Genomic DNA, 56,330 nt, shown 5'->3' with positions numbered 1-56,330 from the left:
CCGCCGACGCGCCGCGCTTCAAGGCGCTGCTCGACAGCTGTCGCGACCTCGTGCCCGGCATGCTGCGCTTCGACGTGGGCATCCGCCGCGAGGGCCTCGAGGCCAACGTCGACGTCGTGCTGGTCTCGCGCTTCGCGGATGCGGCGGCGCTCGACGCCTACCAGCACCATCCCCACCACAAGGCCGTCGGCGCCGAGCTTGGGGCCATGCGCCAGGACCGCCACGTGCTCGACTTCGACGTCCAGGACACCACGCGATGACCCGTACCGTCCAGCAGTTGTTCGACCTCACGGGCCGCGCGGCCCTCGTCACCGGCGGCTCGCGCGGCCTGGGCCTGCAGATCGCCGAATCGCTCGGCGAGGCCGGCGCCAAGATCGTGCTGACCTCGCGCAAGGCGGCCGATCTTCAAGAGGCCGCCGCGCACCTGAAGTCGCGCGGCATCGACGCGCACTGGATCGCCGCCGACGCGAGCGATCCGGCGGAGGTGCAGCGCGTGGTCGACGAGGCGATCCGGCTGGTCGGCGACATCGACATCCTCGTCAACAACGCCGGCGCCACCTGGGGCGCGCCGGCGGCCGACCATCCGCTCGAGGCCTGGGACAAGGTGATGAACCTGAACGTGCGCAGCGTGTTCCTGTTCAGCCAGGCGGTCGGCAAGCGCTGCATGATCCCGCGCAAGCACGGACGCATCATCAACGTCGCCTCGATCGCAGGCCTCGGCGGCAACCCGCCGTTCATGACCACGGTGGCCTACAACACCAGCAAGGGCGCGGTCGTGAACTTCACGCGCGTGCTGGCCGGCGAATGGGGCCAGCACGGCATCACCGTCAACGCCATCGCGCCGGGCTTCTTCCCGAGCAAGATGACGGCCGGCACGCTCGCCAAGGTGGGCGCGGACAACCTCGCCAAGGGCGCGCCGCTGCAGCGCATCGGCGACGACGAGGATCTCAAGGGCCTCGCGCTGCTGTACGCCAGCGACGCCGGCAAGCACATCACCGGGCAGATCATGGCGGTCGACGGCGGTGTTTCCGCGATCCACTCGGGCTGAACGAACGATGGACTTCCCCGTCGTGATTCCCTTTGTCGAAGAACTCGGCTTCGAGCTGGTGCGCTTCGAGAACGGCAGCTCGGAGATCGTGCTCGACACCGAGACGCGCCACCAGAATTCGTTCAAGGTCGTGCACGGCGGCGTCAGCATGACGCTGCTCGACGTGGCCATGGCCCATGCCGCGCGCAGCATGAACGGCGAGCCGCCGGGCTCGGGCCCAGGCGTCGTGACGATCGAGATGAAGACCAGCTTCATGCGCCCCGGCACCGGCCGGCTGCGCTGCATCGGCCGGCTGCTGCACCGCACCGCGACGATGGCCTTTTGCGACGGCGAGATCCTCGACGAGCAGGGCCAGCGCATCGCGCATGCGACCGGCACCTTCAAGTACGCGCGCGCGGTGGCCACCGCCGGGCGCGAGATCAAGCCGCTCGCGCGGCGCGAGCCGGGGCCCTTCGAGGGCGGCCGCGGTTCGGACTGACACAAGACCTCACCAGGAGACCGAGATGGCCACCATCAACCGCCAGATCCTGCTGGTCTCGCGCCCGCAGGCCGAGCCCAGCGTCGACAACTTCAAGCTGGTGGAAACGCCGCTGCCTGAGCTGGCCGACGGCCAGGTGCTGGTGCGCAACCATTACCTCTCGCTCGATCCCTACATGCGCGGGCGCATGAGCGAGGCCAAGAGCTACGCGCAGCCGCAGCCGCTCAACGAGGTGATGATCGGCGGCACGGTCGGCGAGGTCGTCGCGTCGAAAAACGCCCACTTCGCGGTCGGCGACAAGGTGGTCGGCATGGGCGGCTGGCAGGAGTTCCAGCTCGTCGACGGCAACCAGCGCGGCGTGCTGCAGAAGGTCGACACGACCCACGTGCCGCTGTCGGCCTACCTCGGCGCGGTCGGCATGCCCGGCGTGACGGGCTGGTACGGCCTCACGCAGATCATCGCGCCCAAGGCCGGCGAGACGGTGGTCGTCAGTGCCGCCAGCGGTGCGGTCGGCGGCGCGGTCGGCCAGCTCGCCAAGGCGCGCGGCTGCCGCGCGGTGGGCCTGGCAGGCGGGCAGGAGAAGTGCGACTACGTGGTCAAGGAGCTCGGCTTCGACGCCTGCATCGACTACAAGCAGCACAAGGACCTGAAGTCGCTGTCGATGGCGCTCAAGGAAGCCTGCCCGAACGGCATCGACGGCTACTTCGAGAACGTCGGCGGCATGATCCTCGACGCGGTGATGATGCGCGCCAACGCGTTCAGCCGCATCGCGATGTGCGGCATGATCGCCGGCTACAACGGCGAGCCGATCCCGATGCAGTACCCGCAGCTCATCCTGGTGAACCGGATGAAGGTCGAGGGCTTCATCGTCAGCGAGCACATGGAGCTATGGCCGCAGGCGCTCAAGGAACTGGGCACCGCGGTGGCCACCGGCAAGCTCAAGTACCGCGAGACCGTGTCGCAAGGCATCGCCAGCGCGCCCGAAGCCTTTCTCGGCCTGCTCAAGGGCAAGAACTTCGGCAAGCAGCTGGTCAAGCTCGTCTGAGATGTCGACCCCCACGCTCACTTCGTTCGCTGCCTTGCAGGCCGCGCCGGGCCAGTGGCCCGGCTCCTCGCCAGGCACAGCCAGTCCACTGGACTGTCTGTGTCCGGGCTCGGCACCCCGAGGGGGCCCCGTCGCCTTGGGGCGGCCCGGCGGCGACTGAGCCTGCGGGCGAGGCAGGCGGCGATGGAGCTGCGCTGGAGCTGGTCGCGCTTCGAGACGCTGGGCGTCGATGCGTTGTATGACGCGCTGGCGCTGCGCTGCCGCGTCTTCATCCTCGAGCAGGGCGCCTACCTGGATCCGGACGGCCTCGATCGCCACGCCTGGCATCTGCTGGGCCGCGACGGCCGCGGCGCGCTCGCGGCCTACCTGCGCGTCGTCGATCCCGGCATCAAGTACGACGAGCCGTCGATCGGGCGCGTGATCACCGCGCCCGAAGTGCGCGGCCAGGGCCTCGGCGTGGCGCTGATGCGCGAGGGCGTTGCGCGCTGCGAAGCCGCCTGGCCGGGGCGGTCGATCCGCATCAGCGCGCAGGCGCACCTGCAGCGTTACTACGGCGCACTTGGCTTCGCGCCCGTGGGGGAGGAGTATCTGGAAGACGGCATCCCGCACATCGAGATGCTGCGAAGGAGCGCCCCATGACGATCTCCGCCCGCGCCGACTGGCGCACCCACGAGGTGTCGAACCAGCCGCGACCGCTGGTCGACCTCAATCTCTTCGACGCCAACCGGCCGCTGCGCGACGCGCTGGCGAGCCACGCACCGGGCCTGGACACCGCCGCGCTGTCGAAGCTCGGCGCGCTCGCCGGCAGCGCCGAGATGCAGCAGCATGCGCGCCTGGCCAATACCCAGACGCCGCAGCTCAAGACGCACGACCGCTTCGGTGCGCGCATCGACCAGGTCGAGTTCCACCCCAGCTACCACGCGCTGATGGCCGCGGCCTGCGAGGCCGGCCTGCACGGCACCCCCTGGGGCGGCGGCGCGCATGCGCACCTGCTGCGCGCGGCCGGCTTCATGCTTTTCACCGAGCTGGAGCCCTCGGTGCTGTGCCCCATCTCGATGACCTATGCGGTCACGCCGGCGCTGCGCGCCAACGCAGGCGTGTTCACCGAGTGGTTTCCCAAGCTCGCGAACCGCCGCTACGACGCGCGCTTCGTTCCCGTCGCGCACAAGACCGGCGTGACGATGGGCATGGGCATGACCGAGAAGCAAGGCGGCTCCGATGTGCGCGCGAACACCACGCAAGCGTCGCCCGACGGCGAGGACGCCTGGGGACGGCGCTTTCGCCTCGTCGGCCACAAGTGGTTCTTCTCGGCGCCGATGTGCGACGCCTTCCTCGTGCTCGCGCAGACCGAGGCCGGCCTGAGCTGCTTCTTCCTGCCGCGCCTGCTGCCCGATGGCAGCGTCAATGCGTTGCGCATCCAGCGCCTGAAGGACAAGCTCGGCAACAAGGCCAATGCGAGTTCCGAAGTCGAGTTCCAGGACGCCGCTGCGTGGCTGGTGGGCGAGCCGGGCCGCGGCGTCCCGCAGATCCTGGAGATGGGCACGCTGACGCGGCTCGACTGCGCCCTCGGCACCGCGGGCCTGATGCGCCAGGCACTGTCGCTGGCGCTGAACCACGCGGCGCAGCGCAGCGCCTTCGGACGCAAGCTCGTCGAGCAGCCGCTGATGAAGAACGTGCTGGCCGACCTGGCGCTCGAGAGCGAGGCCGCCACCGCGCTCGCGCTGCGCCTCGCGGCCGCGTTCGACGCGCCGGCCGGCGACGAGCACGAGGCCGCGATGCGCCGCCTGCTGACGCCGGTCGCCAAGTTCTGGATCTGCAAGCGCGGCGCCGCGTTCGCGCAGGAAGCAATGGAGTGCCTCGGCGGCAACGGCTACGTGGAAGAGGGCGGCGAGGGCGTGATGGCGCGCATCTACCGCGAGATGCCGCTGAACTCGATCTGGGAGGGCGCCGGCAACATCATGGCGCTCGACCTGTTGCGCGCCCTTCGCAAAGGCGACGTGATGGCCGCGGCGCTCGAGCACGAGCTTGCGCCGGCGCGTGGCGCCGACGCGGCGCTCGACCGGCTGATCGCCAGCCTGCCCGATCGCATCGACCAGGCCAGCGAGGAGGGCGACGCGCGCCGCCTTGCGCGTGACGTCGCGCTGGCGGTGCAGGCCGCGCTGCTGCAGCGCCACGCGCCCGATGCCGTGTTCGGCACGTTCTGCCGCGCGCGGCTGGCTGATGCCAGCGCCGTCTTCGGCCTCCTGCCGGCCGGCGTCGACGGCGACGCGATGATCGCGCGGGCCATGCCGCATTGAGCATCCGGAGAACGAGCCAGCGATGAACGACGAACTGATCTTCCATCACTACCCCGGTTCGCCGTTCTCGGAGAAGGTGCGGCTGGTGTTCGGCTTCAAGCACCTCGCCTGGCGCTCGGTGCACATTCCCGCGGTGATGCCCAAGCCCGACGTCGTCGCGCTGACCGGCGGCTACCGGCGCACGCCGGTGCTGCAGATCGGTTCCGACATCTATTGCGACACGGCGCTGATCTGCCGCGTGCTCGAGCGCCGCGCACCCGAGCCGGCCTTGTATCCGGTCGAGACCGCCGGCACCGCGCAGATGCTCGCGCAGTGGGCCGACAGCGCGCTGTTCTGGAGCTGCAGCGCCTACACGATGCAGCCCGCGGGCATTGCCGGCGTGTTCGCCGGCCAGCCGCCCGAGGTGGTCAAGGCCTTCGCGGCCGATCGTGCGCTGTTCACCGCCGGCATGCGCCGCCAGAGCGTGGCCGACGCGACGGCCGCCTTGCACACCTACTGCGGCTGGCTCGAAACCCACCTCGGCGACGGGCGCGACTTCCTCGTGCGCGGCACGCCCAGCATCGCGGACTTCTCGGTCGCGCACTGCCTGTGGTTCGTGCACCGCGCGCCGGCGCTGACGACGATCTTCGACACCTACCCGCGGCTTTCGGCCTGGCTGCAGCGCGTGCGCGGCTTCGGCCAGGGGCATCCGACGCCGCTCGACAGCGGCGAGGCGCTGGCGATCGCCGCGACCTCGACGCCGTGGGCCGAGGTCGCCGTCGAGCCCGGACTCGGCTTCGCGGCCGGCGACGCGGTCACCGTGACGCCGACGGACTACGGCTTCGATCCGTCGCCCGGGCGCCTGGTCGGGTTGAGCAACGAGCAGGTCAGCATCGAACGATGGGACGAGCGCGCCGGCACGGTGCACGTGCACTTCCCGCGCATCGGCTTCCAGATCAAGGCACAGGAGACAAGGACATGATCGAACGATTCCAGGGCGCCACCGCCGTCATCACCGGCGCCGCATCGGGCTTCGGCCTCGAGGCCTCGCGCATTGCCGCGCGCGAGGGCATGAACGTCGTGATGGCCGACGTGCAGGCCGACGCGCTCGAGCGCGCCGCCGCGGAGGTCGAGGCGCTCGGTGCGAGGGTGCTGCCGTTTCGGCTCGACGTCTCCAAGGCCAGCGAGGTCGAGGCGCTCGGCGCGGCCACGCAGCAGCGTTTCGGCGCGCCGCATTTCGTCTTCAACAACGCCGGCGTCGGTGCCGGCGGCCTGATCTGGGAACACTCGGCCAAGGACTGGGAGTGGGTGATCAACGTCAACCTGTGGGGCGTGGCCCACGGCGTGCGCGTGTTCACGCCGATGATGCTGGCCGCCGCGAAGGCGGACCCGAACTACCGCGGCCACATCGTCAACACCGCGTCGATGGCCGGCATGCTCAATGCGCCCAACATGGGCGTCTACAACGTGACCAAGCACGCGGTCGTTGCGCTGAGCGAAACGCTCTACCAGGATCTGCGCCTGGTGACCGACCAGGTGAGCGCCTCGGTGCTGTGCCCGTACTTCGTGCCCACCGGCATCCACCAGAGCGAGCGCAACCGGCCGGCCGACATGGCGGCGCAAAAGCCCACGCGCAGCCAGCTGGTCGCGCAGGCGATGTCGGACAAGGCGGTGACCAGCGGCAAGGTCACCGCCGCCGAGGTGGCGCACAAGGTCTTCGATGCGCTGCGCGAGGACCGCTTCTACGTCTTCAGCCATCCGCAGGCCCTGTCGGGCGTGCAGCTGCGCATGGAAGACATCCTGCTGCAGCGCAACCCGACCGATCCGTTCAAGGCCAAGCCGGAGATCGGCGAGCGGCTGAGAGCGGCCCTGCGCGAGGCCTGATCAGATCAGGTCGCCGCGACGATGCGGCGGTTGCTTCTATCCAGCGTGGCACTGCGCTGCACGGGCTTCGGTGAGGCTCACGCTCCCGGAGCTCGGCGCTACGCGTCAAGCTTCGGGGCGCTCGCGCAGCAGAAAGGACCGGCTGTCAGGCGATGAGTGCAACCGACATCAAAAAGGGCGGCACTGACCGCCCCGACCGCGTCGATTCAATCGTCCTTGTCTTCTTTGGCGTCCCTCAGAATAAACCAGGCCGGGTAGCTCTTGCCATGCGTGTCGGCCTTCAGCTTGTCGCAGTAGGCAATTGCCTGGGCGGATGACCAGATCTTGACGTGCTCGGGCGCGAAGCAGACAGGGCGGGCAATTCGACGGACGTAGGATCCTTCCTTGACGACCTGCCGCGCGTCGAGCAATTCGTACCCAGCGGCGATCTTGTAGAAGTGATTGAGCTCGTCGAAGAGATTGGTCTCAGCGTTGCTCATGAATCCAAGCGAGAGCGGGGAGGTCATCCGATCGTTGGGCCAAAGAAGCCCGTAGGGCTCATGCTTGAGAGATTTGAGATGCAGATCCTGCTGGTAGCGTCGAGGGTCGCCCGATGGCACCAGTGCGCCACCGGTGAATGGCGGGTGACCTGCGGCGTAGACCTGAATCAGCGTTGCCAGATCCGCTGACTTCAGCGAATTGAAGTACCGCTGCGTGTCCTCTTCAAACAGTCCCACCGACGTGCTGTCGACATAGTGCGGGAACTGACCGGTACAGACCGAGAAGGAGTCGATGGTCATGCACGGAAGGTTCGGATTGGCGATCTTGTCGCTGAACTTGTATGTGAGGTTGTCCGGATCGGGAACGTAGTGAAGGAGTCGGACATCGTCCAGGTCGTAGACGTGGTCCTTGTCCCGGCCCAACCTGATGCGACGAACGAGAACGTTGATCGGTCGCCCCTTCGCGTACTCATGGATCATGATGACCCTGAAGGCGGCATAGATCGGCACCAGCGGCAGGACGACGTTCTTGTCCTTCTTCCTGGCCTTGCTGTTCAAAAGCACTTCATAAAGCATCTCCTCGACGCTTTGTTCATCAGCCGCCAAGCCGGCATCCTTGCTCCCGGCCTCCAGCATCCGGTCGTGCGCGATCTGCACCATGTAGCCGGTGCTCAGCTCCGCCAGTCGCTGCTTGTAGCTGAGCTTGTGATCGACGATGTTGCCGTGCGGGTCCTGGGTGCAGTAGAAGGTTGCGGCATCGCGGAAGTGATAGGGAGTCCTGAACTCGTCGAAACGCCAAATGCACGAGCGCGACATCGTGACGCACAGGCCAAGGTACTCGGTGGCGTGTACCGTGACCGAGTCAATATCCTTTGAAAGCTCCATGACCAGGGCGTCGAAGTCATGCGAGTTCGGCTTGATGTCCTTCGGTTCGCGGGCGTTCTTCTCATAAGCCGCATTCAGATGCAGTTTGACAAAGTCTCCGGCAAGCTTCTGGGCGGCGGGCAGCTTCTTGGCGAGCGTGAGATGCGCCTGAACGCGCTGGTACATATCGAGCAGGAAGGGGCATCGGATCTCGCAGCTTGCATCACCGATGACCGGGTCGATCTCGCTGATATCACCAAGAATGAGGGCGGCAAAACCCACGTGCTGGTGGTGGATCAGCAGCGCCTGCAGCCCCGCGTCGGATGGGTGTTTCGCCTTCTTCTGAACATCCTGCGTTACCGCGCTACCGATCGCGATTCGGGCGAGCGTGGCGAACTCGGTCGCCCATTTGGTCTTTGCGACGCTTGCCTGCGACGTGTGCTTCTTGCTCAACTTGACGCCCGGGAAAAGCATCGAGGGGGAAGCGAGGGCGCTCGGAAGAATGGGCTTGCGGTTGGTTGCTGCCCATGTCAAGCCTGCTTGGATCACCGACAGCAACGGATTTCCCGCAAGGGCATTGAGGGCGTCGGCTTGGGCTTGTTGCAGAGCGGCTAGGTAACTGTGTGAAAAGCCGGGATGCTGCTTGTCCAGGAATGCGGCGAGCAGATCGGCGGTCCACACGCCTTCCTGCTGAATCACACCTCGAAGCCCTCCCGGAAGGTTCTCCAATATCACGTCAACGTCTATGGGTACATTGTCGGCTTCATCATCGGATGCATAGTGGGCATCATCAATGTACGCTTCTTCGTGCGAAGAAGCGTCGTGAGAAGATAGTTCCATGTTTTCCTCGAATTGAGTTTTGAAGGATTAATCCCCCGGAATTCCTATTGCCCGTTGACCCAACGTTGCGTTGGAATCCGAGCCAAGTAAGCGTAGGCGGCAGGCAGGCGGTGACGTTGACCTTATCGCGACGAAATCGCGATGTCCTGCCGGGGTGGCCGCCATGAGTTTTCAGAGGCGACTCGGGTGAGACGTCGCGGGTAGCGCGCTGCGTACCTGACAGACATCGTTCAGGATTGGCAGCGAATCGGCAGTGACCTGATGGCTGCCAATCTCAATTGCCGAGGCAATTCGTTGATGCAAGGGCCCGATGGTCAAGCAGCGACGCGCTGCCCAGTTGGGCAGCCGATCGCGGCGTTTGCGCGAGTTCCGACTGCGTCAGATCAGCCCCTCGTGCATCGCATACCGTGTCAGCGCCGCGATGCTGGTCAGGCGCAGCTTGCGCATCAGATGCTCACGATGCGTGCCCACCGTTTTCACGCTGATGGCGAGCTTGTAGGCGATCTGCTTGGTCGTGTAGCCCTCGGCCAGCAGCTGGGCGATCTCGCGCTCGCGCGGCGTGAGTGAGGCGCGCGTCGACGTGGCCCGTGTCGTGCCCTGGCGGCACTGGGTCACGACGATCGAGGCGATCGCCGGGCACAGGTAGACCTGGTTGGCCGACACGGCCCGCACGCAACGCGCGAGTTCGTCGAAGGCGCAGCTCTTGAGCACGTAGCCGGCCGCGCCGGCCTCGATGGCGGCACTGACCATGTGAGACTCATCGTGGATCGAGACGCACACGACCTTGGTGTCGGGCAGGGCGCCGACGACACGGCGCGTGACGTCGATGCCGTTGAGGCTGGGCATCGTGAGATCGGTGATCACGACGTTGGGACGAAGCTCGCGCGCCATCTCCACGCAGGCCAGGCCGTCGCCGGTCTGGCCCACGAGGTCGATGCCTTCTTCGCGCATCAGCAGTTCCGCCATTCCCTGGCGAAAGAGCTGGTGGTCGTCGGCCAGCAGGGTGCGGATCGGCATGTCGAAATGTCCTTTCAGGAAGGCCGGTACTGCGCCTGGGATGGCAGGGGTAGGAGGAGGCTGCACAAGGTTCCGCCGCTCGGGCTCGGCGCGATGCGCAGCTGCGCGCCGAGCGCGTCGAGCTGATGGCGGATGCTGGTGAGCCCAAAGCCACAGGGCTCGTCGCGCGACGCCTCGCTCACGATGCCGCGGCCGTCGTCGCTGACCTCCAGCCGCAGCTCGCCGGACAGGCAACTCATGCTGGCATCGATGCGATGCGCCCGCGCATGCTTGCAGGCGTTGACGATCAGCTCGCGCGCGGCGCGCAGCACGACCGCGGCGGTCGAGGGCATGAGCGCAGGGCGCTCGCCCTCGCAGCGAAACACGATCTGCTGTCCGAAGCTCGCGCCGAGCTCGCGGCAGTGATGTTCGATCGCCGCGGCCATGTCGAGCCCGTGCTCCCCGGGGCGCGCCAGCTCGAAGCAGGTGCGGCGCAGTGCGGTCGATGCCTGGCTCATCACGGTCGACAGCTGCGCTGCGAGCCGGCTCGCGTTCGGCGACAGCGGCGTCAACGTCAATTCGGCCAGCCTGATCTGGGCCAGCGCGACGAGTTGGCCGAAGTCGTCGTGCAGTGCGCGGGCCAGGGAACGGCGGCGCTCCAGTTCGGCGGCCGCCGCGGCCTCGTGCAGCGCGCGCATGCGCGCTCCTGCGCTCACGCGCCGGTGCTGCGAGGGTGCAGGCGCTGAGTGGCCATGCGCGTCTGCCCGGCCTCGCCGCGCCTGATCCGGATGCTTGCCGCCATGGAACATCACGCGGCAGTCGCCGGCCGCCTGGGTGCCTGCTGCGGCGCTGTGGGTGCGGCGCGTGCTGGATGCGCGTTTGCCGCGTTGACGATCGATGGTCATGTGTCCCCTCTGTACGCTGGCCCGGTTCGATTGCCGGTGGTCCTGCGGAGCATCGCGCCACGCCGGCAAAGGCCGCAAGCGGTGGGGAGCAGCGGTCAGTGATTCGTCACGACTCGGTCACCGGGTGCCTGCAATCCATGCTTGCGCAGTTGCCGATGAATGGCGTCGCTGTTGCGTTCCGACCGAGATGTCGCATTGGCGACAGTCATCGCGAAGCGGTCGCCCGGGCCGGCCCGCGGGCGACTGCGTGGCACACTGCCGCGCCCATGAACGCCGCACCGAACGACCACGCACCGACGCAGCCATCGCGAGCACGCGTGGCGGTCGTCGGGGCCGGTCCGGCCGGCCTGGCCGCGGCCGAGGCCCTGGTCTCGGGCGGCGTGCAGGTCGACGTCTACGACGCAATGCCCTCGGCGGGCCGCAAGTTCCTGCTGGCGGGCAAGGGCGGTCTGAACCTCACCCACAGCGAGCCCTTCGCGGCCTTCGTCGAGCGCTTCGGCGAACGCGCGTCGGCGCTCGAGCCGATGTTGTTGCGCTTCGGTGCCGACGAGCTTCGCGCGTGGGCTGCCGGGCTGGGCATCGACACCTTCGTCGGCACCTCGGGGCGCGTCTTTCCTCGCGACATGAAGGCCGCGCCGCTGCTGCGCGCATGGCTTCACAGGCTGCGCACGCTGGGCGTGTCGTTCCACATGCGGCATCGGTGGCTGGGTTTCGACGACGCGGCGGAGCACGGCGTGCCGGCGCTGCGCATGAGCAGCCCGACCGGCGAGCTGCGCGTGGCCGCCGACGCGGTGATGCTGGCGCTCGGCGGCGCCAGCTGGCCGCGACTCGGCTCGGACGGCGCATGGTGGCCGCAACTCGCCGAGCGCGGCATCGCGCTGGCCCCGCTGCGCCCGTCGAACTGCGGCTTCGACGTCGCCGCAGCGCCCGGCGGCGGCTGGAGCGCCCATCTGCGCGAGCGCTTCGCCGGCGCGCCGATCAAGCCCGTCGTGCTGACGTTTCAGGGCCGCGATGGCGCGCGTTTCCGGCGCCAGGGTGAGTTCGTCGTGACGCAAGGCGGCATCGAAGGCAGCCTGGTCTACGCCGCCTCGGCGCTGCTGCGCGACGAGATCGAGGCGCATGGCGACGCGACGATCGAGCTCGACCTGCTGCCCGATCGCAGCGCCGAGTTCGTCGCGGCCGAAGTGGCGCGGCCGCGCGGCAGCCGCTCGCTTGCCACGCACCTGAAGAGCCGACTGGGCATCGATGGCGTGAAGTCCGCGCTGCTGGTCGAGGTGCTGGGGCGCGACGGCGTGCACGATGCGGCGCGCGTGACCGCCACGCTCAAGGCCCTGCCGCTTCGGCTGGTGGCGGCGCGCCCGATCGCCGAGGCGATCAGCAGTGCCGGCGGCGTTCGCTTCGACGCGCTCGATGATCGGCTCATGCTGCAACGTCTACCGGGCGTGTTCTGCGCCGGCGAGATGCTTGACTGGGAGGCACCCACCGGCGGCTACTTGCTGACCGCTTCCTTCACGACCGGCCGCGCCGCAGGTCTGGGTGCCCTGAAGTGGCTCGCCCGCCTGTGATAGAACCGCCGGATTCCCGATACCGCGTCTGCCATGTCTTCCGTGACCCACCCCATCGAGATCGTCCGTCCCGCCGCTCGGGCCGCTGCGCCGCAGCGCTGGAGCGTCGATGCGATCGAGGCGCTGTTCTCGCTGCCCTTCAATGACCTGATCTTTCGCGCGCAGCAGGTGCACCGCGAGCACTTCGACCCGAACGCGGTGCAGCGCTCCACGCTGCTGTCGATCAAGACCGGCGGCTGCCCCGAGGACTGCGCCTACTGCCCGCAGTCGGTGCATTACGACACCGGCGTCGAGGCCGACAAGCTGATGGACGTGAGCGCCGTGCGAGCCGCCGCGCAGGCCGCGGTCGACGCCGGGGCCACGCGCTTTTGCATGGGCGCGGCCTGGCGCGAGCCCAAGGACCGCGACATCGAGAAGGTGGCCGAGCTGATCCGCGAGGTGAAGTCGCTCGGCCTCGAGGCCTGCTGCACGCTGGGCATGCTGAGCGAATCACAGGCTCACGCGCTCAAGGATGCCGGGCTCGACTACTACAACCACAACCTCGACACCGCGCCAGAGGCCTACGGCCGCATCATCTCGACGCGCGTCTACGAAGACCGCCTGCGCACGCTGGCGCACGTGCGCGACGCGGGCATGAGCGTTTGCTGCGGCGGCATCGTCGGCATGGGCGAGAGCCGCCGCGAGCGCGCCGGCCTGGTGGCCCAGCTGGCCAACATGGAGCCGAGCTACCCCGAGTCGGTGCCGATCAACGAACTGGTGCAGGTCGAAGGCACGCCGCTGGCGCATGTCGACAAGCTGGATGCCTTCGAGTTCGTGCGCACCATCGCGGTCGCGCGCATCACGATGCCCAAGGCCTACGTGCGGCTGTCGGCCGGGCGCCAGCAGATGAGCGAGGCGGTGCAGGCACTGTGCTTCCTGGCCGGCGCGAACTCGATCTTCTACGGCGACAAGCTGCTGACGACGGGCAACCCGGACGTCGAGCGCGACGAGGCGCTGTTCGAGAAGCTGGGCCTCTCGGCCTGCTGAAACCGTGCGTGCAGGGCCGTCTGCAGGCGGCCCCGAACGCCGCTGCTCTCGACCGCTGCGGCCCTCTCTGGCCACCGTTGGTCGGGCGGCGCGCGCAACGCCCGATTGCGTGGTCGACAGCGTCGTGCAAGCCAACTAAGGTGCCGTATCCGTTTGTAAGCAGTCGTACGGGAAGCGCAGCACCAATGGGTTCCTCCTCCAGCCACCGCCTCGATTGGGTCGACTACGCCAAGGGCATTTGCATCGTCGCGGTGGTGATGATGTACGCCGCCCGCGACTTGCATCAGGAACTCGGGCAACTGGGCCGGGCGCTGCCGCCGGCGAACTGGCTTGACGAGCTGGTCGAGTTCGCGCGGCCCTTCCGGATGCCGGACTTCTTCCTGATCTCGGGCCTGTTCCTCGCCCGCGTGATCGACCGTCCCTGGCGCGCCTACCTCGACAAGAAGGTCGTCCACTATCTGTACTTCTTCGTGCTGTGGAGCGCGATCATCTTCGCGGTGCGCAGCGCGGCGCAGTCGTTCGACCGCATCGACGCACTGGCGCTCGAGTTCCTGCGCTGGATGGTCGAGCCCTACGCGATGCTGTGGTTCATCCAGCTGCTGGCGGTGTTCTTCGTCTTCACCAAGCTCACGCGGCGCGTGCCGACCTGGGCCATGCTGGCCTTCGGAGCGGGCTTGTTCATCTCGGAGTTCCGCAGCCCGATCCACCAGCTGCAGAACTTTGGCGAGCGCTTCGTGTTCTTCTATGCCGGCTATGCGTTCGCGCCCTGGTTCTTCAAGCTGGTGGCGTGGGTGCAGACGCATCGCGGCGCGGCCGTGGTCGGGCTGATCGCGTGGGCCGCGGTCAACGGGGTTGCCGTGGGGCAGGGGTGGTCGCATGAGCCGGTCGTCGCGCTCGCGCTCGGCCTGGCCGGCGCCTGCGCGGTGATCTCGATCAGCGGGCTCCTGAGCCTCGTGCCATGGATGGGGTGGCTGCGCTACCTCGGGCAGCAGTCGCTGGTCGTCTATGTCGGCTTCTACATCCCGCTGGCGGCGATGACGCGCTGGCTGGTGAGTTCGGGCTGGCCGGTTTTTAACGGCTGGGGCGGCCTGGCCATCACGGCCTTCGGCATCCTGGCCGCGCTGTGCCTGTACTGGGCGGTGCGCGGCACCTGGCTGCGCTGGCTGTTCAAGCGCCCGGCCTGGGCGCACCTGGACCGCGAACGCCCCGCAGCCGTCGTCGCGAGCTGACGCCCTTCCTGTCTGGCTAAACTGCGCGGCTTTCGATCCCGGCTCCCGTACGGGGAGCCTTCTCGCCTTGGAAAAGATCCTGCTGCAGATCGCGGCCGAACTGAAGGTTCGGCCGGCTCAAGTGAATGCCGCCGTCGAACTGCTGGACGGCGGGGCCACGGTCCCCTTCATCGCCCGCTACCGCAAGGAGGCCACCGACGGCCTCGACGATGCCCAGCTGCGCGATCTCGAAAGCCGCCTGGGCTATCTGCGCGAGCTGGAAGAGCGCCGCGCCGCGGTGCTCAAGAGCATTGACGAGCAGGGCAAGCTCACGCCCGAGCTGCGCGCCGCGATCGAGGCCGCGCCGACCAAGCAGGAGCTCGAGGACCTCTACCTGCCGTTCAAGCCCAAGCGCCGCACCAAGGGCATGATCGCGCGCGAGGCCGGGCTCGAGCCGCTGGCCGACAAGCTGTTTGCCGATCCCTCGCTCGACCCGCAGGCCGAGGCCGCGGCCTTCGTGAATGCCGAGGCCGGATTCGCCGATGCCTTCGCGGTGCTCGACGGCGTGCGCGACCTGCTGTCCGAGCGCTGGGCCGAGGACGCGGCCCTGGTCGGCCTGTTGCGCGAATGGCTGTGGAGCGAAGGCCTGCTGCGCTCCAAGCTCGCCGACGGAAAGGACGAGAACCATCCGGATCACGCCAAGTTCCGCGACTACTTCGACTACGACGAGCCGATCCGCACCGTGCCTTCGCACCGCGCGTTGGCCGTCTTTCGCGGCCGCACGCAGGAGATCCTCGACGCCAAGCTGGTGCTCGACGAAGAGGTCGAAGTCGGCAAGCCAGGGCTGGCAGAGGGCCGCATCGCGCGCCACCTCGGCTGGAGCCACGCCAAGCGCCCGAGCGACGACCTGATCCGCAAGACCATCGCCTGGACCTGGAAGGTCAAGCTTTCGCTGAGCCTGGAGCGCGACCTGTTCGCGCGCCTGCGCGAAGAGGCCGAAAAGGTCGCGATCAAGGTCTTCGCCGAGAACCTGCGCGACCTGCTGCTGGCCGCGCCGGCCGGCAAGCGCGTCGTGATGGGCCTGGATCCGGGCATCCGCACCGGCGTGAAGGTCGCGGTGGTGTCCGACACCGGCAAGGTGCTCGACACCAGCACGGTCTACCCGCACGAGCCGCGGCGCGACTGGGAGGGCTCGATCCACACGCTGGGCCGGCTGTGCGCGACGCACGGCGTGAACCTGATCGCGATCGGCAACGGCACCGCCAGCCGCGAGACCGACAAGCTCGCGGGCGACCTGATCAAGAAGATCCAGCAGCTCGCGCCGGGCACGCACATCGAGAAGGTGGTCGTCAGCGAGGCCGGCGCCTCGGTCTACTCCGCCTCGGAGTTCGCCAGCAAGGAGCTGCCCGACCTCGACGTGAGCCTGCGCGGCGCGGTTTCGATCGCGCGGCGCGTCCAGGATCCGCTGGCCGAGCTGGTGAAGATCGATCCTAAGTCGATCGGCGTCGGCCAGTACCAGCACGACGTGAACCAAAGCGAGCTCGCGCGCACGCTCGACGCCGTGGTCGAGGATTGCGTGAACTCGGTCGGCGTCGACCTCAACACGGCGTCGGCACCGCTGCTGTCGCGGGTGTCGGGCCTGTCCGGCGCGGTCGCTGCGAGCATCGTGCGCTGGCGCGACGCGAACGGCGCGTTCCGCAACCGCCAGCAGCTGCTCGACGTGGCCGGCCTGGGCGCCAAGACCTTCGAGCAGGCGGCCGGCTTCCTGCGCATCCGCGACGGCGACAACCCGCTGGATCTTTCGGGCGTGCACCCCGAGACCTATCCGGTGGTCGAGAAGATCATCGAAAGCGTCAAGCGGCCGGTGAAGGAGCTGGTCGGCAACAGCGACGTGATCCGCAAGCTCAAGCCCGAGGCCTTTGCCGACGAGCGCTTCGGCGCGATCACGGTGAAGGACATCCTGGCCGAGCTCGAGAAGCCCGGTCGCGATCCGCGCCCGGACTTCAAGGTCGCGCGCTTCAACGACGGCGTCGAGGACATCAAGGACCTGCAGCTAGGCATGACGCTCGAAGGCACGGTCAGCAACGTCGCGCAGTTCGGCGCCTTCGTCGACCTCGGCGTGCACCAGGACGGCTTGGTCCACGTGAGCCAGCTGTCGAACAAGTTCGTCAACGACGCGCGCGAGGTCGTGAAGACGGGCGACATCGTCAAGGTCAAGGTGCTCGAGGTCGACCTGGCCCGCGGGCGCATCTCGCTGACGATGAAGCTCGACGCGCCCGTGCGCTCGGGTGGGCCGGACAACGCCTACCGCCCGGCCGGTCGCAACGAGCGCTACAGTGCGCCACGGGGCGCCCAGCAGGCGGCGCCCTCGGCGATGGCCGCGGCCTTCGCCAAGCTGCAAGGCGTCAAGCGCTGAGCATCGCGCGGCCCGCTGGGCCTGTCGATCGGACGAACAAGAAGGAGCGTCGCATGAAGACTCATCGTTTGCTTCCGGCGGCCCTGGCCGCGCTTGCCTGCGCCGGCCTGGCCGGCTGCGGCGCAATGCCTGGCTCGGCGCCCGCCGCGCGCGCCGAGTTGAAACCCACGACTGGCAACACGGCTTCGGGCGTGGTCGACTTCAGCCAGGCCGGCGGCGGCGTCGCGGTGGTCGCCAAGGTCAGCGGCCTGAAGCCCGGTCAGGAGCACGGCTTCCACGTGCACGAGAAGGGCGACTGCTCCAGCGGCGACGGCATGAGCGCCGGCGGCCACTTCAATCCCGACGGCCACCCGCACGGCCCGCAAGACGCTGCGCACCACGCGGGCGACATGCCGTCGCTGAAGGCCGACGCAAACGGCAACGCCGAGGCGCGCTTCACGCTGACCGGCGTAACGATCGGCAGCGGCGCGACCGACCTGGTCGGCCGCGGCGTCATCGTCCACGTGCAGCCGGACGACTACAAGACCCAGCCCACCGGCAATGCCGGTGCGCGCATCGCCTGCGGCGTGATCCTGAAGCGCTGAGCGAAGCCGCTCAGATCGCCGCGGTGGCTGCCGCCGCGGCGCGGGCCGGCTCGGGCACGGGCCGCAGCGCCGCCTTGGCGCGCTGCAGGCGCGGCGCAGGCCCCAGCACGCGCGGCGCCGCTGCCGGGCTGGAGGCCATCAGCACGATGCGCTGCAGCTCCAGATGGTTGGCGGTCAGCGCGCTGTCGCCCATGCCAGTGGGCAGTGCGGCCGCCGTCAGCGCGGCGGCGCCGACGCCGGCCGCCACCATCGCGCGGCGCGCCAGCGCGAGCGCCGGCCTGCGACGCATGGGCAAGGCCGCCACGGCGCTCACACGCGGCGCCTGAACCGGCGGCTGTTGCGCCGCGTCAGGCAGGGCCGGCGGCATGCTGCCGGCATGCCATGCCGCGCGCAGCACCGGCGGCGTCTGCGATTCCTCGGGGGTCAGCAGCCAGCCGCGCCGGCGCAGCGCCTGGCCGATGCGCGCGCGGCTCGTCGCCACCGACAAGGGCACCGCGAGCAGCAGCGGCAGCGCCAGCGGCGCGATGCGCCAGGCCTGCGTGGGCCGCCCGGCGAGCAGCCAGGCGAACAGCCCGGCCATCAGCGCGCCGGCGACGCCGAAGCGCGCGCAGGCGTCGCGCCAGCCGATGTCCTGCGCCTCGCGCGAAGGCGAGGTCCACTGCAGTTTCAGCCCGGTGAGCGCGCCCAGCACGAACAGCGAATGCGCGACCATGCGCACCGGTGCCTGCAGCGCCGACAGCACGGCCTCGAGGGCGGCGCTGCCGGCCAGGCGCCAGGCGCCGCCGTAGGCGCGCTGCTCGCCTTCTTGCAGCACCAGCAGCACGCCGAGCAGGCGCGGCAGGAACAGCATCGCCAGCGTCGCGGTCCACAGGGCGAGCGCGGCGCCGCTCGGCGCGGCAGTGGCGCTGGCGTCGGCCAGCCACGGCAGCGCGCCCAGCAGCACGAAGGCCAGCCACAGGGGCGACGCCAGATAGGACAGGGCGCCCGTGAGGAACATCGCGCGGTGCACCCCGGCGAAGCCCGGCTCGGCGATCAGTCGCGCGTTCTGCAGGTTGCCCTGGCACCAGCGGCGGTCGCGCTGCAGTTCGTCGGCCAGGTGCGGCGGCTGCTGCTCGTAGCTGCCGTCGAGGTCGCCGACCAGCCAGACCTCGTAGCCGGCGCGACGCATCAACGCCGCCTCGACGAAGTCGTGCGAGAGGATCTCGCCGGCGAGTCCGCCGCGCCCCGGCAGCTTGGCCAGCGCGCAATGGCGCATGAAGGGCTCGACGCGCAGGATCGCGTTGTGGCCCCAGTAGTGCGATTCGCCGAGCTGCCAGTACGCGAGGCCGGCGCAGAACAGGCGCCCGGTCACGCGGCCGGTGAAGGCCTGGGCACGCGCATGCAGCGTGTCGATGCCGCCGGCGCGCGGCGCGGTCTGCAGGATGCCGGCGCGCGGATGCGCTTCCATCATGCGCAGCAGGCCCGACAGCGCCTCGCCGCTCATCACGCTGTCGGCGTCGAGCACCACCATGTAGCGGTAGGCGCGGCCCCAGCGGCGGCAGAAGTCCATCACGTTGCCGGCCTTGCGCTTGGTGCGCCGGCGCCGCCAGCGGTAGTGGACGCGCTCGCCGGCTTCGCCCAGCGCGGCGCGCAGCTCGCGCCACGCCGCCAGCTCGGCCTCGGGCAGGCCGGCACGGTGGCTGTCAGAGAGGATGAAGACGTCGAACAGCGCGGCGTCCGGCGCGGCCTGCAGCGACTCGATCGTCGCGCGCAGGCCGCCGAAGACGGTCGCGATGTCCTCGTTGCAGATCGGCATCACGATCGCGGTGCGGGCCGCGGGATCGAGCGGCGTCTGGCGGTCGAGGTCGCGCGCAGACAGGCCGTGCGGATCGCCGCGCTGCAGGCTGCGCCAGCCCATCACCGCGGTGATGCAGCCGGCCGCGATCCATGCGAACAGCAGCGCGAACAGCGCATCCTGGGCGATCTGCGCGGGCGGCGCATCGGCGATGTTCTCGGGCACCAGGAGCCACGTGGCCAGCGCCGCGCAGCCGGCCACCAGCGCCAGCAGCAACGCGCGGCGGCGCCCCGCCGCGGCGCGCCACGGCGCGTCGAGTCGGGTCGCGTTGCGCCGGCCCACCAGCGCGGCCAGCAGCGCGACCGCGAGGCCGGCCCAGAACCCGTGCCAGGCGCGCGGCGTCATCGCGCCGCGCAGCAGGGCCGGCGCCGTCGAGGCGCGCGGCACGCTCAGCGGGGAGGCATTGCGTAGGTCCATGTTTCGCTCAGGGTGTCGGGGCCGCGGCGCAGGAAGGCGCGCAGCTCCGTGGGCTTCGACGCGTCCAGGCGCTGGATCTTCAGCGTCAACCGCCAGCGGGTCGGCTCGCCCGGCAGCGGATGCACCGTGGCAACTCGAACGCGGGCGTTGTCGCCGGGGTTGACGACTGGCTCGGGTGGCGCCTCGCCGGCCAGCGCCGGACCGGCGAAGTCGATATTGAACTGCACTTCGCCCGGCGCTGGCTGCTCATAGCTGCGGCCGACGCGGGATTGCTCGACCCAGGCGCCGGGCGGGCGCTGCAGGTCGTCGCCCTGCCAGCGCATCGTGTAGGCAAAAGCCAGCGGCTCGCCCGGCTTGGGATAGACGGCGGGCACCCAGTACGCGGCGATGTTGTCGTTGGTTTCGTCCGGGGTATCGAACTGCAGCAGCTCGACGCGCCCGGCACCCCAGTCGCCGCGCGGCACGATCCACACGCTCGGGCGCTGGTCGTAGCGGGCCTCCGGATCCTCGTAGCTCGTGAAGCGGCGGTCGCGCTGCATCAGCCCGAAGCCGCGCACGCCGCGCGGCATCTGGAAGCTGGTCACGAAGGCGTGGCGCGGGTTGATCAGCGGGCGCCACAGCCATTCGCCGTCGGCGCTCTCGATCTGCAGGCCGTCGGAGTCGTGCACCTCGGGGCGGAAGTCGGGGTCGCCTTCGAGCCGGTGCGGCTGGTTCTCGCCGCCGAGGAACATCGTCGTCAGCGGCGCGATGCCCAGTGTGGTCACCGGCGGCTGAGCGCCCACGCGCAGGAAGACGCGCGCCTGCACGTCGACCTCGGTCGTCGTGCCCGGGCGCAGCTCGAAGCGGTAGGCGCCGGTGACGCGCGGGCCCTCGAGCAGGGCGTAGAGGGTCAGCGAGCGGGCGTCCTTGGCCGGGCGTTCGAGCCAGAAGGCCGTGAACGACGGGAACTCTTCCGGGCCGGCGCCGCCGGCTGTGTCGACCGCCAGCGCCCGCGCCGACAGGCCGTAGTGCTGGCCGCTGCCCACCGCGCGGAAGTAGCTCGCGCCGAGGAAGACGATCACCTCGTCCTTGTAGTCCTTGCGGTTGAGCGCGGTATGGATGCGAAATCCTGCGGCCTGCGCCGTCGTGGCGGCGGCAAAGGCGGGCGCCGCGCGACCGTAGTTGAACGCGCTGGGCGGCAGCACCAGCGGGCGCTCCTGGCCGTCGACGATTTCCTGCAGGCGCACCGCGTGCGTGAATCGCCGCCCGACCGAGAAGAACTGCAGCTCGTAGGGCAGCCCGGCATCGCGCCACCACGAAGCCTCGGTGCGAAAGCGGATGTCGCGGTACTCGTCGTAGCTCAGCGCGGCCGCGCGCGCGTCGATGGCCGGCGGCGGCGCCCGCCAGGGCGCGGCCGCCAGCGCGCGAGCGCGCGAGGCCAGCGTCTCGAGGTCGAAGGCGGCATGCGCCGAACCGTGCGGCCACAGCAGCGCCATGGGCGCGGCGGCCCACAACGCTCGACGACCGATCCCGAAGAGAGCGAGCACGGCTGTTTTTAGGTGTTGGAGGGTCAGGATCATGCGCCCGATTCTGGCGATGGCCTGAACCGTGCCGGCAACGGAAGCTGAGGCTGCATGGCAAAAGACGTGCCGAGGCGTCACAGAAGGAACTCGCGGGTCGTGCCGGGATCGCGCGTTGCGGCGCCGGCTAGCATCGCGGCCATGAGTTCATCGTCCGCGCTGCACATCCACGCCGGCCCGGCGGCACGGCGTCACATCGAGTCGCACGGCCTGCGGCCGGCGGATGTGCGCGTCGTCGCCGCAGCGGCGGGCGGCCCCAAAGGGCTGATCCTCAACCCACTGGACCAGTTCCTTTTCGGCCGCTGGCTCGGCGCCAGCGCGCACCCCGTGCACCTGGTCGGCGCATCGATCGGTGCATGGCGCATGGCCACCGCAGCGATGGACGCACCGATGCAGGGCTTCGCGCGCCTGGCGCACGACTACATCCGCCAGGACTACGAGATCGAGCCCGGGCGAAGCATGCCCAGCGCCGCCCAGGTCAGCCGCGAGTTCGAGCGCGAGCTGCACGACTTCTTCGACGGCCAGGTCGAGCAGGTGGTCGCCCATCCGCGCTATCGTCTGCACATCGTCACCTCGCGCGGGCGCCACATCCTGGGCCGCGAGGGCCGCGTGCGCACGCCGCTGGGCTACCTCGGCGCGGTGTTGAGCAATGCGGTCAGCCGCAAGACGCTGGGTGCCTGGCTGGAGCGCGTGGTGTTCTCGTCGCCCGGCGACGCGCTGCCGGTGGACCTCGGCGACCTGCGCCACCGTCGCGTGCGGCTCGACGCGGCCAACTTCCGCTCGGCGCTGCTGGCCTCGTGCTCGATCCCGTTCGTGCTGAAGGCGGTGCACGACATCCCCGGGGCGCCGCCCGGCGCCTACTGGGACGGCGGCATCACCGACTACCACCTGCACTGGCGCTACCCGTCGCTCGGCGAAGGCCTGGTGCTGTACCCGCACTTCCAGAAGGCCGTGGTGCCGGGCTGGCTGGACAAGGCCCTCAAGCACCGCCATCGCGCGACGCCGTCGCTCGACAACGTGGTCGTGCTGGCGCCGAACCCCGAGTGGGTGCGCAGCCTGCCGAACGCCAAGCTGCCGGACCGCAACGACTTCAGGCACTACGGGCCGAACCTCGCCGCGCGCGTGCGCGACTGGAGCCGCGCGGTCGCCGAGTCGCAACGCCTGGCCGACGAGTTCGCGGCGTGGCTCGAGAAGCCCGATGCGTCGAAGCTGCAGCCGCTGTGAGGAGCATCGAACATGGCCGCTGGTGATCCGCTTCCGCCGTTGCCCGGGCTCGATCCGGGCCTGTACGTCCACTACAAGGGCGGCCGCTACGAGGTGATCGGCGTCGCGCGCCACAGCGAGACGCACGAACCGCTGGTGGTCTACCGGCCGCTGTACGGCGAGGGCGCGCTGTGGGTGCGGCCCTACGCGATGTTCGTCGAGCGCGTCGTCGTCGACGGCGTTGAGCGGCCGCGCTTTCGCAAGGCCGACGCATGAAGCCGCTCGCGCCCTGGCTGTACCTCGCGGTGGTGATCGTCGCCGAGGTCGTCGCGACGACGGCGCTGAAGGCCTCCGACGGCTTTTCGCGCCTGGGGCCGTCGGCCGTTGTCGTGGTCGGCTACGGCCTGGCCTTCTACCTGCTCGCGCTGACCCTGCGCAGCATCCCGATCGGCGTGACCTACGCGGTGTGGAGCGGCGTGGGCATCGCGCTGATCGCGCTGATCGGCTGGCTGGTCTACGGCCAGCGGCTGGACGCCGGCGCGCTGGTCGGCATGGGCCTCATCGTGGCCGGCGTGCTGGTGATCCAGCTGTTCTCCGACGCCTCGGCTCATTGAGCGCCGCGGCGCCGGGCGCCGTCAGCTTTACCTTGCTTCACTCAACGCGCGCCGAGCGCCGCACGTTGAAGCCTCAGGGCGCCTTGCCCTGACCCTGAGGAGTGCCGATGCGACGCCTCGATCCTCGTCGGCTGCCGCGCCGCGTGCGCTGGGCCCTGCTGTTGTTGCCGGCGCTCTTGAGCGGCTGCTATGTCGTGCCGGTGGTGCCGGCACGTCCCTACTACGACCGCCCGTACGACGGGCGCTACTACCACCGGCGTCCGGCCTATCCGCCGCCGGCGCCGTATTTCCAGGGCGAGTTCTACTACCGCTCCGGCGAGGCCGAGCCCTCGGTCGATGGCACGCGCGTCGCGTCGAACGACGGCGCGCCGGCTCACATCGACGCTTCGAGCATCTCGCGATAGTCGTCGGCGCTGGCCAGCCGCGGGTTGGTCTTGTGGCAGTGGTCGGCGAGCGCGCCTTCGATGACCTTGTCGAACCAGGCGCGCTCGACGCCCATCGCCGCCAGCCCCGATGGCAGGCCCAGGCGCGCGTTGAGCTCCTTGATCGCCGGGCCGAGTTCGCCGGCCGACGACAAGCCCATCACGCGTGCCATGCGCTCGAGCCGGCGCTCCGCCTTCACGCTGTCGGCCTGCGCATTGAAGGCGATCACCGCGGGCAGGAACATCGCATTGAGCGTGCCATGGTGCAGCTTCGGGTTCACGCCGCCCAGGCTGTGGCTGAGCGAGTGCACGCAGCCCAGGCCCTTCTGGAACGCCATCGCGCCTTGCATCGACGCGGCCATCATGTGCTTGCGCGCCTCGCGGTCGCTGCCATCCTGGGTGGCGCGGGCGATGTGGGCCCAGCCTCGCTCCAGGCCGTCGAGCGCGATGCCGTCGGCCGGCGGGTTGAACGGCGGCGCCATGAAGGTTTCCATGCAATGCGCGATCGCGTCCATGCCGGTCGCGGCGGTCAGCATCGGCGGCAGGCCGAGCGTGAGCTCCGGGTCGCAGATCGCCGCCTTGGGCATCAGGTGCCAGGAGTGGAAGCCGAGCTTGCGGCCGTCGTCGACGATGACGATCGCGCCGCGCGCGACCTCGCTGCCGGTGCCCGAGGTCGTGGGCACCGCGATGATCGGCGCGACCGCGGCGGTGATCTTCGGCGAGCCGCCTTCGATCGTCGCGTAGGTCTTCAGCGGGCCGGGGTGCGTGGCGTGGATCGCCAGGCCCTTGGCGAGGTCGATGCTCGAGCCGCCGCCGACGGCGATCAGGCCGTCGGCGCGGTGCGCGTCCCAGGCTTCGCGAGCCGCGCGCACCGCGGCCTCGGTGGGGTTGGACGGCGTGCCGTCGAACACCGCGACCGGCAGGTCCGTCAATGCATCGAGCGCGCGCTGCAGCACGCCGGCCGCGCGCACGCCCGCATCGGTGACCACCAGCGGGCGGCGGATGCCGATGCGCGCGCATTCTTCGGCCAGCAGCCTGACGGCGCCGAAGTCGAACTGGATCTGCGTGAGATAAAGGATCGTGGCCATGGAACAGCGTGGTTGGACTGCGTCGCGAGCCAGTATGCTCGCCGTCCCATGATGTTCCCATCCGCAACCGCCCCGATCGGCGCGCGGGCCTGGCACGCATGACGCGCCTGGCCACGTTGACGCCGCAGATGGCCGGTGTGCTCGAGCGCATCCACCGTGCCAAGCGAGCGCCGTTCTACACCCTCACGCCCGCCGAGGCGCGTGCGGCCTACCTGGCCGCCGCCGAGATCCTCGACCTGCCGCGTGCGCCGCTGGCGCGCATCGAGAACCTGCAGATCCCCGCGCGCGACGGCTTTCCGCTCGGCGCGCGGCTGTATGCACCGTCCAAGCAGGCCGGGCTGCCGGTGCTGCTGTACCTGCATGGCGGCGGCTTCACGGTCGGCGGCCTCGACACGCACGACAGCCTGTGCCGCCAGCTCGCGCTGCGCAGCGGCTGCGCGGTGGTTTCGCTCGACTACCGGCTCGCGCCCGAGCACCGTTTCCCGACCGCGGTGGAAGACTGCATCGACGCATTGCACTGGCTGGCGCGCGAAGCCGCCACGCTGCGCCTGGACGCCAGCCGGCTCGCGGTCGGTGGCGACAGCGCCGGCGGCACGCTGGCCGCCGTGTGCGCGATCGACGCCGCGCGGCGCGGTGGTCCGGCCATCGCGCTGCAGCTGCTGTTCTACCCGGGCTGCGGCGTGCTCGACGGCACGCTGTCGATGCGCATGTTCGGCAACGGCTTCCTGCTCGACGCGCCGACGATCGAGTGGTTCTTCGCCCAGTACATCGAGCCCGGCCGCCGGCGCGACTGGCGCTTCTCGCCGCTGTACGCCGATGACGTGGAAGGCGTCGCGCCGGCCTGGATCGGCCTGGCCGAATGCGATCCGCTGGTCGACAACGCGGTGGCCTACGGCGACAAGCTGCGCGCCGCCGGCGTGGCGGTGGAACTGGAGATCTGGCGCGGCGTCACGCACGATTTCATCAAGCTCGGCCGTGCGGTGCGCGAGGCCGGTGAAGCGCAGCAGGCCGCGGCGCAGGCACTGCGTCGCGCGTTCGCGCTCGAATGACGAGAATCGGCTTGGCCCTCACCCCAAGCCTCTCCCGCGCGCGGGAGAGGGGGCAGGCCACCCTCGCCCCCGCCAGGGGGAGAGGGCAGGGGTGAGGGGCAACGAACCAGGAGACTCCATGCCCCGCAGCGACTTTCGCTTCCTTCACCGCCTGCGCGTGCGCTGGGCCGAGGTGGACATGCAGCGCATCGTCTTCAACGGTCACTACCTGATGTATTTCGATACCGCCGTGGCCGACTACTGGCGCGCGCTGGCGCTACCCTACGAGGCCTCGATGCACTACTTCGGCGGCGACCTCTTCGTGCGCAAGGCCACGCTCGAGTACGAGGCCTCGGCGCGCTACGACGACGTGCTCGACGTCGGCGTGCGCTGCGCGCGCATCGGCACTTCGTCGATGCTGCTGTCGACCGCGGTGTTCCGCGGCGACCAGCTGCTGGTCAGCGGCGAGCTGGTCTACGTGTTCGCCGATCCGGCCACGCAGTCCAGCAAGCCGATCCCGCAGGAGCTGCGCAGCGTGCTCGAGGCCTTCGAGGCCGGCAAGACCATGGTCGAGGTGCGTGTCGGCTCGTGGGACGAACTCGGCCGCGACGCCGGCGCGATCCGCGCCGAGGTGTTCGTGCAGGAGCAGGGCATCCCGGCCGACATGGAGTGGGACAGCGCCGACCAGAGCTGCGTGCACGCGGTGGCCTACAACCGCATCGGCATGCCGATCGCCACCGGTCGCCTGCTCGAGCACGTGCCGGGCGTCGCGAAGATCGGCCGCATGGCGGTGCGCCAGCCCTTGCGCGGCGGCCGCGCCGGCCGCGCGGTGCTCGACGCGCTGATGAAGGTCGCGCGCGAGCGGGGCGATCGCGAGGCGGTGCTGCACGCGCAGATGTCGGCCGCCGGCTTCTACGTGCGCGCGGGCTTCGCCACGCGCGGGCCCGAGTTCGAGGAAGCGGGCATCCCGCACGTCGAGATGGTCAGGTCGCTGTGAGGCCGCGAGGCGATGCATCATCGCCGACGCCCGCGCAGCGCCAACGAGGAGAGGAAGCATGAGCCGCGACATCGTGTTCAAGAAGATGGCCACCGAACTCGGCGTCGAGTTCACCGACCAGATCCGCGCGATCCCCAAGTACGAGGTCGCGATCGAGGACGACGGCAAGCTCTGGCTCAGCGGCACGCTGCCGCGCGCCGGCGGCATGATCGCCGTGCAGGGGCATGTCGGCAGCGAGGTCTCGATCGAAGAGGCCAAGCGCGCCGCGCGCATCTGCGTGCTGCGCGCACTGGCCATCGTGCGCCAGTCGGTCGGCACGCTCGACCGCATCCGCCGCGTGCTGCGCATGACGGTCTACGTCAACAGCGCGCCGGGCTTCACCGAGCAAAGCGAGGTCGCCGACGCCGCGTCGGAGATCCTCTACGCGCTGCTCGCGCCCAACGGCGGCCACACGCGCACCTCGGTCGGCGTCGCCCAGCTGCCCAAGAACGGCTCGGTCGAGCTTGACATGGTCGTCGCGCTGGGCGAGCGCGATGCGCTGAGCAGCACGTTCTGAGCGGGCAGCGGCGATGAAGCGCCTTCACGCCTGGTGTTCGGCGCTGGCATGGGCGCTGGCCGCAGGGCAGTTCGCCGGCTGCGCGGCGCCGCCGCTCAAGCCGCCTGAAGCGTCGACGACACCGGCGCCGGCGGCCGCTCTGCCGGCCGCCCCCGAGGCGGCTTCCGGCTTTCGCGAAGGCCTGCGCAGCGTTCGCGCCGATCGGCAGATGGTCGCCGCGGCGCACCCGCTGGCGGCCGAGGCCGGCCGCGAGATGCTGCGCGCCGGCGGCGGCGCGGTCGACGCGGCGGTGGCGATGCAGCTGGTGCTCGGCCTGGTCGAGCCGCAGGCCTCGGGCTTGGGCGGCGGTGCCTTCCTGATGGTCTGGGACGGCCAGCGCGTGCATGCGATCGACGGCCGCGAGGCCGCGCCGGCATCGGCCGACGAACGCCTCTTCCTCGGCGACGACGGCAAGCCGCTGGCGTTTCGCGCCGCGCAGATCGGCGGCCGCTCGGTCGGCGTGCCGGGCGCGATGCGCGCGCTCGAACTTGCGCACCGGCGCTTCGGCAAGCTGCCGTGGGCGCAGCTGTTCGAGCCGGCGATCCGCGTGGCGGAGCAGGGCTTCGAGATCTCGCCGCGGCTGCACGTGCAGATCGCCGCGGCGGCCAAGGGCCTGGCCGAGGACCGCGAGGCCGCGGCCTACTTCCTCACGCCCGAAGGCGCCGCCAAGCCAGTCGGCAGCGTGCTGCGCAACCCCGCCTACGCGGCGACGCTGCGCGCGATCGCCTACGAGGGCGCGCGTGCGCTGCACGAGGGGCCGATCGCGGCCGACATCATCGTCAAGGTGCGCGCGCATGCGAACGCCGGCCGGCTCGACATCGCCGACCTGCGCGACTACCGCGCCAAGGAGCGCGAGCCGCTGTGCACCGACTACCGGCGCTGGCGCGTGTGCGGCATGCCGCCGCCATCGTCGGGCGGCATCGCGGTCGCACAGATGCTGGGCGTGCTGGAGCCGCGCGAGCTCGAGGCGCTGGCGCCCGAGCGCGGCCAGCCGCGGCCGCAGGCCGTGCACCTGCTGGCCGAAGCGGGGCGCCTGGCCTTTGCGGACCGCGCGCTCTACGTCGCCGATCCGGACTTCGTGACGGTCGACGTGGCCGGCCTGGTGTCCAGGCCCTACCTCGCGCAGCGCGCTGCGCTGATCGGCGAGCGCAGCATGGGCAAGGCCGCGGCGGGCAGCCCGCGCGGCGAGAAGCTGGCCTTTGCGCCGGATCGTTCGCCACTGCGCACGGCCACCTCTCAGATCGTGGCGGTCGACGCGAACGGCCACGCGGTCAGCATGACGACCTCGATCGAGTCGCAGTTCGGCTCGCACCTGATGGTGCGCGGCTTCCTGCTCAACAACGAGCTGACCGACTTCTCGTTCGCGCCGACCGAGCCGGCGAGCGACGGCGTCACGCGCCCGGTGGCCAACCGTGCGCAGCCGGGCAAGCGCCCGCGCTCATCGATGGCGCCGACGCTGGTGTTCGAGCGCGGCACGGGCCGGCTCGTCGCCGCGCTCGGTTCGCCCGGCGGCTCGCAGATCATCGGCTACGTCGCCAAGACCCTGGTCGGCGTGCTCGACTGGCAGCTCGACGCGCAGGAGGCCCTGAACCTGCCCAACTTCGGCTCGCGCAACGGCCCGACCGAGCTGGAGAAAGGCCGCATCGACCCGGCGCTGGCCGCGGTCTTGCGCGAGCGTGGCCACGAGGTCGCCGAACTCGAGATGACCAGCGGCGTGCAGGCCATCGTGCGCGGCAAGGGCGGCACGGGATGGGTCGGCGCGGCCGACCCGCGGCGCGACGGGGTCGCGTTGGGAGACTAGCGGCCCCGATGTCGCGATGTCGATTCGCGAAGCGGCCGTTCGTCGTCAGTGCGGGGGCGTCCTCGTTGCCACCAGGAGAGCCGAATGTCCACCGGAACCGTCACCTTCCATCGCGTCCTGCGCTGCCCGCCCGAGCGCGTCTACCGCGCCTTCATCACGCCCGCCGCGATGGCCAAGTGGCTGCCGCCGCACGGCTTCACCGGCCAGGTCCACGAGATGGACGCCAAGGTCGGCGGCCGCTGGCGGATGTCGTTCACGAACTTCAGCAGGGACCAGAGCCACTCGTTCGGCGGCCGCTATGTCGAGCTCAAGCCGGGCGAGCGGCTGCGCTACACCGCCACCTTCGACGATCCCAACCTGCCCGGCGAGATGCAGACCACGGTGAGCCTCAAGGCCGTGTCCTGCGGCACCGAGGTGCACATCGTGCAGGAGGGCATCCCGGCGGTGATCCCGACCGAGGCCTGCTGCCTGGGTTGGCAGGAGTCGCTGACGCTGCTCGCGCAGCTGGTCGAACCCGAGATCCCGGCGGAGTAGGCCCCCGGCTTCAGGCACCGATCGCGTCGATTGCTTCGCCGAGCTCCAGCCAGCGGGCTTCGAGCTGCGCGATCTCGTCTTCCAGCGCCTTCATGCGCTTGCCGCGTTCGGCGCGATGGGCCGGGGTGAGGCCGGGGTCGGCCAGCCCTTCGACCAGCGTGTCGCGTTCGCGGGTGGCGGCCGCGATGCGCGTCTCGACCTGCGCCAGCTCGGCCTTCAGCGGCTTGGCCTGCGCGGCCAGCTGCTGGCGCTGCTGGGCGCTGGCCTTGCGATCTTCGCGCCGCTGCGGCGCAGCGGGGGCAGGCGCTGCGACCGGCGCCGCGACCGGAGCAACCGGCTCGGGCATCGAGCGCTGCGCCTGCGCATAGGTGCGCGCCTGTTCCTTGGCCTGTTCGAGCAGCCAGCGCTGGTAGTCGTCGAGATCGCCGTCGAAGTCGCGCACGCCGCCGCCGCTGACGAGCCAGAACTCGTCGCAGACTTCGCGCAGCAGGGCCCGATCGTGGCTGACCAGCATCACCGTGCCCTCGAACTCGTTGAGCGCCATCGACAGCGCCTCGCGAGTGGTGAGGTCGAGGTGGTTGGTCGGTTCGTCGAGCAGCAGCAGGTTGGGCTTTTGCCAGACGATCATCGCCAGCACCAGGCGCGCCTTCTCGCCGCCCGACAGCGAGCCGACGCTCTGGTGGACCATGTCGCCGCTGAAGCGGAACTGGCCGAGAAAGTTGCGCAGCTCCTGCTCGCGCGCCTGCGGCGAGACCTGGCGCGCCAGGCGCACCATGTGCTCCATCGGCCCGCTGTCGGGCGTGAGCAGGTCCATCTCCTGTTGCGCGAAGTAGCCGATCGCCAAGCCCTTGCCTTCGGTCACGCTGCCCGCGAGCGCGGGCATCGTGCGCGCCAGCGTCTTCACCAGCGTCGATTTGCCCTGGCCGTTGGCACCGAGGATGCCGATGCGTTGGCCGGGCATGACCGATTTGTTGATGCCGCGCAGGATGGTGATCTCGGGGCCGTCCAGCTGCCGGTATCCGCAGGACATGTCCCGCATCGCCAGCATGGGATTCGGCAGGCTTTCCGGCTCGCGGAACTCGAAGCTGAAGTCGGCCGAGGTCAGCACCGGCGCGAGCTTTTCCATGCGCTCGAGCGCCTTCACGCGGCTTTGCGCCTGCTTGGCCTTGCTGGCCTTGGCCTTGAAGCGGTCGATGAAGCGCTGCAGCTGCGCCACCTTGTCCTGCTGGCGCGCGAACGCGGCGGCCTGCTGCGTGAGGCGCTCGGCGCGCATCGCCTCGAAAGCGGTGTAGTTGCCGCCGTAGCGCATCAGCTGCGCTTCGTCGAGATGCAGCGTGACCTTGGTGATCGCATCGAGGAACTCGCGGTCGTGGCTGATCACGAGCATGGTGCCGTCGTAGCGCTGCAGCCAGGCTTCCAGCCACACCAGCGCGTCGAGGTCGAGGTGGTTGGTCGGTTCGTCGAGCAGCAGCAGGTCGCTCGGGCACATCAGCGCGCGCGCCAGCTGCAGCCGCATGCGCCAGCCGCCGGAGAAGCTGTTGACCGGTGCGTCGAGCTGCGCGCTCTTGAAGCCCAGGCCCAGCATCAGCGCCTGGGCGCGCGGGCGCGCATCGAAGGCGCCGACCTCGGCCAGCACCGCATGCGCCTCGCCGATCGCGTGGCCATCGTCGGCCGCCTCGGCTGCGGCCAGCGCGGCCTGCGCCTCCATCAGGCGCGTGTCGCCCTCGAGCACGAAGTCGGTGGCCGGCTGCGCGGTCTCGGGCATGTTCTGCGCGACCTCGGCAAGCCGCCAGCGCGGCGGCATCGTGAAGTCGCCCGCATCGGCGTGCAGCTTGCCGGTCAGGAGCGCGAACAGCGATGACTTGCCCGCGCCGTTGCGGCCGACCAGGCCGACCTTCTCGCCGGGGTTGAGGGTGACGCTGGCGCGGTCGAGCACGACCTTGGTGCCGCGCCGCAGGACGACTTCTTGCAGACGGATCATGGAATCGGGGCTGGGGCCGCGCGGCAACGCAGCGGGCGCGGCAAGGGGCGCAAGCATAGCGGCATGGCCGCCTCGGGCTTCATGCGCCGGTCATCGTGCAGATGTCACGCGCAGGCGTGGCAGGGCGTGTCTCGGCGTCTCAAGCGACGTTTATCCTCGTCGTCCGACCGCCCATCTACCATCGTCGCGCCTTCCGAGCATGTCCCGCCGGTCCTCGACTGCCGAACCCGCTGCCCGTCGCTCCGTTTCGAGCCTGCGCGGCGGCACGCCCGCCGCCGACGCCCCGAAGCGCCGCAGCTGGCGCCAGTTGCTCAAGCACCATGTGCGGCTCCAGCGCATCGGCTTCGATTTCCGCTTCGTGCTGGTCGACCCGAGCGACGCCGCTCCGAGCAAGAAGGCGAAGGCCGCGGCGCCCCCCGCGCCCAAGTCGCGTGCCAGCCAGGGTCTCGATGCCGGGCGCCTGGCGTTGATGCGCACCGAGCTGCGCATGCTGATGAAGCGCCATCCGCAGGCGCGCGCGCTGGCGCGGCACCTGGCGTACTTCGAGCGTGCCTTGCACAAGTCGGGCGCGCGCGCCTATGACGAGGTGCCGGTCGAGGTGCTGCGCAAGGCGCTGATCCAGATCGAGTTTCTCGTCAGCAACTGGTCGGCGCTCGGCCTGGCCGAACTGCGCTCGCGACTGTCGATCGCGATCGGCGACCGCGAGGCCGAGCTTCACGGCCCCGAGAGCGTGCAGGACCTGCGCGCACTCAAGGGCCACGCGGTCAGCGTGCAGGACGCCACCGTCTCGCAGTTCATGGAGATGCAGCGATCCTGGCTGCAGCCGGCGCCCGGCGGCGTGCCGCTGACGCCGCGCGAGGACAAGACCGGCGCCGCGAGCTGATCGCCCGCCGCAGGACCGCGCCAAGGCGGCTGCGCCCCCGTGGGGGCAGCGAACGCAGCGAGCGTGGGGGCTCGATTCAGCTGCCCGCGACGATCGCGTCGCGCGTGAGCAGCAGCACCTGGTCGGCGCCCGCGCTGGTTTCCAGCCACACCGCTTCGAGCCGCGGAAACGCGCGCTCGAAATGCTCGCGTTCGTTGCCGATCTCGATCACGAGCACGGACTGCGGCGTCATCGCGTGGGGCGCTTCACGCAGCAGGCGGCGCGTGAAATCCATGCCGTCTGGGCCGCTGCCCAGCGCCATCTCGGGCTCGGCGCGGTACTCGGGCGGCAGCGCCGCCATCGACGCGGCGTTGACGTAGGGCGGGTTGCACAGGATCAGGTCGTACGGGCCCGGCGTGGCGGCCAGCGCATCGCTTTCGACCAGCGTGATGCGCTCGACCAGGCCGTGGCGCTCGACGTTGATGCGCGCGACCGCCAGCGCGTCGCGCGACAGGTCGCTGGCGTCGACGCGGACCTCGGGCCAGGCCATCGCCGCCAGCACCGCAAGGCTGCCGTTGCCGGTGCACAGGTCGAGCACGCGCTCGGCGCGGTCGCTGAGCCAGGGATCGATGCTGCCGTCGGCGATCAGCTCGGCGATGAAGCTGCGCGGCACGATCGCGCGCTCGTCCACATAGAACGGCACGCCTTGCAGCCAGGCCTCGTGCGTGAGGTAGGCGGCGGGCTTGCGCGTCGCGATGCGTTCGCCGACGAGCGCCTGCGCACGCCGCTTTTCTTGCGCGCTGACCGGGCGGGCGGACTGGTCGTCGAGCGCGTCGAGCGGCAGGCCGAGCGACCACTGCACGAGCCACGCCGCCTCGTCGTAGGCATTGGTCGTGCCGTGGCCGAACGAGACGCCGGCTTGCGCAAGGCGCTCGGCTTGCGCCTCGACGAGTTCGAGCAGCGTCAAGCGATCAGCCTTTGCATCACGCCGAGGTACATGCGCGCCAAGGGGCCGATGTCGGCCACCGCGACATGCTCGTCGACCTTGTGGATGCTGGCGTTGACCGGCCCGAGTTCGATCACCTGCGGACAGATCTGCGCGATGAAGCGGCCGTCGGACGTGCCGCCGGTGGTGGAGAGCTCGGTCTCGAGGCCCGCGACCTCGGCGATCGCCGCGCGCACCGCGTCGGTCAGCTCGCCGGGTTCGGTGAGGAAGGGCAGGCCGCCCAGCGTCCACTGCAGCGTGTGCTTGAGGGCGTGGCGTTCGAGCACGGCCGACACGCGCTGCTTGAGCCCTTCAGCGGTGCTCGCCGTCGAGAAGCGGAAGTTGAAGTCGACCACCGCTTCGCCTGGGATCACGTTGCCGACGCCGGTGCCGGCATGGATGTTCGAGACCTGGAAGCTGGTCGGCGGGAAGTGCGTGTTGCCGCGGTCCCATTCGGTGGCCGCCAGCTCGGCCAGCGGCGCGGCGACGCGGTGGATCGGGTTGTCGGCCAGGTGCGGGTAGGCCACGTGGCCCTGCACGCCATGCACGGTGAGCCGGCCGGTCAGCGAGCCGCGGCGGCCGAGCTTGACCATGTCGCCCACGCGCTCAACCGAGGTGGGCTCGCCGACGATGCAGGCATCGAGCCGCACGCCCTCGGCGCGCAGCCACTCGACCACCTTGACGGTGCCGTCGTTGGCCGGACCTTCCTCGTCGCTGGTGAGCAGGAAGGCGATCGAGCCCGCGTGGTCCGGCTTCGCCGCGACGAAGGCCTCGACCGCGGCGACCATGCAGGCGATCGAGGTCTTCATGTCGGCCGCGCCGCGGCCGTAGAGGCGGCCGTCGCGGTGCGTGGGCACGAAGGGGTCGGACGACCAGCGATCGACGGGGCCGGTGGGCACCACGTCGGTATGACCGGCGAAGGCGAGCAGGCGCCCGGCCGTGCCGGCGCTGCCGCGTCGCACGGCCCACAGGTTGGTGACGCGAAAGTCGGCCGGGCCGCTTTCGATGGTGCGGCAGTCGAAGCCCAGCGCCTCGAGACGCGTGGCGATCAGGGCCTGGCAGCCGGCGTCGTCGGGCGTGACCGAGCGGCGCGAGACCAGTTGCTCGGCCAGCCGCAGCGCGATGTGGGCGAGCGAGGCGTCGGTGCCCGGTTCGCGACCCTTGCTCACTGCAGGGAGCCGAAGTTCGTGCGCCGGTCGTCGGGGCGCACCTCGAGCGTGATCTCGGTGAACGACGGGCCGTCTTCCTTCTCTTCCTTCTTGGGCATGAGCTTGGACTGCGAGCTCGTGTCGTTCTGCAGGCGCCACATGAGATTGGTCGGCGAGTCGGCAAAGGCCAGGCCGTCGTCGCGGGTGATGTCGCCGTCGGTGATCAGGCGCGCCAGATCCTGCTCGAAGGTCTGCGAACCCTCGGCGAGCGACTGCTCCATCGCCTCCTTGATGCCGCTGAAGTCGCCCTGCGCGATCAGGTCGGAGATGAGCTTGGTGTTGAGCAGCACCTCGACCGACGGGATGCGACCACCGGTGGTGGAGCGGATCAGCCGCTGCGAGACCACGGCCTTGAGCGCGGCGCCGAGGTCGTTGAGCAGGGCCGGGCGCGATTCCGGCGTGTAGAACGACAGGATGCGGCCCAGCGCGTGGTAGGAGTTGTTGGCGTGCAGCGTCGAGAGCACCAGGTGGCCCGACAGCGCATAGGAGATCGCCGCGGTCATCGTCTCGCGGTCGCGGATCTCGCCGATGAAGATGCAGTCCGGCGCCTGGCGCAGCGCGTTCTTCAGGCCGATCTGCAGGCTTTGCGTGTCGCGGCCGACCTCGCGCTGGTTGACGATCGCGCGCTTGTTGGAGAACAGGAACTCGATCGGGTCCTCGATGGTAAGGATGTGGCCCGCCATGTTCTTGTTGCGGTGCTCCAGCATCGAGGCAAGCGTGGTGCTCTTGCCGGTGCCGGTGGCGCCGACCACGAGGATCAGGCCGCGCTTCTCGAGGATCAGCGTGTTGAGGATCTCGGGCAGCTTGAGCGAGTCGAGCGTCGGGATCTCGACCGGGATGCAGCGAAACACCGCGGCGATCGAGCCGCGCTGGCGAAACGCGCTCAGGCGAAAGCTGCCGACCCCGGAGATGCCGATGCCCATGTTGAGCTCGCCGAGCTCTTCCAGCTCCTCGAGCTGCGCCGGGGCGAGCAGCTCGGCCAGCAGCTGGCGCGGCTGCTCGGGCGTGAGCGGCTGGTCGGACAGCTGCAGCATCTGGCCGTTGATCTTGATCTGGATCGGCGCGTTGGCCGAGAGGTAGACGTCCGAGGCGCGCTTGTCGGCCATCAGCCGAAGCACGCGTTCCATGTTGCCGGTGCTCATCGTTCCCTTCCTCTCTCCTCGATCTCGTGGATCCTGCGGCCTGCCGCGCCGCCGCGATCAGGCGCGCAGCAGTTCGTTGATGCTCGTCTTGGCGCGGGTCTGCGCATCGACCCGCTTGACGATCACCGCACAGTACAACGAGTACTTCCCGTCGGCACTGGGCAAATTACCGGAAACCACGACCGAACCCGCGGGGACGCGGCCGTAGATCACCTCGCCGGTGGCGCGGTCGTAGATCTTGGTGCTCTGGCCGATGTACACGCCCATCGAGATCACCGAGTTCTCCTCGACGATCACACCCTCGACGATCTCGCTGCGCGCGCCGATGAAGCAGTTGTCCTCGATGATGGTCGGGTTGGCCTGCAGCGGCTCGAGCACGCCGCCGATGCCGACGCCGCCCGACAGGTGCACGTTCTTGCCGATCTGCGCGCACGAGCCCACGGTGGCCCAGGTGTCGACCATCGTGCCTTCGTCGACGTAGGCGCCGATGTTCACGTAGCTGGGCATCAGCACGCAGTTCTTCGCGATGTAGCTGCCGCGGCGCGCCACGGCCGGCGGCACGACGCGCACGCCGGTGGCGCGCATGCTCTCTTCGTCGAGATGGGCGAACTTGGTGTCGACCTTGTCGAAGAAGCCCAGGTCGCCGGCGCGCATCGGCTTGTTGTCCTTCAAGCGAAAGCTCAGCAGCACCGCCTTCTTGACCCACTGGTTGACCGTCCACTGGCCCACGCCCTGGCGTTCGGCGACGCGCAGGCGGCCCTTGTTGAGGTCGGCGATGACCTGCTCGACGGCGTCGCGCACCTCGGCCGGCGCCTTGGCGGGGGAAAGCTCGGCGCGCTGTTCCCACGCCTGGTCGATGATCTGCTGGAGGCTCATGGTCGGGTCACTGCAAGAGGGGAAAGGAATCAGGAGACGGCGCGCGCGAAGTCGCGGCTGAAGCGGGCGATGCGCTCGGCGGCCTCGACGCATTCGTCGACGCCGGCCACCAGTGCCATGCGGATGCGCCCCGCGCCGGGGTTCGTGCCATGGGCGTCGCGTGCGAGAAAACTGCCGGGCAACACCGTCACATTGTATTGAGCGAGCAGTTCGCGGGCGAAGCGCTGGTCGCGCTCGGCGTCGCTTCCGGGCACGCCGGCCCAGAGGTAGAAGCTCGCATCGGGCAGGGCCACGTCGAGCGACTCGGCCAGGATCGGCGTCACGCGCGCGAACTTCTGGCGGTACAGCGCGCGATTGGCCTCGACATGCGCCTCGTCGGCCCAGGCCGCGGCGCTGGCGCGCTGCACGGCCGGGCTCATCGCGCTGCCGTGGTAGGTGCGGTAGAGCAGGAAGTTCTTCAGGATCTGCGCGTCGCCGGCGACAAAGCCCGAGCGCAGGCCCGGCACGTTGCTGCGCTTGGACAGGCTGGTCAGCGTGATCAGGCGGCGATAGTCCGTGCGCCCCAGCTTCGCGGCGGCCTCCAGCCCGCCCAGCGGCGGCGTGTCGCCGAACCAGATCTCCGAGTAGCACTCGTCGCTGGCGATCACGAAGCCGTGGCGGTCGGACAGATCGAACAGCCGCGCCCACTCCTCGATCGGCATCACCGCGCCGGTCGGGTTGCCGGGCGAGCACACGTAGACCAGCTGCGTGTGCGACCAGGTGGCCTCGTCGATCTGCGACCAGTCGACGGCGAAATTGCGCGCCGGATCGCTGTTGGCGAACGCGACCTCGGCGCCGGCCAGCAGGGCCGCGCCTTCGTAGATTTGATAGAACGGGTTCGGGCAGACCACGGTGGCGCCGGGCTTCGTGGCATCGACCACCGTCTGCGCCAGCGCGAACAGCGCCTCGCGCGAGCCGTTGACCGGCAGCACCTGCGTGGCCGCGTCGACCGCGAGGCCGTAGCGGCGCTGCAGCCACGCGACGCAGGCCTGGCGCAGCGCCGGTTCGCCGGCCGTGGCCGGATAGCTGGCCAGGCCGTCGAGCGAGGCGCTCAGCGCGGCCTTGATGAACTCCGGCGTCGGATGCTTGGGCTCGCCGATGCCCAGGCTGATGGGCGCGTAGGCCGGGTTGGGCTGGACGTCTTGCGTGAGGGTGCGCAGCCGCTCGAAGGGGTAGGGCTGCAGGCGGGCGAGCAGGGGGTTCATGCGGGCGATTATCGGGCGCGGGTTGCCGTGAACCGGCGCAGCCGCCAGACCAGCGAAAGCGGCGCTTCCAGCGCGGCCCACTCGGCGCACACCGCCTCGCGCAAGGCCTCGCGCCCGGACGGCGACAGGCGCCAGAGGTCGTAGCTCAGCGTGATCTCGCGCCACAGCGCTGCGACATCCCCTACGAAGCCCACCTCGAAGTCGCATTGCGCGTGATCGGTGAAGCCGTCGGCGAACAGCAGCGCGAGGCCGTCGTCGCGGCGCAGTACCGGATCGCCCAGCCGCAGCGGCGGCACGCCCTCCGACGCGAACGCGGCGCGCAGCAGACGCAGGTAGACCGCCTCGGCCGGCGTGTCGGCCATGCCGCGTCCGATCACGAGGCCCACGCGGCCGCCCGGACGCAGCACGCGCCGCAGCTCGGCGACGACGGCCGGCGCGTCGTCCATCAGCATGAAGGCCATGTGGCAGGTCGCGAGGTCGACGCATGCGTCGGGCATCGACAAGGCCTGCGCGCGTTCGAGCCGCAGCTCAGCGCGTTCGCCCAGGCGATCGCGCGCCGCGGCCAGCTCGCCGTCGCTCATGTCGATGCCGACCAGCGCGGCCTGGGGTGCGCGAGCGTGAAGCCGCTCGAGCAGATAGCCGTCGCCGCAGGCCACGTCGAGGATGCTGCGATCCGCGGGCCGCGCGAGTTCGGCCAGGGCGTCGTACGACGAGGACCATGCAAACCCGTCGCCCACCGCTGCGCGATCCGCGAAGGCCAGCGGCGTGCAGCTCGGCGTGCGCCGGTGGAACTCGACGAGGAAGTCTTCCGCCGCGCTGGCGCCGCGGCCCATCAGCGCAGCAGCCCGGTTTCGGTCGCGTGCGCCGGCAGCGTCACCACCGGCTCGGGCTTCCAGCCCTTCTTGCGGTGCTCGGCCACCACGTTGGTGTAGATGCCGCCGCGCACATACCACTTGGCGGTGATGCGCGCGAAGCGCGGCTTCGTGGTCTGGACGATCTTGGTGAGGATGTCGTTGGTGACCTTCTCGTGGAACGCGCCCTCGTTGCGGAAGCTCCACATGTACATCTTCAGGCTCTTGAGCTCGACGCAGAGATCGTCCGCGATCATGTCGATCGTGAAGTGCGCGAAGTCCGGCTGACCCGTCAGCGGACAGTGGCAGGTGAACTCGGGGATCTGGAACTGGATCACGTAGTCGCGCTCGGGCGCGGGGTTCGGGAACACGTGCAGTTCCTTGCTGGGCGCGGTCGGCGGGTTGGGCGGCATTTCGCGCTGCTTCGCGCCGGCGGGCAGCTTCGCGGTTTTGGCGGGCTTGGCGGACTTCGTGGAGGCCATGACTGGGGACGCCGGCCAGGCCTTGCGGCGCCGACGTTTCGTTGCGTTGTTGCAGGGGGCGCAAGGGGTTTCGCGCGGTGGGCCGATGCTATCATCCGCGCCGCTTTCCCGCCCGCATCGCGAGCGGATTTCCCAAGCAAATCAACGACTTAGCGGCAGACCGAGGATGCGTACCCGATATCTTCCGCACTGCCGCCGGCGACCCCGCTCATGCGCCTGAACTCGATCAAGCTGTCCGGCTTCAAATCGTTCGCCGAACCCACGCACTTCCAGTTGCCCGGCCAGTTGGTCGGCGTCGTCGGCCCGAACGGCTGCGGCAAGTCCAACATCATGGACGCCGTGCGCTGGGTCCTCGGCGAGAGCAAGGCCAGCGAGCTGCGCGGCGAGTCGATGCAGGACGTGATCTTCAACGGCTCGGGCAACCGCAAGCCGGCCAGCCGTGCCAGCGTCGAGCTCGTGTTCGACAACTCGCTGGCGCGCGCCGGCGGCCAGTGGAACCAGTTCAGCGAGATCGCCGTCAAGCGCGTGCTGACGCGCGACGGCACGAGCAGCTACTACATCAACAACCAGCCGGTGCGCCGGCGCGACGTGCAGGACGTGTTCCTCGGCACCGGCCTGGGCCCGCGCGCCTACGCGATCATCGGCCAGGGCACGATCTCGCGCATCATCGAATCCAAGCCCGAGGAGCTGCGCCTCTTTCTCGAAGAAGCCGCCGGCGTGTCCAAGTACAAGGAACGCCGCCGCGAGACCGAGAACCGGCTCAAGGACACGCGCGAGAACCTCACGCGCGTCGAAGACATCCTGCGCGAGCTCAACAACAACCTCGACAAGCTCGAGAAGCAGGCCGAGGTGGCCGCGCAGTACCGTAGCCTGCAGGAAGCCGGCACGACTAAGCTGCACCAGCTGTGGTTCCTGAAGCACCGCGATGCGGCCGCCGAGGAAACGCGCGTCAAGCAGGCCGTGCTCGAAGCCACCAACGCGCTCGAGTCGCGCCTGGCCGAGCTGCGCCACGTCGAGGCGCAACTGGAAGAGGTGCGCCAGTCGCACTACACGGCAAGCGACGAGCTGCACACTGCGCAGGGCTCGCTGGCCGAGGCCGCGCTCGAAGTGAGTCGCCTCGAGGAGCGCATCCGCTACGTGGTCGAAGGCCGCCAGCGCCTCGAAGCGCGCCTGGCCGAACTGGCCGCGCAGAACGCGAGCTGGAGCACGCGCCAGGAAGAGGCCCAGATCGAGCTGGAGAGCATCGCCGAGCAGATCGCCGCGGCGGAGGAACAGTCCGAGATCCTGGCCGCGCAGGCCGAGGAGCAGTCGGCCAACCTGCCCAACGCCGAAGAGGCGTTGCAGGCCGCGCGCGGTCGCGCCGACCAGCAGCGCGGCAAGGCCGGCGAGGTGCAGCAGCAGATCCAGCTGCTGGCCGCCGAGTCGCGCAACATCGACGAGCAGGGCCGCTCGCTGAACCAGCGGCGCGAGCGGCTGGCGGGCGAGCGTTCGGGTCTCGCCGCGCCCGACGAGGCACGGCTGGCCACGCTTCGCGAGCAGCTCGCGGCGGCCGAAGAGGCGCAAGCCATCGCCGACGAGCGCCTGCACGAGCTGACCGAGGGCGTGCCGCAGCTCGACGACGCGCGCCGCGCGGCCCAGGAGCGCGCCAACGGCGAGGCCGCCAAGCAGGCCGACCTGAGCGCGCGCCTCGACGCGCTGCGCGCGCTGCAGGAGAAGGTGCAGACCGAAGGCAAGCTGCGCCCCTGGCTGGCCAAGCACGGCCTCGACGGCCTGGCCGGCCTGTGGACCAAGCTGCACATCGAAGCCGGCTGGGAACCCGCGCTCGAAGCCGCCTTGCGCGAGCGCATGAACGCGCTGGAAGTGGGCCGCAGCGAGATCGTGCGGGCCTTCGAGGGCGATCCGCCGCCGGCGCGCCTGGCCTTCTACACGCCGCCGCATGCCGCGATTGCCAACACGCACGCGACGCTGCCCAAGCTCACCGACCTGCTGCGCCTGAACGACGCCGGCCTGAAGGCGCTGCTCAACGACTGGCTCGAAGGCGTCTACACCGCGGCCACGCTAGACGAGGCGCTGGCCAACCGCACCAAGCTCACGCACGGCGAAGTGATCATGACGCCGGCCGGCCACGCGGTCAGCCAGTTCGCGGTGTCGTTCTACGCACCCGACTCCGAGCAGGCCGGCATGCTGGCGCGCGCGCAGGAGATCGAGAACCTGGAAAAGCAGGTGCGCGCGCAGTCGCTGCTGGTCGAGGAGTCGCGCAGTGCGCTGGTTCGCGCCGAGGCCGCCTACACCGACGCCGCGCAGCGCCTGGTGAGCGCGCGCCGCGAGGCCGCCGAAGGCCAGACCCGCACGCACCAGCTGCAGGTCGAGACGCTGCGGCTGGCGCAGCAGTCCGAAGCCGCCAGCGCGCGTCGCGGCCAGATCGAGGAAGAGCTCGCCGAGATCGACGCCCAGCTCGAAGGCCTGCAGGAACGCCGCATGACCGGCGAGGCGCGCTTCGAGGAGCTGGACATCCAGCTCGCCAACGAGCAGGAGCGCCACGCCGAGCTGGAAGAAGCCGTGATCGCCGCCGAGCGCAAGCTGGCCGACGCGCGCGAGCAGCTGCGCTCGCTCGAACGCCAGGCGCAGGAGGCGCAGTTCCAGGCGCGCGCGCTGGCGGCGCGCCGCGGCGAGCTGCAGCGCGGCATCGAGACCGCCGCGCAACAGGTCCAGGCCAATGCGCAAAGCGAGGCCCAGGTGCGCGAGGAGCTCACCGTGCTGACCGATGCCGCCGCGCAGGCCGGTCTGCAGGAAGCCCTGGCGCTCAAGATGGAGCGCGAGCAGGCCCTGGCCGCGCAGCGCAGCCGCTACGACGAGCTCTCCGCGCAGCTGCGCGCGGCCGACGAGCAGCGCCTGGCCTTCGAGCGCAGCCTCGATCCGCTGCGCGAGCAGATCACCAAGCTGCAGCTCGAGCAGCAGGCCGCGTCGCTCGGCGGCGCGCAGTACATGGAGCAGCTCACGGCCGCCGAGGTCGACCTCGAAGCGCTCGCCAAGGGCATCGAGGAAGGCGGCGTCAAGCTCTACGGCCTGCAGACCGAGATCGACCGCATCAACCGCGAGATCGCGGCGCTGGGCGCGGTCAACCTCGCCGCGCTCGACGAGCTCACCGCCGCGCGCGAGCGCAAGACCTTCCTCGACGCGCAGAACGCCGACCTCAACGATGCGATCCACACGCTCGAGAACGCGATCCACAAGATCGATCTCCAAACCCGCGACCTGCTCAAGGCCACCTTCGAGACCGTCAACACGCACTTCGGCCAGATGTTCCCCAGCCTCTTCGGCGGCGGCCAGGCCAAGCTCGTGATGACGGGCGACGAGATCCTCGACGCCGGCGTGCAGGTGATGGCCCAGCCGCCAGGCAAGAAGAACAGCACGATCCACCTGCTGTCGGGCGGCGAGAAGGCGCTCACCGCGATCGCGCTGGTGTTCGCGATCTTCCAGCTCAACCCGGCGCCGTTCTGCCTGCTCGACGAAGTGGACGCGCCGCTCGACGACGCCAACACCGAGCGCTATGCGCGCCTGGTCACCAAGATGAGCGAAGGCACGCAGTTCCTCTTCATCTCGCACAACAAGATCGCGATGGAGATGGCCAAGCAGCTGATCGGCGTGACGATGCAGGAACAGGGCGTCTCGCGCATCGTCGCGGTCGACATGGACGCCGCCGTCTCGATGGCGCAGGCGGCCTGAGATGTCGGCCCCCACGCTCCCTTCGTTCGCTGCCCCTCGAGGGGGCGCAGTCGGCTTGGGAGCGGCCCGGCGCCGCCTGAGCCGCCGCAAGGAGCCGCGCCGATGAGCAGTCTTCAGTTGTGGCTCGCGGTGCTTGGCGGGCTCACGCTCGCGGGCGTGGTGGCGCACGGCGCCTGGCAGTCGCGACGCAGCGAGGTCAAGCGCGCGCAAGACGAGGTCATGCCGCCGCCCGTGGAGCCGAACACCGAGCCGACCGAGCGGCTCGAGCCCTCCTTGCTTGCCGACGACGACACGGCCGAAACCGCGCCCGCGGCGCTGATGACGTTGTCCGACGAGGAGCCGGCGCTGCCGCGCGCAACCCTGGCGGGCCGGCGTCACGCCGGCCCGCGGCTCGATGCGCTGATCGACGTCATCGCGCTGCTGCATCCGGAATCGCCGGCCAGCGGCGAGCAGGTCATCGCGCACCTGCCGGCCACGCGCCGCGCTGGCACCAAACCGCTGCTGATCGAAGGCCGCAACAGCGCCTCCGGCGACTGGGAGGCGCCGCGCCCCGGCGCCGTGTACCGCGAGTTCCAGGCCGGGCTGCAACTGGCCAACCGCGGCGGCGCGATGAACGAGATCGAGTACTCGGAGTTCGTGCAGAAGGTCGAGGCCTTCGCCGAAAGCCTGCAGGCGCGCAGCGAGATCGGCGAGGACATGCTGCAGGCGGTGGCCCGCGCGCGCGAGCTCGACGCCTTTGCCGGCCAGCACGACGCGCAGCTCGCGCTGCGCCTGGTGAGCCGCGGCGCGGCCTGGAGCCCGGGCTATGTGCAGCAGCACGCCGCGCGCCACGGCTTCGTGCCGGGCGCGCTGCCGGGCCGGCTGGTGCTGCCCGGCAGCGAGGAGGGCGCGCCGCCGGTGCTGACCTTGTCGTTCGACGCGCAGGCCGCGCTGGCCGAAGACCCCAGCCGCAGCGCGGTGCGCGAGTTGACGCTGGCCTTCGACGTGCCGCAGACGCCGGCCGAACAGAACCCGTTCGCCGCCTGGTGTGCCGCCGGCGAGGCGCTCGCGCTGGCGCTGGACGCCGCGCTGTTCGACGACCAGGGCCAGCCGTTCAGCCCGCAGGCGTTCCCGGCGGTGGGGCAGGCGCTGGAGCAGCTGTACGCGGCGCTCGCCGCGCGCGAGCTGGCTGCCGGTTCGGCAGCCGCAAGGCGGCTGTTCAGCTGAGACCAGGCCCGACGCGGCGCGACGGCTCCCTCATCAGCACGAACTCCTCCGCCGCCGTCGGATGCACGGCCATCGTGCGGTCGAAGTCGGCCTTGGTGGCGCCGGCGCTCAGCGCGACCGCGAGGCTTTGCACGATCTCCGGCGCGTCGGCGCCGAGCATGTGGACCGCGAGCACGCGGTCGTCGGCCGCGTCGACCAGAAGCTTCATGTAGCTGCGTTCCTGGCCGCCGAAGAAGGTCTGGCGCATCGGGCGGAAGTCGGCCTCGAACACGCGCAGCGAACGGCCCCGAGCGACCAGCTCGCTCTCGCCGGGGCCGATCGTGCCGATCGGCGGCAGCATGAAGACGGCGCTGGCGACGTGCTCGAGGTCGATGCGCCGGTCCTGCCCGCCGAACAGCGTGTCGGCCAGCGCACGGCCCTCGGCGATCGCCACCGGCGTGAGGTTGCGGCGGTTGGTGACGTCGCCTATCGCGAACACGCCGGGCGCCGCGGTACGCAGATGGGCGTCGACCGGCAACGCGCCGAAGGCATCGGCCATCACGCCCACCGTCTCCAGCCCGAGGTCGTGCGTGTTGGCTCGCCGGCCGGTGGCGTTGAGCACGAACGGGAACTCGCGCACGCGCTCGTCCGGCGCGATCAGCAAGAAGGCGTCGCCCGCACGCGCAACGCGCACCGGCGCGCAGCGCGGGTGAAGATCAATGCCCGCGGCCTGCAGCGCGGCGGCGGCGCGCTGGCGAAGGTCTTCATCGAAGCCGCGCAGCGGCAGGCGGTCGCGATAGAACAGGCTCACCTGCACGCCCAGGCGCGACAGCATGCTCGCGAACTCGAGCGCGATGTAGCCGCCGCCCACCACGGCCGCGTGACCAGGCAACGATTGCAGGTCGAGCAGGTCGTCCGAGGTCGCGCAGGCTTCGATGCCCGGGATGCTGTCGCGCACCGGCGCGCTGCCGGTGGCGATCAGCACCTGCTTTGCACGCAGGCGCCGGCCGCCGACCTCGACCACGCCCGGCCCCGCGAGCCGGGCGCGGCCTTCGATCAGCGTCACGCCGCTTGCGGCCAGCAGGTCGCGGTAGATCTGTTCCAGCCGCGCGGTCTCGGCGGTCTTGGCGGCCTGCCAGCGCGCCATCTCGAAACCCGCCGCGTCGCCCGTGACCCAGCCGTACCCGCTGGCCTCGCGAAGCGCGTCGCCGTACTGCGCCGCGTACATCAGCAGCTTCTTGGGCACGCAGCCGCGCAGCACGCAGGTGCCGCCGACGCGCCCGGCCTCGATGATCGCGACGCGCGCGCCGTGGGCTGCCGCGCGGCGCGACGCCGCCACGCCGCCCGAGCCGGCGCCGAGCGTGATGAGGTCGAAATCGTCGTCGTCCATGCTGCGCTCGCTCCTGTTGCTCAACGGCCCGCTGAAGGCCGCGCGACTATCCCATGCCCGAGAAGACCTGTGCACTGACCGAGAATCCGCGCATGTCACGACAAGACGACCGATCGCCCGCCGAGCGCGCCGCCGAACTGCGTGCTGCGCTGCACCACCATGCCCACCGCTACTACGTGCTCGACGAGCCGGAGATCCCGGACGCCGAGTACGACCGCCTGTTCCAGGAACTGCAGGCGATCGAGGAGGCCCATCCCGAGCTGCGCACGCCCGATTCACCGACGCAGCGCGTCCTGGGCCGCGTGCTCGACGGCTTCACACCGGTGCGCCACGCGGTGCCGATGCTCAGCATCCGTACCGAGACCGACACCGAGGACTCGGGTGCCGTGGCGTTCGACGCGCGCGTGCGCCGCGAGCTGGGCCTGGCGGCCGACGCGCCGCCGATCGCCTACGCCTGCGAACTCAAGTTCGACGGCCTGGCGATCAACCTGCGCTACGAGCACGGCGTGCTGGTGCAGGCCGCGACGCGCGGCGACGGCGAGACCGGCGAGGATGTGACGCAGAACCTCCGCACGGTCAACCAGATCCCGCTGCGGCTTGCGGGCTGCGACGCGCCGGTGCTCGAGGTGCGCGGCGAGGTCTACATCCGGCGCGACGACTTCGAGGTGCTCAACGAGCGCCAGCGCGAACTGATCGCGCAGGGCCACAAGAACGAGAAGACCTTCGTCAATCCGCGCAACGCTGCGGCCGGCGCGGTGCGCCAGCTGGACCCGGCGATCGCGGCGAAGCGGCCACTGAGCTTCTTCGCCTACGGTCTGGGCGAGGTGCAGGGCTGGGACCAGCCGGCCACGCATTCGAAGACGATGGACGCGCTGGAAGCGATGGGCCTGCCGGTCAATCGCGAGCGCCAGGTCGTGAAGGGCGCCGACGGCCTGGTCGAGTACCACCGCGCGATCGGCGCCAGGCGCGACGCGCTGCCGTTCGACATCGACGGCGTGGTCTACAAGGTCGACGACCTCGCGCTGCAAAGACGCCTGGGCTTCGTGACGCGCGAGCCGCGCTGGGCGGTGGCGCACAAGTACCCGGCGCAGGAGCAGATGACGGTGGTGCGCGACATCGACATCCAGGTCGGGCGCACCGGCAAGCTCACGCCGGTGGCCAAGCTGGAGCCGGTGTTCGTCGGCGGCACCACGGTCAGCAACGCGACGCTGCACAACGAGGACGAGACGCGCCGCAAGGACGTGCGCATCGGCGACACGGTGATCGTGCGGCGCGCCGGCGACGTGATTCCCGAGGTGGTGGGCGTGGTGCTGGAGCGCCGGCCGGCCGAGGTGAGCGCGCCGTTCGATCTCTACCAGCGCCTGAAGGGCCGCTGCCCGGTGTGCGGCAGCGACATCGTGCGCGAGGAAGGCGAGGCCGACTGGCGCTGCACCGGCGGCCTGTTCTGCGCCGCGCAGCGCAAGCAGGCGATTCTGCATTTCGCGCAGCGCCGCGCGATGGACATCGAGGGCCTGGGCGACAAGCTGGTCGAGCAACTCGTCGATCACGGCATCGTGCGCACGCTGCCTGAGCTCTACAAGCTCGGCGTCGCCAAGCTTGTGGAGCTGGAGCGCATGGGCGAAAAGAGCGCGGTCAACCTGATCGCGGGGCTGGAGAAGAGCAAGCAGACGACGCTGGCGCGCTTTCTCTATTCGCTCGGCGTGCGCCACGTCGGCGAGGCCACGGCCAAGGATCTCGCGCGCCATTTCGGATCGCTCGACCGCGTGCTCGACGCAAGCATTGCGCAGCTGCTCGAGGTGCCCGACGTCGGCCCGATCGTCGCGCAGAGCATCCGCACCTTCTTCGACCAGCCGCACAACCGCGAGGTCGTCGAGCAGCTGCGCGCCGCCGGCATCACCTGGGCCGAACACGACGGCGAGGCCGACCGCACGCCCAAGCCCCTGGCCGGCCAGACCTTCGTGCTGACCGGCACGCTGCCGACGCTCAGCCGCGAGGAAGCCAAGGAGCTGATCGAGGCGGCCGGCGGCAAGGTGGCCGGCTCGGTGTCGAAGAAGACGCACTGCGTCGTGGCCGGCGCCGAAGCCGGCAGCAAGCTCGACAAGGCGCGCGAGCTGGGTGTCATGGTGATCGACGAGCAAGGCTTGCGCGCTTTGCTCGAACGCGTCTAGCGCCGGTCTCACGCCATGAGCGAGTCCGCGCCGGTCCGGCGACCGGCGGCGCGGACCTTGCCGAGTGCTGGCCGAACAAGGTCAGCGATTCCTCATGAGAAGGTCAAGCGGTTGATCCGGCGGCTGCGCACACTGCCGAGGCAGCCCGCCATCGGCACGGCGTGCATCAGCTCTCTCGGGGAAAGGACCGCAGCATGTATGGATGGATCACCTTCGCGTTGCCGATCCTCAATTTCCCGGAATGGGACTTCACGCAGACGCCCGCAACCTCGGATACGACGCGACAGGCCAAGGGCCGGTCCGTGATGACCCTGGCTTCGACGACGTTTCAGAACAAGGACCAGCGAAACAGCTTTGTGCAGAAGACCTTCGCCATCTTGAAGGAGGTGCCCGAGGAGCATTGGGATTACGCGATCCAGATGAGCCTGGCCTTCTTCAATCGGCATGGCGCCGGCTACAAGGCCAAGATCGAGGACATCGAGAAGTCCGTCGATGCCGAGTTCGACGACAAGCTGCCCAGCGACGACAAGTCGGGCATCGCCGCGATGATCGCGCGCCTGAAGAGCGTGGGGATCTTGCTGCCGGACATCAACCGCAGCTTCACCGTCAATGCCTTCTGTAGCGCGCTGCGCGACCAGCTCGTCGTTCAACCACCCACCGCAAGCAAGGAGCTGGCGCGACTGCGCCTGCTCCTCAAGCGGCTCATCGATGCGACGGCAAAGTGTGAGCCCGACCATCAAACGGCGATCAGCGTCATCGGACGTGTCGCGCTTTGCTCGTCTCAGCCGAGCGAACTCGCCGAGATGTCCAACTTCGCCGGTCACCTGATCGACACCAAGCGGACCGATGTGTTCGTGGCATTGGAGCGCTGCTACAACGACGCGAGGATCAACCTGCCGTGGGGGAACAAGTACTGGGCCGTGCGCCAGGGCTTGAAGACGGCGGCCGCGAACCCGCGCTGTGCGGCCGAAGACGTGTCCCATACGGTTTTCACGCTCGCCATGAACCTGAACCAGCTCGAGGACGAGGTGCTGATCCGCGAGACCATCGCGGCGGTCGATGCCGGCGCAGACCTGGGACCGAACACCGCCAGCACCCGAGCTGCGTTGAGGCAATGGCGCGAATGGATGGCCAACGGCCAGCGGCAGCAGACCCAGGCACTCATCGCCGACGCGCAGCGGCAGGCGACGGCGGGTGCCCATCCGATGCAGCCTGCGCAAGGCATGCCCGATCGCGAGACGCTGCAGACGTGGTCGCTGGATCAGCTGGTGCGGTGGATCGAAGGGCCGGTGACGGGTCCGCGCAGGAAACGGCTGAATCGCAAACAGGTCCTTGATCGCGTCCGTGCGTCGCAACCGCAACCGTCCACCGGCGCCATGATGCCCTCCGGCGGCCAGGCGACCAGTGCCTTGTTGACCGAAGCGCAACTGAACAAGATCGGCAACGAGGGCTACGGCGCCGCGGCCGCCTACTTCCTCGACGACATCAAGGAGCTGATCGCGCTGGGCAAGCAGCTGAAGGCGGATGACGGCTTGCTGAGGAACTGTGCGCTCATGATCGACCGACTCGAACCGATGAGCCAGGCACCCGCCAAGTTCGACGAAGACGAGTTGCAGCAGGCCTTGACTGAAGCCGAGAGCCTGATGGATCGGGTGCGCGCAAGCGTCCATACCATCCAGGCAGAGGCCGCGCTGAAGGATCGCTTCATGATCCAGTTGGTTCGCGCCTTGGAGCTGGAGGCCTTGACGCCCGGTCGTCGCCATGGCGGCGTGATCCAGTGCCCGCTGCGAACGGAAGACTGGGGTTGGGTCGTCGAGCGCTATCACCGGCGTTGGCTGTCCAGTGCGCGCACGCTGGTGATCGACGACCTTCCGGTGCGGCTCGACGCGAACCAGGCCGTGGCCCTGTACGTCACCGGCAGCAGCCAGAGCGACTACGCGTTCGACGTCTCAGTCCATTTGTGGCGCCGCGATGAGGGCAAGGCGAGCCTGCCGGCCAAGACAGCGAACCTGGCGCAGGACCCGTACCCGCCGATGAATGCCGACGAGTGGTACGACACCTACGTCACCTGCTGCGTGCTGCACGTGCCACGCACGAAGTGACTGGACCACGCGCGCGAGGCCAGGGCGAGCGTGCGACGGCCGTCGCGGCTAATCTCCGCTCCTGCGGGCCCTCTTCACCGGCTCGCGCGAGAGATTGCCGTGACCATCCGCCAGATTCTCAAGATGGGCGACGAACGCTTGCTGCGCGTCGCCAAGCCGGTCGAAGCCTTCGACACCCCCGTGCTTCACGCCCTGGTGCAGGACCTGTTCGACACCATGGAAGCCGCCCACGGCGCCGGCCTCGCCGCTCCGCAGATCGGTGTCGACCTGCAGGTGGTGATCTTCGGCTTCACGAAGAACGAGCGCTACCCCGATGCGCCGGCGGTGCCTCGCACGGTGCTGATCAACCCGACCATCACGCCGCTGGCCGAAGACGAGGAAGAGGGCTGGGAAGGCTGCCTCTCGGTGCCCGGCCTGCGCGCGATGGTGCCGCGCTGGTCGAAGATCCGCTACACCGGCTTCGACCCCCAGGGCGAGCCGATCGACCGCGACGCCGAGGGCTTTCACGCCCGCGTGGTGCAGCACGAGTGCGATCACCTGATCGGCAAGCTCTATCCGATGCGGGTACGCGACTTCACGAAGTTCGGTTTCACCGAGGTGCTGTTCCCGGGGCTGGACGCGCCGCCCGAGGACTGAGCCGCGCGCAAAAGACCTGCGCATGCGGCGCGCGCGCAGCCCCGCCGATAATTCGGCCATGACCCTCACGCCCCCGGCGGCGCATTCGCCGTGGCGCCTGTCCGTCGCGCCGATGATGGACTGGACCGACCGCCACTGCCGCCATTTCCATCGCCTGCTGAGCCGCCACACCCGCCTGTACACCGAGATGGTGACCACCGGCGCGCTGATCCACGGCGACCGACCGCGTCACCTGGACTTCGGCGAGATCGAGCATCCAGTCGCGCTGCAGCTGGGCGGCAGCGAGCCGGCCGACCTGGCGGTGTGCGCCAAGCTCGGCGAGGACTGGGGCTACGACGAGATCAACCTCAACTGCGGCTGCCCGAGCGAGCGCGTGCAGCGCGGCGCGTTCGGCGCCTGCCTGATGGCCGAGCCCGAGCTGGTGCGCGACGGCGTCAAGGCCATGGTCGACGCGGTGAGCATCCCGGTCACGGTGAAGCACCGCATCGGCATCGACAAGACCGAGAGCTACGACTTCGTGCGCGACTTCATCGGCACCGTCGCCGAGGGCGGCTGCCGCGTGTTCGTCGTGCATGCGCGCAATGCCTGGCTCAAGGGCCTGTCGCCGAAGGAGAACCGCGAGATCCCGCCGCTGCGCTACGAGACGGTCTATCGCCTCAAGCGCGACTTCCCCGACTTCACGATCGTGCTCAACGGCGGCGTCGCCGACGACGCGGCGATCGACGAGCACCTGCGGCACGTCGATGGCGTGATGGTCGGCCGCCACGCATACCACGAACCGTGGTCGATGAGCGCCTGGGACCGGCGCTTCTTCGGTGCAGAAGCGCCCGCCACGGCCGCCTCGCGCGCCGCGGCCGAAGACGCCTGGATCGGCTATCTGCAGCAGCTGCACGACGCCGGCGCGCCGTGGATGAGCGCCATGCGGCATGCCATGGGGCTGTGGAACGGCGTGCCCGGCGCGCGCCGCTGGCGCCAGCTGTGGAGCGACCATCGCCAGCGCGAGGCCTCGCCGCGCGCGCTGCAGCAGCAAGCCGCCGAGGCGCTGCGCCAGGTGCTGGCCGAAACCTCGACCGGCTGATCGGACGCGTTCGCGCTCGCCGTTTTGGCGCGGCGCGCGTACCCTCGCGGGTGGCGGCAATGCCAATCCATCCACAACGCAAGGAGTCGCGCATGAGCAAGTCGGGAATCGACCAGGAAGCCCTGATCCAGATGTTCTCGCAGGCCACCGCCAAGCAGGGCGAGGCCTTGCGCAAGGCGGTCGGCGAGGCGACGCTGCGCGCGCTGCAGGGCCGCGAACTCACGCTCAAGAACATCCGCGGCGTCGTCAAGACGGTGACCGAAGCCGCCTCGATGGGTGCCGCGCAGAACGCCGCGGTCGACGCCGAGGCGCTGCTCGCCAAGGCCTTCGCCGGCATGGACGGCGCGCTTTTGCAGGCGGTGGAGGCCAACCGCAAGGCGCTGGCGCAGTTCGTCGGCCAGGGCATCGACCTGCAGGAAAAGCAGCTCAAGGGCGCGCTGGCCGACCTGGAAAAGATGGAAGACATGTTCTTCGCCACGGTCAGCAAGGCGGCCGACTCCGCCGGTGCGCCGGTGCAGGCCTCCTGGGGCCAGGTGCTCGAGGCGATGAAGCTCAAGGGCACGGCCGTCGGCGGGCAGGCGAACGCGACGGTGGAGGAGGTCATGGCGCAGGCGCGCGACGCGATGCGCGAGAGCCGCGCGCTTGGCCTCAAGGCCACGCAGGCGCTGCTGGAAAGCTATTCGGCGCTGGTCAGCGGTGTGCTGATCGGCATGTCCGAAGGGCTGCAAGGCGGTGGTGCCGCGCCGGCCGCCAAGACGTCTGCGCGCTCGCGCAGCCGCTAAGCGCCGGCCTCGGCCACGCGGCGCCCCGGCCGCGTGGCCAGCACCACCCCCGCCAGCGCGAACGCGAAAGCCACCGCGTGCGCGCTGCCGAAGCGCTCGCCGAGGAAAACCACGCCGATCGCGGCGGCGGTCACCGGCAGCATCACCGTGAACACCCCGGCCGAAGCCGCCGGCACGTGGCGCAGCCCGGTCATCCACAGCCACACGGTGATCATGCTCGCGGCCAATGCATAGAACAGCAGCAGTCCCCAGGTGGCCGGCGTGACGGCCGCGAAGTCGAACGACCCGGCCTGCCAGACGCCCAGCGGCGTCACCAGCGCCAGGCCCCACAGGTTGACCAGTGCGCTGATGCGCTTGGGCGACACGTTGGCCGCGAGCCGCTTGCCGATCACGACGTAGCTCGCCTCGCAGACCACGGCGCCGATCAGCAGGACCTGGCCGAGCATGCTGTTGCCGCCCGCTGCCGCGCCGTCACCCGCATGGCCGGCGCCGCCCAGCGCCAGCAGCGCAATGCCGGCCACCGCGCAGGCGATGCCCGCGGCCTGCGGCCGCGTGATGCGCTCCTTCAGGAAGGCGCGCGACAGCAGAGCGACCACCGCCGGAATCGCCGCCATCGTGACGCCCGCGGCCAGCGCCGACGTGAGCTTCACGCCGAACAGCATGCACACCGAGAACAGGAAGTTGCCGAGGAAGCTCTCCCAGAACAGCAGCACGCGGTCGTGCGGCGAGAGAAGCGCCTCGCCCGGCGCGCGCCGCACCCAGTGCGCCATCGCGACCGCCGCGATGCCGAAGCGTAGCCACGCCAGCAGGAACACCGGGAACACCGCGACCAGCAGCTTCGAGAGGCCGACATAACTGCCCACCAGCGACATGCTGGCGGCCAGGCACAGGTAGGCGACGAAGGGAACGCGCGGCACGCCGGCTCAGAAAGTGGCCGCGTAGCGCTGGTGTTCCCAGTCGCTGACGTGGCGCGCGTACTCGATCCACTCGGCGCGCTTGAGCCGCACGAACTCGCGGTGCAGCGTCTCGCCCAGCGCGGCCTGCATGAGCTCGCTGGCCTCCAGCGCGTCGACGGCTTCGCCGAGGGACTGCGGCAGCAGGCCGATGCCGCGGCGCGCGATCTCGGCCGGCGCCATCACGAACAGGTCGTCGCTGCAGGCCGGCGGCAGCTCGAGGCGCCGATCGATGCCGTCCAGGCCGGCCGCGATCAGGCCGGCCGTCGCGAGATAGGGGTTGGCCGCGGCGTCCGGCGTGCGCCACTCGAAGCGGCCGTTGAGCGTGCGCACCAGCGCCGTGCGGTTGTTCGGCCCGTGCGCCACGAAGGCCGGCGCCCAGGTCGTGCCCGAGAGCGATTCGCCCACCACCAGACGCTTGTAGCTGTTGACGGTGGGGGAGGCCAGCGCGCTGAGCGCGGCGCTGTGGTGCAAGACGCCCGCGATGAAATGCTGCGCATGCGGCGACAGCGGCATGCCGCCCGCGCCCTCGAAAAGCGCGTGCCCGTCGTGCCACAGCGAGACGTGGAAGTGCAGCCCGCTGCCCGGCTGGTTGGCGAAGGGCTTGGGCATCATCGAGAACACCGCGCCGCGTTCCTCCGCCAGCGCATGCGCGGCGAGCTTGAACAACATCAGGTGGTCGGCGCTGCGCAAGGCCTCGTCGTGCAGGAAGTTGAGCTCGTACTGGCCGTGCGCGTCCTCGTGGTCGATCTGCAGCACCGTCAGGCCCGAGGCCTCGAGCGCCGCGCGCAGCGCCTGCAGGAAGCCGAGCTGGCGCGGCAGGCTCTTGAGGTCGTAGCTGGGCTTGTCGAGCCGGTCTTCGTCGTCGAAGGGCACGAAGCGTGCGCCTTCCCGCTTGAGCAGGAAGAACTCGGGCTCGATGCCGGTGGCAAGCGTCCAGCCGCGCTCGGCCAGCCGTGCGGTCTGGCGGCGCAGCACCTGGCGCGGGCAGGCGTCGAAGGGCTCGCCGGCGACGAAGCCGTCGCCGACGATGCGCGCCACCCCCGGCATCCACGGCAGCGGCTGCAGCGTGCGGGCGTCGCCGCGCGCGTAGTACTCGCTGCGCGCTCCGGTGCGGGCGAGCCCGGTGCCCCAGATCGACGGACCCGCGAAGCCCGCGCCTTCGGAGAGCACGGTGCCGAGCTGGCCGAGCGGCACGAACTTGCCCTTGGCGACGCCGTGCAAGTCGGTGAACTGCACCAGCAGCGTGTGGATGCCCTGGCTGGCCAGCGACTCGCGCGTGGCCTCGATGTAGCCTGAATCGAGCGTCATGCGTTCTTCGCGGCGCGAACCGAATCGACCAGGATGCCCAGCGCCTCGTCGAATACCGCCTCGTCGATCGACAGCGGGTAGAGGAAGCGCACGACGTTGGCGTTGACGCCGCAGGTCAGCAAGATGAGCTTGCGCTCGAGCGCCTTGGCCTGCACGCGCTTGGTGAAGTCGGCATCGGGCGCGGCGCCGTCGGCCGTGTTGAACTCGACCGCGACCATCGCGCCCAGGCCGCGCACGTCGGCGATCTGCGGCACCTCGGTGCGCAATGCGTCGAGCCTGGCCTTGAGCCGATCGCCGAGCTTGGCGCCGCGCTCGGGCAGCTGCTCGTCCTTCATCACGTCGATCACCGCATGCGCGGCGGCGATCGCCAGCGGATTGCCGGCATAGGTACCGCCCAGGCCGCCCGGCGCCGGCGCATCCATGATCTCGGCCTTGCCGGTCACGGCCGACAGCGGCACGCCGGCGGCGAGCGACTTGGCGATCGTCATCAGGTCGGGCACGGCGCCGGTGCGCTCGAGGAAGTGCTCCATCGCGAAGAGCTTGCCGGTGCGGCCGAAGCCGGTCTGCACCTCGTCGGCGATCAGCACGATGCCGTGCTCGTCGCACAGCGCGCGCAGCCACTTCAGCGCCTCGGCCGAGATCACGTTGAAGCCGCCTTCGCCTTGCACCGGCTCGAAGATGATCGCCGCGACGCGGCTGGGCTCGATCTCGGTCTTGAAGATGTGCGAGACGGCCTTCTTCACGTCCTCCAGGTCAGCGCCTTCGGCCGGGAAGGGCGCGTGGTAGATCTCGGGCGGGAAGGGCCCGAATCCGACCTTGTAGGGCACGACCTTGCCGGTCAGCGCGACCGCGAACATCGAGCGGCCGTGGAAGGCGCCGCCGAAGGCGATCACGCCCGAGCGCTTGGTGTAGGCGCGCGCGATCTTGACGGCGTTCTCGACGGCCTCGGCGCCGGTGGAGAAGAAGGCGGTCTTCTTCGCGTGGGTGCCGGGCGTGAGCCGGTTGAGCTTCTCGGCCAGCGCGATGTAGCTCTCGTAGGGCACGACCTGGTAGCAGGTGTGCGAGAAGCGCTGCAGCTGAGCGTCGACCGCCGCGATGATCTTGGGGTGGCAGTGGCCGACGTTCATCACCGCGATGCCGCCGGCGAAGTCGATGTAGCGCGTGCCCTCGACGTCCCACAGCAGCGCGCCGTCGGCGCGGTCGGCGAAAAAGCCTGCCATCACGCCGACGCCGCGCGGCGTGGCGGCGGCCTTGCGGGCGAGCAGTTGCTCGTTGAGAGAGTGGTTCATGGCCGGGTCCTCAGCATGGGGGCCGCCACGCCGTGATCACGCGTTGATGCGGATCCAGGTGGTCTTGAGTTCGGTGTACTTCTCGAGCGCGTGCAGCGACTTGTCGCGGCCATTGCCGCTTTGCTTGACGCCGCCGAAGGGCACGGTGATGTCGTCCTCGTCGTACTGGTTCACGTGCACCGTGCCGGCCTGCAACGCACGCGCGACGCGGTGCGCGCGGTCGATGTGGCTGGACCAGACGCTGGCCTGCAGGCCGTAGGACGAGTCGTTGGCCATGCGGATTGCCTCGGCCTCGTCCTTGAAGCGGATGATCGACAGCACCGGGCCGAAGATCTCCTCGCGCGCGATCTTCATGTCGTTGCGAACGCCGTCG

49 protein-coding genes (2 of these 49 cut by a window edge) are annotated in these 56,330 nt (G+C 69.9%); 30 read left to right on the top strand and 19 right to left on the bottom strand.

The features are described 5' to 3' along the window. From ACO2TI_RS12275 to ACO2TI_RS12240, 8 genes are all read left to right on the top strand, one after another. Nucleotides 1–260: the 3' portion of a Dabb family protein gene (locus ACO2TI_RS12275; protein ID WP_423284673.1), read on the top strand. Its footprint begins 37 nt before the window's first position; the window shows 260 of its 297 coding nt (coding positions 38–297); its start codon lies off the left edge, out of view; the stop codon is at nt 258–260. Further along, the gene (locus ACO2TI_RS12270; protein ID WP_423284671.1) at nt 257–1,048 is read left to right on the top strand and encodes an SDR family oxidoreductase; all 792 of its coding nucleotides are present in this window, start codon (nt 257–259) and stop codon (nt 1,046–1,048) included. The genes ACO2TI_RS12275 and ACO2TI_RS12270 overlap by 4 nt, the downstream gene beginning before the upstream one ends. Nucleotides 1,049–1,055: 7 nt before the next feature. Then, on the top strand, nt 1,056–1,526 hold the full coding sequence (locus ACO2TI_RS12265; protein WP_423284669.1) for a PaaI family thioesterase: 471 nt from the start codon (nt 1,056–1,058) through the stop codon (nt 1,524–1,526). A 25-nt stretch (nt 1,527–1,551) separates the two neighbouring features. Next, nucleotides 1,552–2,571: an NADP-dependent oxidoreductase gene (locus ACO2TI_RS12260; RefSeq protein WP_423284667.1), complete on the top strand. Its 1,020-nt coding sequence runs from the start codon at nt 1,552–1,554 to the stop codon at nt 2,569–2,571. 183 nt (nt 2,572–2,754) lie between these two features. Further along, the gene (locus tag ACO2TI_RS12255; RefSeq protein WP_423284666.1) at nt 2,755–3,210 is read left to right on the top strand and encodes a GNAT family N-acetyltransferase; all 456 of its coding nucleotides are present in this window, start codon (nt 2,755–2,757) and stop codon (nt 3,208–3,210) included. Further along, nucleotides 3,207–4,868 (top strand): isovaleryl-CoA dehydrogenase, encoded by a 1,662-nt coding sequence (locus tag ACO2TI_RS12250; RefSeq protein ID WP_423284664.1) that lies wholly within the window; start codon nt 3,207–3,209, stop codon nt 4,866–4,868. Before ACO2TI_RS12255 ends, ACO2TI_RS12250 begins: the two co-directional genes overlap by 4 nt. 22 nt (nt 4,869–4,890) lie before the next feature. Next, the gene (locus ACO2TI_RS12245) at nt 4,891–5,829 is read left to right on the top strand and encodes a glutathione S-transferase family protein (RefSeq protein WP_423284663.1); all 939 of its coding nucleotides are present in this window, start codon (nt 4,891–4,893) and stop codon (nt 5,827–5,829) included. Continuing rightward, nucleotides 5,826–6,731 (top strand): SDR family oxidoreductase, encoded by a 906-nt coding sequence (locus tag ACO2TI_RS12240; RefSeq protein WP_423284662.1) that lies wholly within the window; start codon nt 5,826–5,828, stop codon nt 6,729–6,731. The genes ACO2TI_RS12245 and ACO2TI_RS12240 overlap by 4 nt, the downstream gene beginning before the upstream one ends. Before the next feature lie 206 nt (nt 6,732–6,937). Here ACO2TI_RS12240 and ACO2TI_RS12235 read toward each other — a convergent pair whose 3' ends face one another. From ACO2TI_RS12235 to ACO2TI_RS12225, 3 genes are all read right to left on the bottom strand, one after another. After that, nucleotides 6,938–8,914, bottom strand: a complete 1,977-nt coding sequence (locus ACO2TI_RS12235) for a hypothetical protein (protein WP_423284660.1) — start codon at nt 8,912–8,914, stop codon at nt 6,938–6,940. A gap of 378 nt (nt 8,915–9,292) precedes the next feature. Further along, nucleotides 9,293–9,931, bottom strand: coding sequence for a response regulator (locus ACO2TI_RS12230; protein WP_423284658.1), 639 nt, complete (start codon nt 9,929–9,931; stop codon nt 9,293–9,295). Between the two features lie 14 nt (nt 9,932–9,945). After that, nucleotides 9,946–10,884 carry a sensor histidine kinase gene (locus ACO2TI_RS12225; protein WP_423284656.1) on the bottom strand — a complete coding sequence of 313 codons (939 nt, stop codon included), beginning with the start codon at nt 10,882–10,884 and terminating at the stop codon, nt 9,946–9,948. A 197-nt stretch (nt 10,885–11,081) separates the two neighbouring features. Between ACO2TI_RS12225 and ACO2TI_RS12220 the strand changes: the two genes are divergently transcribed. From ACO2TI_RS12220 to ACO2TI_RS12200, 5 genes are all read left to right on the top strand, one after another. Then, nucleotides 11,082–12,380 carry a TIGR03862 family flavoprotein gene (locus tag ACO2TI_RS12220; protein WP_423284655.1) on the top strand — a complete coding sequence of 433 codons (1,299 nt, stop codon included), beginning with the start codon at nt 11,082–11,084 and terminating at the stop codon, nt 12,378–12,380. A gap of 33 nt (nt 12,381–12,413) precedes the next feature. Beyond that, complete coding sequence (gene bioB, locus ACO2TI_RS12215) at nt 12,414–13,406, top strand: biotin synthase BioB (RefSeq protein WP_423284654.1); 993 nt, start codon at nt 12,414–12,416, stop codon at nt 13,404–13,406. Between the two features lie 185 nt (nt 13,407–13,591). Continuing rightward, nucleotides 13,592–14,635: an acyltransferase family protein gene (locus tag ACO2TI_RS12210; protein ID WP_423284653.1), complete on the top strand. Its 1,044-nt coding sequence runs from the start codon at nt 13,592–13,594 to the stop codon at nt 14,633–14,635. A gap of 67 nt (nt 14,636–14,702) precedes the next feature. Continuing rightward, nucleotides 14,703–17,030 carry a Tex family protein gene (locus ACO2TI_RS12205; protein ID WP_423284652.1) on the top strand — a complete coding sequence of 776 codons (2,328 nt, stop codon included), beginning with the start codon at nt 14,703–14,705 and terminating at the stop codon, nt 17,028–17,030. A gap of 53 nt (nt 17,031–17,083) precedes the next feature. Continuing rightward, entirely contained in the window at nt 17,084–17,614 is a 531-nt protein-coding gene (locus tag ACO2TI_RS12200) for a superoxide dismutase family protein (protein ID WP_423284651.1), read from the top strand. A 10-nt stretch (nt 17,615–17,624) separates the two neighbouring features. Here ACO2TI_RS12200 and mdoH read toward each other — a convergent pair whose 3' ends face one another. Both mdoH and ACO2TI_RS12190 read right to left on the bottom strand, forming a co-directional pair. Then, complete coding sequence (mdoH, locus tag ACO2TI_RS12195) at nt 17,625–19,865, bottom strand: glucans biosynthesis glucosyltransferase MdoH (RefSeq protein ID WP_423284650.1); 2,241 nt, start codon at nt 19,863–19,865, stop codon at nt 17,625–17,627. Further along, a complete protein-coding gene (locus ACO2TI_RS12190) occupies nt 19,838–21,391 on the bottom strand; it encodes a glucan biosynthesis protein G (protein ID WP_423284648.1) in 1,554 nt (517 codons plus the stop codon). The genes mdoH and ACO2TI_RS12190 overlap by 28 nt, the downstream gene beginning before the upstream one ends. Before the next feature lie 174 nt (nt 21,392–21,565). Between ACO2TI_RS12190 and ACO2TI_RS12185 the strand changes: the two genes are divergently transcribed. The 4 genes from ACO2TI_RS12185 (at nt 21,566) to ACO2TI_RS12170 (ending at nt 23,645) form a co-directional block, all read left to right on the top strand. Continuing rightward, nucleotides 21,566–22,648, top strand: a complete 1,083-nt coding sequence (locus ACO2TI_RS12185; protein ID WP_423284646.1) for a patatin-like phospholipase family protein — start codon at nt 21,566–21,568, stop codon at nt 22,646–22,648. 12 nt (nt 22,649–22,660) lie between these two features. Next, the gene (locus ACO2TI_RS12180; protein ID WP_423284645.1) at nt 22,661–22,903 is read left to right on the top strand and encodes a DUF1653 domain-containing protein; all 243 of its coding nucleotides are present in this window, start codon (nt 22,661–22,663) and stop codon (nt 22,901–22,903) included. After that, the gene (locus ACO2TI_RS12175) at nt 22,900–23,241 is read left to right on the top strand and encodes a DMT family transporter (protein ID WP_423284644.1); all 342 of its coding nucleotides are present in this window, start codon (nt 22,900–22,902) and stop codon (nt 23,239–23,241) included. Before ACO2TI_RS12180 ends, ACO2TI_RS12175 begins: the two co-directional genes overlap by 4 nt. 107 nt (nt 23,242–23,348) lie before the next feature. After that, entirely contained in the window at nt 23,349–23,645 is a 297-nt protein-coding gene (locus tag ACO2TI_RS12170; protein WP_423284642.1) for a hypothetical protein, read from the top strand. Here the strand turns inward: ACO2TI_RS12170 and ACO2TI_RS12165 are convergent. Further along, nucleotides 23,615–24,751, bottom strand: a complete 1,137-nt coding sequence (locus ACO2TI_RS12165; RefSeq protein WP_423284640.1) for an iron-containing alcohol dehydrogenase — start codon at nt 24,749–24,751, stop codon at nt 23,615–23,617. The genes ACO2TI_RS12170 and ACO2TI_RS12165 overlap by 31 nt on opposite strands. Before the next feature lie 98 nt (nt 24,752–24,849). On the opposite strand from ACO2TI_RS12165, the gene ACO2TI_RS12160 reads away from it, so the two are divergent. From ACO2TI_RS12160 to ACO2TI_RS12140, 5 genes are all read left to right on the top strand, one after another. Continuing rightward, on the top strand, nt 24,850–25,800 hold the full coding sequence (locus ACO2TI_RS12160; protein WP_423284639.1) for an alpha/beta hydrolase: 951 nt from the start codon (nt 24,850–24,852) through the stop codon (nt 25,798–25,800). Between the two features lie 118 nt (nt 25,801–25,918). After that, a complete protein-coding gene (locus ACO2TI_RS12155) occupies nt 25,919–26,776 on the top strand; it encodes a YbgC/FadM family acyl-CoA thioesterase (RefSeq protein ID WP_423284638.1) in 858 nt (285 codons plus the stop codon). 58 nt (nt 26,777–26,834) lie between these two features. Continuing rightward, complete coding sequence (locus ACO2TI_RS12150; protein WP_423284637.1) at nt 26,835–27,332, top strand: RidA family protein; 498 nt, start codon at nt 26,835–26,837, stop codon at nt 27,330–27,332. A gap of 13 nt (nt 27,333–27,345) precedes the next feature. Continuing rightward, nucleotides 27,346–29,172 carry a gamma-glutamyltransferase gene (ggt, locus tag ACO2TI_RS12145; RefSeq protein ID WP_423284636.1) on the top strand — a complete coding sequence of 609 codons (1,827 nt, stop codon included), beginning with the start codon at nt 27,346–27,348 and terminating at the stop codon, nt 29,170–29,172. Nucleotides 29,173–29,256: 84 nt separating this feature from the next. Then, nucleotides 29,257–29,706 carry an SRPBCC family protein gene (locus ACO2TI_RS12140; protein WP_423284635.1) on the top strand — a complete coding sequence of 150 codons (450 nt, stop codon included), beginning with the start codon at nt 29,257–29,259 and terminating at the stop codon, nt 29,704–29,706. 10 nt (nt 29,707–29,716) lie between these two features. On the opposite strand, the gene ACO2TI_RS12135 is transcribed toward ACO2TI_RS12140, so the two are convergent. Continuing rightward, complete coding sequence (locus tag ACO2TI_RS12135; protein WP_423284634.1) at nt 29,717–31,687, bottom strand: ABC-F family ATP-binding cassette domain-containing protein; 1,971 nt, start codon at nt 31,685–31,687, stop codon at nt 29,717–29,719. A gap of 199 nt (nt 31,688–31,886) precedes the next feature. On the opposite strand from ACO2TI_RS12135, the gene ACO2TI_RS12130 reads away from it, so the two are divergent. Then, nucleotides 31,887–32,570 (top strand): hypothetical protein, encoded by a 684-nt coding sequence (locus ACO2TI_RS12130; RefSeq protein WP_423284633.1) that lies wholly within the window; start codon nt 31,887–31,889, stop codon nt 32,568–32,570. Between the two features lie 76 nt (nt 32,571–32,646). Here the strand turns inward: ACO2TI_RS12130 and prmB are convergent, their stop codons facing one another. Genes prmB through queF form a run of 7 tightly spaced genes read right to left on the bottom strand, consistent with a single transcriptional unit; the run spans nt 32,647 to nt 39,268 of the window. Then, nucleotides 32,647–33,516 carry a 50S ribosomal protein L3 N(5)-glutamine methyltransferase gene (gene prmB / locus ACO2TI_RS12125; protein WP_423284632.1) on the bottom strand — a complete coding sequence of 290 codons (870 nt, stop codon included), beginning with the start codon at nt 33,514–33,516 and terminating at the stop codon, nt 32,647–32,649. Then, a complete protein-coding gene (gene dapE / locus ACO2TI_RS12120; protein ID WP_423284750.1) occupies nt 33,513–34,658 on the bottom strand; it encodes a succinyl-diaminopimelate desuccinylase in 1,146 nt (381 codons plus the stop codon). The genes prmB and dapE overlap by 4 nt, the downstream gene beginning before the upstream one ends. A 41-nt stretch (nt 34,659–34,699) precedes the next feature. Continuing rightward, nucleotides 34,700–35,884, bottom strand: coding sequence for a PilT/PilU family type 4a pilus ATPase (locus ACO2TI_RS12115; RefSeq protein ID WP_423284631.1), 1,185 nt, complete (start codon nt 35,882–35,884; stop codon nt 34,700–34,702). A 57-nt stretch (nt 35,885–35,941) separates the two neighbouring features. Beyond that, nucleotides 35,942–36,760: a 2,3,4,5-tetrahydropyridine-2,6-dicarboxylate N-succinyltransferase gene (gene dapD / locus ACO2TI_RS12110; protein ID WP_423284630.1), complete on the bottom strand. Its 819-nt coding sequence runs from the start codon at nt 36,758–36,760 to the stop codon at nt 35,942–35,944. Nucleotides 36,761–36,789: 29 nt separating this feature from the next. Beyond that, nucleotides 36,790–38,004: a succinyldiaminopimelate transaminase gene (gene dapC / locus ACO2TI_RS12105; RefSeq protein ID WP_423284629.1), complete on the bottom strand. Its 1,215-nt coding sequence runs from the start codon at nt 38,002–38,004 to the stop codon at nt 36,790–36,792. Between the two features lie 8 nt (nt 38,005–38,012). After that, a complete protein-coding gene (locus tag ACO2TI_RS12100) occupies nt 38,013–38,837 on the bottom strand; it encodes a class I SAM-dependent methyltransferase (protein ID WP_423284627.1) in 825 nt (274 codons plus the stop codon). Further along, nucleotides 38,837–39,268, bottom strand: a complete 432-nt coding sequence (gene queF / locus ACO2TI_RS12095) for a preQ(1) synthase (RefSeq protein ID WP_423284749.1) — start codon at nt 39,266–39,268, stop codon at nt 38,837–38,839. Before queF ends, ACO2TI_RS12100 begins: the two co-directional genes overlap by 1 nt. A gap of 279 nt (nt 39,269–39,547) precedes the next feature. On the opposite strand from queF, the gene smc reads away from it, so the two are divergent. Together smc and ACO2TI_RS12085 are read left to right on the top strand one after the other, a co-directional pair. Continuing rightward, entirely contained in the window at nt 39,548–43,063 is a 3,516-nt protein-coding gene (gene smc, locus ACO2TI_RS12090) for a chromosome segregation protein SMC (RefSeq protein WP_423284626.1), read from the top strand. Between the two features lie 102 nt (nt 43,064–43,165). Then, nucleotides 43,166–44,269: a cell division protein FtsZ gene (locus ACO2TI_RS12085; protein WP_423284625.1), complete on the top strand. Its 1,104-nt coding sequence runs from the start codon at nt 43,166–43,168 to the stop codon at nt 44,267–44,269. On the opposite strand, the gene gorA is transcribed toward ACO2TI_RS12085, so the two are convergent. Further along, nucleotides 44,262–45,638, bottom strand: coding sequence for a glutathione-disulfide reductase (gorA, locus tag ACO2TI_RS12080; protein WP_423284624.1), 1,377 nt, complete (start codon nt 45,636–45,638; stop codon nt 44,262–44,264). The genes ACO2TI_RS12085 and gorA overlap by 8 nt on opposite strands. Nucleotides 45,639–45,730: 92 nt before the next feature. On the opposite strand from gorA, the gene ligA reads away from it, so the two are divergent. From ligA to ACO2TI_RS12055, 5 genes are all read left to right on the top strand, one after another. Beyond that, nucleotides 45,731–47,806 (top strand): NAD-dependent DNA ligase LigA, encoded by a 2,076-nt coding sequence (gene ligA / locus ACO2TI_RS12075; RefSeq protein WP_423284622.1) that lies wholly within the window; start codon nt 45,731–45,733, stop codon nt 47,804–47,806. A 194-nt stretch (nt 47,807–48,000) separates the two neighbouring features. Next, nucleotides 48,001–49,908: a hypothetical protein gene (locus tag ACO2TI_RS12070; protein WP_423284620.1), complete on the top strand. Its 1,908-nt coding sequence runs from the start codon at nt 48,001–48,003 to the stop codon at nt 49,906–49,908. 99 nt (nt 49,909–50,007) lie between these two features. Then, the gene (gene def, locus ACO2TI_RS12065) at nt 50,008–50,544 is read left to right on the top strand and encodes a peptide deformylase (RefSeq protein WP_423284618.1); all 537 of its coding nucleotides are present in this window, start codon (nt 50,008–50,010) and stop codon (nt 50,542–50,544) included. A 58-nt stretch (nt 50,545–50,602) separates the two neighbouring features. Further along, on the top strand, nt 50,603–51,622 hold the full coding sequence (gene dusA / locus ACO2TI_RS12060; protein WP_423284617.1) for a tRNA dihydrouridine(20/20a) synthase DusA: 1,020 nt from the start codon (nt 50,603–50,605) through the stop codon (nt 51,620–51,622). 92 nt (nt 51,623–51,714) lie between these two features. Next, a complete protein-coding gene (locus tag ACO2TI_RS12055; protein WP_423284614.1) occupies nt 51,715–52,404 on the top strand; it encodes a DUF6781 family protein in 690 nt (229 codons plus the stop codon). Here ACO2TI_RS12055 and ACO2TI_RS12050 read toward each other — a convergent pair. The 4 genes in view from ACO2TI_RS12050 to ACO2TI_RS12035 are tightly spaced (at most 36 nt apart) and all read right to left on the bottom strand, a layout consistent with a single transcriptional unit that may run on beyond the window. Continuing rightward, nucleotides 52,401–53,321, bottom strand: coding sequence for a DMT family transporter (locus tag ACO2TI_RS12050; protein WP_423284612.1), 921 nt, complete (start codon nt 53,319–53,321; stop codon nt 52,401–52,403). The two genes, ACO2TI_RS12055 and ACO2TI_RS12050, sit on opposite strands and share 4 nt — an antisense overlap. Nucleotides 53,322–53,327: 6 nt before the next feature. Next, nucleotides 53,328–54,668, bottom strand: coding sequence for a type III glutamate--ammonia ligase (glnT, locus tag ACO2TI_RS12045; protein ID WP_423284611.1), 1,341 nt, complete (start codon nt 54,666–54,668; stop codon nt 53,328–53,330). Further along, on the bottom strand, nt 54,665–55,957 hold the full coding sequence (gene gabT, locus ACO2TI_RS12040; protein ID WP_423284609.1) for a 4-aminobutyrate--2-oxoglutarate transaminase: 1,293 nt from the start codon (nt 55,955–55,957) through the stop codon (nt 54,665–54,667). Before gabT ends, glnT begins: the two co-directional genes overlap by 4 nt. Nucleotides 55,958–55,993: 36 nt before the next feature. Then, nucleotides 55,994–56,330, bottom strand: partial view of an aldehyde dehydrogenase gene (locus ACO2TI_RS12035; RefSeq protein WP_423284608.1) — the final stretch only. The gene runs 1,169 nt beyond the window's last position; only the last 337 of its 1,506 coding nucleotides appear in the window; its start codon lies off the right edge, out of view — the gene reads right to left on this strand; it ends in the stop codon at nt 55,994–55,996.

It is taken from the genome of Caldimonas sp. KR1-144 (assembly GCF_049446155.1).
In the GTDB taxonomy this organism is placed as follows: Bacteria; Pseudomonadota; Gammaproteobacteria; order Burkholderiales; family Burkholderiaceae_C; genus Rivibacter.
Note: the sequence above shows the minus strand (reverse complement) of the source record. Positions and strands in the feature narration are given on the sequence as shown.

Coding starts and splice junctions, on each gene's coding strand:
- dusA (WP_423284617.1), top strand. CDS start 50,603: ATGACCCTCACGCCCCCGGCGGCGCATTCGCCGTGGCGCCTGTCCGTC.
- glnT (WP_423284611.1), bottom strand. CDS start 54,668: ATGACGCTCGATTCAGGCTACATCGAGGCCACGCGCGAGTCGCTGGCC.
- ACO2TI_RS12130 (WP_423284633.1), top strand. CDS start 31,887: ATGTCCCGCCGGTCCTCGACTGCCGAACCCGCTGCCCGTCGCTCCGTT.
- ACO2TI_RS12115 (WP_423284631.1), bottom strand. CDS start 35,884: ATGAGCACCGGCAACATGGAACGCGTGCTTCGGCTGATGGCCGACAAG.
- ACO2TI_RS12175 (WP_423284644.1), top strand. CDS start 22,900: ATGAAGCCGCTCGCGCCCTGGCTGTACCTCGCGGTGGTGATCGTCGCC.
- mdoH (WP_423284650.1), bottom strand. CDS start 19,865: ATGGACCTACGCAATGCCTCCCCGCTGAGCGTGCCGCGCGCCTCGACG.
- ACO2TI_RS12100 (WP_423284627.1), bottom strand. CDS start 38,837: ATGGGCCGCGGCGCCAGCGCGGCGGAAGACTTCCTCGTCGAGTTCCAC.
- dapC (WP_423284629.1), bottom strand. CDS start 38,004: ATGAACCCCCTGCTCGCCCGCCTGCAGCCCTACCCCTTCGAGCGGCTG.
- ACO2TI_RS12245 (WP_423284663.1), top strand. CDS start 4,891: ATGAACGACGAACTGATCTTCCATCACTACCCCGGTTCGCCGTTCTCG.
- ACO2TI_RS12150 (WP_423284637.1), top strand. CDS start 26,835: ATGAGCCGCGACATCGTGTTCAAGAAGATGGCCACCGAACTCGGCGTC.
- ACO2TI_RS12180 (WP_423284645.1), top strand. CDS start 22,661: ATGGCCGCTGGTGATCCGCTTCCGCCGTTGCCCGGGCTCGATCCGGGC.
- ACO2TI_RS12210 (WP_423284653.1), top strand. CDS start 13,592: ATGGGTTCCTCCTCCAGCCACCGCCTCGATTGGGTCGACTACGCCAAG.
- smc (WP_423284626.1), top strand. CDS start 39,548: ATGCGCCTGAACTCGATCAAGCTGTCCGGCTTCAAATCGTTCGCCGAA.
- ACO2TI_RS12160 (WP_423284639.1), top strand. CDS start 24,850: ATGACGCGCCTGGCCACGTTGACGCCGCAGATGGCCGGTGTGCTCGAG.
- ACO2TI_RS12200 (WP_423284651.1), top strand. CDS start 17,084: ATGAAGACTCATCGTTTGCTTCCGGCGGCCCTGGCCGCGCTTGCCTGC.
- ACO2TI_RS12170 (WP_423284642.1), top strand. CDS start 23,349: ATGCGACGCCTCGATCCTCGTCGGCTGCCGCGCCGCGTGCGCTGGGCC.
- ACO2TI_RS12165 (WP_423284640.1), bottom strand. CDS start 24,751: ATGGCCACGATCCTTTATCTCACGCAGATCCAGTTCGACTTCGGCGCC.
- ACO2TI_RS12230 (WP_423284658.1), bottom strand. CDS start 9,931: ATGCCGATCCGCACCCTGCTGGCCGACGACCACCAGCTCTTTCGCCAG.
- bioB (WP_423284654.1), top strand. CDS start 12,414: ATGTCTTCCGTGACCCACCCCATCGAGATCGTCCGTCCCGCCGCTCGG.
- ACO2TI_RS12265 (WP_423284669.1), top strand. CDS start 1,056: ATGGACTTCCCCGTCGTGATTCCCTTTGTCGAAGAACTCGGCTTCGAG.
- ACO2TI_RS12070 (WP_423284620.1), top strand. CDS start 48,001: ATGTATGGATGGATCACCTTCGCGTTGCCGATCCTCAATTTCCCGGAA.
- ACO2TI_RS12140 (WP_423284635.1), top strand. CDS start 29,257: ATGTCCACCGGAACCGTCACCTTCCATCGCGTCCTGCGCTGCCCGCCC.
- gorA (WP_423284624.1), bottom strand. CDS start 45,638: ATGGACGACGACGATTTCGACCTCATCACGCTCGGCGCCGGCTCGGGC.
- ACO2TI_RS12185 (WP_423284646.1), top strand. CDS start 21,566: ATGAGTTCATCGTCCGCGCTGCACATCCACGCCGGCCCGGCGGCACGG.
- ACO2TI_RS12270 (WP_423284671.1), top strand. CDS start 257: ATGACCCGTACCGTCCAGCAGTTGTTCGACCTCACGGGCCGCGCGGCC.
- ACO2TI_RS12085 (WP_423284625.1), top strand. CDS start 43,166: ATGAGCAGTCTTCAGTTGTGGCTCGCGGTGCTTGGCGGGCTCACGCTC.
- ACO2TI_RS12255 (WP_423284666.1), top strand. CDS start 2,755: ATGGAGCTGCGCTGGAGCTGGTCGCGCTTCGAGACGCTGGGCGTCGAT.
- ACO2TI_RS12260 (WP_423284667.1), top strand. CDS start 1,552: ATGGCCACCATCAACCGCCAGATCCTGCTGGTCTCGCGCCCGCAGGCC.
- ACO2TI_RS12220 (WP_423284655.1), top strand. CDS start 11,082: ATGAACGCCGCACCGAACGACCACGCACCGACGCAGCCATCGCGAGCA.
- ACO2TI_RS12240 (WP_423284662.1), top strand. CDS start 5,826: ATGATCGAACGATTCCAGGGCGCCACCGCCGTCATCACCGGCGCCGCA.
- dapD (WP_423284630.1), bottom strand. CDS start 36,760: ATGAGCCTCCAGCAGATCATCGACCAGGCGTGGGAACAGCGCGCCGAG.
- ACO2TI_RS12135 (WP_423284634.1), bottom strand. CDS start 31,687: ATGATCCGTCTGCAAGAAGTCGTCCTGCGGCGCGGCACCAAGGTCGTG.
- ACO2TI_RS12235 (WP_423284660.1), bottom strand. CDS start 8,914: ATGGAACTATCTTCTCACGACGCTTCTTCGCACGAAGAAGCGTACATT.
- ligA (WP_423284622.1), top strand. CDS start 45,731: ATGTCACGACAAGACGACCGATCGCCCGCCGAGCGCGCCGCCGAACTG.
- ACO2TI_RS12055 (WP_423284614.1), top strand. CDS start 51,715: ATGAGCAAGTCGGGAATCGACCAGGAAGCCCTGATCCAGATGTTCTCG.
- ACO2TI_RS12250 (WP_423284664.1), top strand. CDS start 3,207: ATGACGATCTCCGCCCGCGCCGACTGGCGCACCCACGAGGTGTCGAAC.
- ggt (WP_423284636.1), top strand. CDS start 27,346: ATGAAGCGCCTTCACGCCTGGTGTTCGGCGCTGGCATGGGCGCTGGCC.
- ACO2TI_RS12155 (WP_423284638.1), top strand. CDS start 25,919: ATGCCCCGCAGCGACTTTCGCTTCCTTCACCGCCTGCGCGTGCGCTGG.
- gabT (WP_423284609.1), bottom strand. CDS start 55,957: ATGAACCACTCTCTCAACGAGCAACTGCTCGCCCGCAAGGCCGCCGCC.
- queF (WP_423284749.1), bottom strand. CDS start 39,268: ATGCCGCCCAACCCGCCGACCGCGCCCAGCAAGGAACTGCACGTGTTC.